Below are 56867 nucleotides of genomic sequence, written 5' to 3' on the forward strand. Positions count from 1 at the left end.
CGAAGTGAATCAAATACTTCAGGGTCGTTAGGAAAACTCATAAAAGGGTAATAACTAGTGCCAAACATAGCGAGTACTGTCTTAAACATATAAACGTTAGAAGACCTTTTTAAGGCATTTTTAATATTCATGGTACCTAGAGTTTTATAAGAACTTTTGTCAGGTGTCCCTTTCAAGTGCATTGTTGCGTCCTGAAAAACAGTAGCAGGACTAATCGCCCCTTCTTGTAATCCTGTTAATATGGTTGCTCCTTTTACAGTTGATCCCATTTCATAAGCTGAACTAATCGTACCTAATGAATAATCTTGTACCACATATTTCCCATCTTTTTTCACTAGTTGTTTTCCCGTTAAAGAAAGGACTTCTCCTGTTTTTGGGTTCATCATCACGACAAAAGCTCGGTCTAAAAAGGGTTCGCCTGGTTTAGCTCTCAGTAATCGTGTTGACACAATTTCTTCTACTTGTTTTTGTAGTTCAATATCAATCGTTAAGACTAAATCCTTACCAGAAACACCTTCATTGAAAGTTTTCCACGATAAAATTTCCCCATCTTTTTCTTCAATTGCCATTTGTCTTTTGGAGCCCCTTAGTTCTTCTTCGTATTGATATTCTAGTTGGCTTAATCCAACACGGTCGTTTCGGTTATACCCTTTGGATAAATAGTAGTCTAGTTCATCTTTAGGTAGTCCTCTTGTTGTGGAAGAGACACTTCCTAAAATCGATCGAAGGGTGTCATCGTAAGTATACTTACGGTCCCAATCGGTATGAATATCAACACCAGGAAAGGTCTCTGAATTTTCGGCAATGATCGCCATTTCCTCTTGTGTTGCATGTCTTTTAATGGTTTGCGAGGTATAATAGTACCCACTCGTCATTTCCCTGAAAATCGCAACAACCTCTAATTCGTCCTTGTCGATTTCGTTTAAATCAGCTTCGTTGATTCTATCTAGTTGTAATTCATATAAATCTTTATCATCTAGTTTTTCGCTGTTTAATTCTTCATCGGTTATTTTTTTCAATGCCTGCTCTGGTCTAGTAATGATCCAATAATCTTTCAAATCACGCTCAGTCACTTTTTCTGTATCTTTATCAATAATTTTGGCGAGCTTTTCAGCAAGCTCGACTATATCTTTTTGAGAAACACCATTAATTCTCGTATAAGTTATGGAAGGAACTTGCTCATTTAATACGATTGGTTGTCCATTCCTATCATATATTTCACCTCTTGGAACACTCATACTAACGGTTCTCGATTCCGTTTTATTGACAATTTTTTTTGTATTCTTCCCCTTCAACAATTTGCAAAAAACCAAGCTTTATAATAAGTGCTGAAAAACAAATAAAGACAGCAAAAAACAGCACATTAATTCTTAACAGTCGTTTTTTCTTAATGATTTTCTTTTTATCTCCGTTAATCCCCATGCTACCCAACCTTATATCTTTTTAATAATTATAACATATTGAAGTTTGTTAAAAAGGTTTCCTCTATATCTGTTTTGCTTTCAAAATGTAATTTTCCCATACTTACAATTTTGGAAAACGAGGTTACAAAAAACTGAATACTTCTTTATTGTGATATCACAGTCTAAAAAAATAAAACTCAACTATATCTCAAGAGTGCTTCTTCTTTAAAAAAGGTTAGGTTTTGAAAGTTAAATAGTACTTTGGTTAATGACTGTTCATATATCTTAATCTGAAACATTATATGCACATAAATATGGATGTGAAGTATTAAATAAGGTTGTTAATTCAGACGTAAAAAAATTTTAGTATGATGACGAAATTCACTGTAATATTTATAATGCACGAAGTCAAAAAAGAGATTTAGTAACCTAGTGTAATTAAAACATACATGACTTCTTGAGTAATATATTTAGGAGAAGATAACCATTATACTAGTGTCACTAAATGGTTATCTCCTTTTTTTATATTAATTTATCTATTAATAAACACTGGTAATTGTGACTTCTTGGTCTAAAGTAATATTTGTTCCCTGTTCTTGCAAGGAAACAGTGAATTCATAACTACCGGGTTTTAAGAAAGTAACAATAAGATTTGCGCAAGTGTTAAAGATTACTTCAGGAAAAATATAGACTCCTACTTCATTAAATATAATGGGGGTGCCATCAGCAAATGTTAATTTAAAATCATCCAATTGACTTTGATCTCCAATTGATACGAGAACTTGTGCTGGTCTTTCTGGTTCGTCTACTTCAAAAGCACAAATTTGAGCCTGCCTTGATTCTCCTACTGGTATATCAAGAGGCTCTTTCAAAGATACACAATAAGGCATTTCTTCACCTCCATTCTTATAGTCGCTATATCATATGTAATTCGAGCAGGATTGCGTGGACGAATACAATAGAAGAGAGGTCCCATTTTTTTACGAAAAATTCATAGCGGTCAAATGGAATTCTCAAGGTGTATAGATAAAAGCGATATTGGCTAATTATGAATGTTTTTCTTGTAACAAAATTGATAGATATGAAAATGGTGGCTGGAATCATGCCACTCCCTCTTAATAATGGCCAAAACAGCGATCCGAATAGCAAGTGGAGTAGGGCAGAAGAATAAAATTCGCCCTTTCCCACCTTCTGAAGCGATAAATTTTGATATCGATTCACTAATAATTGAAACAAATACTTCATAAAAATAAATCACATAATAAAAAGCGGTATAAAAAAAGAAAGTAATTGATATTTCTTTTTCCCATTGCGCTAAATCACTTATTCCAACAGTATAAAGGGCAGAAAAAAAAGACGAACAAAGTCATAATCATGATCGTTATTGACCCTGCGAGGATTTTTCTAGGTAATATTTTTTTGATAATCGTTAATAACGGTATTTGAAATATAGTAAACTGATTGTTATTCAATATATGTGCTCCTTTTTATGACCTTCAGTATGCAATTATACATGATTTGTAGGAAACACAGGCGTTTTATATTGTAACATTTCTGTATTTTTTATAATATATGTAAAAAATTCAAGCTCAAATTTTGAACTAACAAGCTTTTTTTTGGGGCATTTAAATATATTCCCTCCATTTGTAAAGCATACAAATGAGGTGATTACCGTTGAGATTGAAAAAGATAATAAGTTCTTTGCTCATAATTTTACTAATAGCTTTTTCAAGCGATATTGTCCATGCCATTGAACAAGAATCTAACAATTTTAATGTTGATTTAACTGGGTATGACGAATATTCTTTTGGTGACTTTAATCAAATTGGTTATAAAATCACTCCGCTTGCTCAGTTATTTTTAGGTATTATCCAAACAGAACAAGAATGGATTGACGAACCTAGGGTTTACATTAAAGGAAAGAAGGGATATTTTCATCTTTGGAAGAAAGATGGGACAAATGTATTGTACACAATAGAGAAGGAAACAAGTGGGTATTTAAAGGGGGATTGGAAAGTTGTTGATGTGAAAAGAAAGAAAATTAACAGAATTCCAGTATCTAAAAAGTTGCTTAAAGAAGCTTTAATTGAACGATTAGTTATTCCTATTTCTAAGGTAATTGAAAGTTATTATGGAGAGTCTAAACTGTGGTATAGAGGCGATGAAAAGGTCCTTGAAATTAAAAAAGATGAAAATTATATTAACGTGACCGTGCAAGTGGTTACCTTTGAAGGAGCTCATAGTCCTCCTTATGGTCAAGAAACGATAATCTTCCAGATTTCAAGGGGGGGTCATGTTAAGGTTGTGAAACATAATCATAGAGACATCCTAGAACAAGAATGGACAAAGTTGCAGTTGCGATAAAAGGGTTAATTGTACTCAAACAAGGGAGTTCATTAGTGAAAAGAGTACTAAAAGGTAAAAATACTAAACACCCTGTAAGTCATTAAACCTTAAGCATCATCTCTCATCGTCATCAGACTTGTCCATAAAAAATCTTCACCAAATATCGAATTTGGCTGATGTATCTTTCTCATCGTTCTGAATTCGTGAATAATAAAATCCTTATTTAGTATGTCTTTTAATCGCTCTTCCGAATAACCAATTCCGCCATTTAACGATCCTTTCTTATAAATATCCCAATCGGAAGTATCGGAAGCTCCAGTCTTATTAAAACAAACAATTCCAAAGAAGCCGTCTTTTTTGAGAGCTTTCTTTATCATCTCTATATGAGACAATCGACGATGGGGAGCTAAGTGATGGAATAAACCACAATCATAGATAAAATCATATGTGGCAGGTTCAACATCAATATCAAAAATTGAGCGACAGTGAAAATTGACGGATACTCCTTCTTTTAAGGCTCTTTCGTTTGCCCATTCAATCGCATTTTCTGATATATCTATAGCGTCAACTTTGCAGCCCTGTTTCGCCATATAGATTGCATTTCTTCCAGGTCCCCAGCCTAGCTCTAATACTTTTTTAGGAGCGATTGTTTGTTCAAAATAGTGAACTAAATTTTCATCAGGTCCTTCAATCTGAAAAAAGGGAATTTCTTTTGACCGATCCTCATAAAAGTCTTCCCAAAACTCTTTTGGGTCTCTTAACATATCATACATCATCATTGCCTCGTATGACGAAGATAAAAATTTTAATGGAATTAGATTATTCTCAACTGATTTAGAACGAGATCCTGAAATTGAAGACTACATATTCCCTGAAAAAACAGCTATTGTTATGAATGTTGCTGCGTATATGAGTTTTATTGCAGGAGAACCAAGAGCAATAGTTGATTTTGATGAAAGTGAATTAAATAAATACAAAGTGACTAACGAGGATTATATATTATCCTTTGATCACCTAGAAGATCAAGATACGTTTATAGTTAAGTTAGAGGAAAGCGAAGATAAAGAATAACTCAACCACTTGCAAAGCGCAGGTACATTCAAAATGAGTGTATATGTTTTTTAGTTGCTAACAGATTGTTGGTGACTGGATCAGTTCATTGCATTTTGCAATCATCTTATTTTTTTTGCATAGAAAAACACCCCGAAGGGCGCTTATATGAATAATTTAGTTGATATTTATCACTTCTGTTTTGTAAGGTTCAGAAGCTATTGTTTCTTTTTGTTGTGCTTGAGAAGCTATTCGTGCACTATTCTTTGCACTATTCTCTATACTATAATAATCTAACTGTAGACGAAGATCAGTTCCATAATCGGCTGTGTATGTTCCTTTACCACTAAAAAGCACTTCTCTATTTTGATGATCTAATGTTAGAGTAGAAGGGAGTTCATATCCGCTATCAGTTGCTGCGTTAAACACATCATAAATATTAAAACTATTAACTTGATGCATCCCTAATCCAGGTAATTCCATTGACGTCACAACATTTCCACTAAGATTAGCTTTAAGTTGTGTTGTGCCAGTTGCCTGTACCCTTTGAGAAACAGCAGTTAAAACTAATTTGGTATTAGCCGGGACCGTGATTTCCTGAGAAGGAATACTAACAGTAGTACTGGTTGTATTTGATTTTTCTTGAGTGCTACTGAATGAGTATTCTGTGCTCAAGGTGTTATTAACCCCTAGTCCCCAAAGTGAGAACCCAGCTTCAATTTCGTTCCCTATAGTAATTCCCTCTGTTACAGAATTGCTCACTGTTTGATCCATCTGAACATCAATAGATTGGCTCTTCAACGTTTGTTCTGTATTGGTGTTATTCATTAGATAAGTTTTACCTGCGTATTGTGTATCTCTATTACTTATTTGAGGAGAACCAAGCTCTTCCACACGTGCGTTATTAACTTCTACTTCTTGAGAAATCTTAAGTTGACTTAAAATATGATCTCTCAGTGGCATGAAACTTAGGCTTTCTCTAAACGCTTCATTTAATTCACTTTCAAAATCAACTATTTCCGAAGGTGCTGCATAAGAATTTGACGAGAACGATAAAGCTAATAATGTGCAAAGTAGACCAGAGATTACAAATTTCATTTTTTTCATTGCTCTTCCTCCTAAACTATTAAAATACTTATTATATAAATTAAGACTATACTAAATATTATTCATTGTAAAACGTTTTTTTGAGAATTAAAAACTTTTTTTGTTATTCATTTTATAGGGATAATGTCGAAACTACTTATAAAAACAGTTATTACTACGTTAATACTTGGTCTTGTTCATTTTTTTTTAAGACTAAAATTATTATATTAATATAAATATAAATTTTATTTTCCTATTTCCATAAAACCCCTACCAAAAGATACTAACTCTTTTTTATGTCCTACTTTTTGGGGATAAAAAAAAACCCCAAAGGGCGCTAGTCAATCCTTTTTAAAAGCTAACAATAAGAAAATAACACTTAAAATTAAAAGAATTGGAACAAACATATTATCGGTTAATGTCGGTAGTTGTGGCTCTGTATCGAAACTACCCCCATCAATCGCTCCTATCCTTTGGCCAGACCAATATATATGCACTAAGGCGTTCGATCGTGTACATAAAACCACTTGCAACCAAAAGAACGAAAGATACTATATATCTGCTATTTTTATTCATTCTTTATCCCTCCCTCGTCTTTTTATTGATTCTAACAAAAGTTATTTCAATAAAAAAGCTTGCAGTTTTTTCTCTGCAAGCTACTAATTAATTTACCATTTCAGCTCCAATGACTACTTTTATCAATAGTTACACTCCTTTCTAGTATAATCATTTTAGTATAAAGTAAATTTAACATTTGGTACACTTTTTAACAATTTTTATATGAAAATAGTAGGAGAGTAGAGATGAAAGAAACCGAATTTTACGCCTATCATATTGTGACTAGAAAAAGAATGAGGGTAGGGCAAACGATTACGTTTGATCAGACACAAAAAAATACGCTATATCGATTCTTTTTTGAAAGGGACCATTTGAATGGCAAGGGTGAAGATTTATTTCAGATTTTTAGCAATCATTATACGGAAAAAGGTTTGATTTTGGAAAAAGAAAATGCTGATTTAGCAATCAACTATATGGGACAAACGATTAGGGCTGTGAGGGAAGTCATAGCCGAAATGGTGAGGCTACAAGAATACCCGGAGTATCCATCAAGGTTATCTTGTTTATATGCTGCGAAGAGCTATGAGGATGCTTTGAAATGGAAACAATTATTTGATTCTTATCATCGCGATGTTTTACAGATTGTTAAACTAAAAGTTTTGGGCACATCTTTCGAAGGGGACGCAACCCTTTTGCCAAAAGAAGATGGGGTGCCGTTTTCAAAGAAAATAGAACAGGCGAGAGAATATTGGAATGGAAATGGATCAAATCAACTTTCAGAACTTTTATTAAATGGAAAGATTGAAGTGGTGGAAATTATGGATAACTTTCTGGCTTAAAAATCTCAATAAAAGTTGACATTAAAAGTGTATTAACCGTATAATACATATATTAAGTGTATTGTTAGGTTAATACACCTTGTGTTTTTTTGTGATTGGTGTATTAATTGTTTAGTACACTAGTTTACCATTAGTGTATCAATAGGTTAATACATAATAAAGCGTGAATCTCAATAGGAGTTGGGTATATGGATGTGAAGTTTAATAATCGAGATCCTGTCTATGTGCAAGTGATTCGTCATTTTAAAGAACAGATTGCCAAAGGTGTTTTTGAACCTGGTCAAGAGATTCCTTCAAGAAGAGAGTTAGCGAATAAGTTGAAGATAAATCCAAATACGGCACAACGGTCGTATAAAGAAATGGAGGAACAAGAATTGATTTATACCGACGGAAATTTGCCAAGTCGCATAACAAAGGATGAAAAAGTATTGAAGAAGGTACGAGAGGAACTAATTTTAGAGGCGGTTGATACATTTGTTCATTCCGTTCAGTCCATTAATGTACCTTTACATGATGCCTTAGATTTAGTGAAAAACAAGTACCAAGGTGAAAGTAATAACTAGGGGGGACGAATGTGATTGAGGTCAAAAATGTAACGAATAAGTTTGGACGGAAACAAGTGTTAAAAGATGTATCTTTCACTGCTGAAAAGGGTCAGATTACGTGTTTAATAGGAATGAACGGTGTTGGGAAAACAACTATTATGAAAGCGATTATGGCGTTAACACCGATTCATGGTGGTGAAATCTTAATTGATGGTGAAAAGATAAACAAAGAAAGTTATGAAAAAATCACCTTTATTCCAGATTCAATAACAATGTTGCCTCGCATGAAAATAAAAGATGCTTTTACGTTTATGGCTGATTTTTATAATAGTTGGAATCAAAAGAGAGACCTAGTGAATTGCTCGAATTTTTCAAGCTGGATGAAGAGGAGAGAATTTCTCAACTATCAAAAGGAAACACCGCTAAAGTGAACATTTTGCTTGGCTTAGCTTTAGATGTGGATTATGTATTAATGGATGAACCGTTTTCAGGAATTGATCTTTTTAGCAGGGAACAAATTGCGAACGTTTTTACGAGTCGCTTAGTTGAAAATCGAGGGGTTATCATCACCACACATGAAATTAACGATATTGAACATTTAATTGATAAAGTTGTTTTGCTTGATAATGGGAAGGTTATAAAGGAATTTAATACGGAAGATGTTAGAGAAAATGAAGGAAAATCCGTCATTGATGTCATGAGAGAGGTGTATCAACCATGAATCGTTTCTTAAAATTGGTAAACTTTGAATTTAACCGTTTTTTTAAACTTTATCTCGTTTTAATAGGAATGACGGTTCTAATGCAAATAGGTGGACTCATTTATGAGGCGCAATTATATATCTTGTCAGTCAAAAGTTTTCACCTTTAAGAAGCCTTCAGATCCTCGTCAAAAAAAGGGTCTGATTGCTTCTTTTTCATTATTCGACTTATGCATAAACGGCTCGTTTTACTAAAAAGCGAAAAAGTCGTCTTCCTTAAATAATAGGCAACGGTCGCTTCTGAGACAATAGGGTTGGACTTCGTTCGTAAAAATCGAACAGGACTCTCATTAATCTTAGTTGAAAAAGTAAGAGACAACATTTGAAGCATCCCCATGGCGATACAACTACACATGACAAATCCCTCGATTGCTTTCAAAGCGGACAAGATGAGTTCTTTCTCTTTTTCATCCTCCATTTCTTCTAATGGATGAATCATTCTTTTTTGCATAGCGTCTCAGTTTAGGCATGGCTTTTGACCAAAATTGATACCCAAATCCATTCATCACTTGTTTCAGCTCTCGAAACGTACATTCAATTTTGAACCTAAAACTGTACAATTCAATGATGTTAACGGGATCTAAATCGAGCTTCGTTGTAACAAGAATGGCTGTTTTTTCTCCATACATGACAAGGACGAATCGCAGTTCTTGATAAAGCTTTTGCCCCCATAATAAATTAAGGCAAAGGTAACGAACGGTCTCTTCTTCTTCCATATAAACGGACGGTTGCTTCTACGAATTCACTCTTCCTTGATGTAAAGAGGTCTTGAAGTTTGATGGTCTCTCCTTTTTACGAGGACGACCTTTCCTTTATATTCACCGGGCTTTGTATAAGCCCTACAAGACTTCTTGGCTTTAGTCAAAAGGTGAAGCATCGTTTCTGATTTCTCTAACAGTTCTGCCCGTTTCATAAGAGCAAAAATGGATAAATAGTAGCCATCAAGCAGTACGAGCGATTCTCCCATACATTTAGCTGCTTGAAACGCATCGTTTATGATTTGAACAATGTGAGAACCTTCACATTCATAATTGTTCTGTTTTTTTCTCCAATTTCGAATCATGTTGACACCGTCATGGAGCCTGATCGAAAGAGGAAGACAAAATAGTTTCTTAGAAGGATCGCCAATGAGAACACCTATCCCACCAAACATGTGCCCAAAGATAAACTCGGCTTTTGAGGAATTTTCTGATTCTTGATGTAACCTCTTCACACCAGGCATTTTTCGTGCTTCTTTCGATTGCTTCACGCCATCTCCTACCAAGATGGTGATGCCGTCTTTCTTATAGATGGGTGCCTTACGATAAACAAGCTTCGTCCATGTTTGAATAAGATCCTCTAACTTCCAAGCTTGGGACCTAAAAAAATGCATCATAGCAGGATAGGACTTGGGTGAGATCGAAAGCTCACGAATGATGGAGGTTAATCCTACTTGATCGGAACGTAACATCAATCCAATAATCATGACGACAAACCATTCATAGGTAGCTTGTCGTGTAAAACAGGTCCTAAATTCTGAAAGTTCTTTATCTATTCTTTTCCACATAATCACTATGGTCATTCGCTGTTGAGTTTGATACAATATCAAAGATAACTCTTCTCGGATGACATGTCTCCTTATTTTGTTTAGTCGCTTAATAGGTTAACATGAAATCAAGCAGAAGGGTTATTTTTTATGCAGAAAATTCTCTTTCTAAGGGATTGAGTCATCTTTATAAAATGGACTTTGTAAGGGACCCCAAGACTCCTGCGGAAAAACGGGCTAGTCAAGACCCCGCAATGTGAGGCACGAACGAGGAGGCTTGACAGGTCGTCCGCGGAAAGCGAGGGGAATCCCTTACCATTACATAAAAAACATCGAGTATGGGGAAAAAGCTTTGAAAAATTCCGGAGAACTTTTGACTCTCCAGTTATATATGAATGAATTGAAAAAAATAATGAAAGATAATGAATTGGTTTTCAGTAACTCAGTTTCGAGAGAAAACTTTATGGAAAGTTATGGACCATTTTCTATTCATTATGTTTCAAATTGGATTGATCTATCAATTGCGATTGCTGTAGTAACTTTATTAATCTATGTTTTTTTCATTTGGTATCGTGATTGGTTAGGGAAAAATACGTTTAGTTACCGTTTGTTAATGCTACCGACAGCACGTATTAATATTTATTTTGCGAAAGCGACAACTATTTTGATTTGTATTTTAGGGTTACTTGCTTTACAGGTATTATTACTTCCAATAGAGAGTACCATTATTAAATCGCTTGTTCCAAGTGAATTTAGAGCAGATCTTCCAATCTATGATATAAATAATAGTTCCTCTCTCGTTCTATTTCTACCAGGAACTTTTTTAGATTTCCTTCTATATTATGGATTCGGAACGGTTTGTGTTTTTGTAGTTTTTACTGCGATCTTGTTTGAACGCTCTTATCGTATAAAAGGGATCATTTGGGGTGCTTTATATTGTGTTGTCTCTTTCGTGATTTTTTTACTTCCTTTGATTGTAGATGCTTTTCTATTGGACTATTATTTTTATCTACTTGATCTGTTGCTCATAGAAGCGGGAGTAGCGTTATTGATTTTAGCTAGTTCAATATGGACAAGCAATTACTTGTTGAAGAACAAAATGAGAGGTTGATCGGAGGTTATATAGATGAAACGATATTGGAAAATCATTGCCCTTTGTATTGTTTCGGTTTTAGTATTAGGAACGTTTTACATACAATCTTTCTTCGCTGCTGAAGAGAAAACAACGGTTGAATTTGAAAAAGTAAGTGGTGATCAGGATGAGTTAAACAACCTTTTAATAAATGCTACATATGAGGTTGATGATAAGTACCGAACTTTAAAAATTACAAATCAAGATACAGTTACCCGTGAGAATCAAACTTTGGTTCAGCAAGTGTTAAGTAGTATTGATTATTCTATGAAAAACATGATTGATGGATATAAATCTTTTATGAGAGGCAAAGATCATCAAGCTTCAAATTTCTATGAAGATAACAACCTGTTAGTGTATGCTGATATTAAGGAAAAATGGACTGCTAATGCTGAAAAGGTCGATTTTACATTTAACATTGACGTGTTAGAAAAAAAAGATAATAAAAGAATTGCGTTTGAAATGGATGTTCCAACAAAGGACGATTATTATACGATGAATGTGGTGGATGTCCAAGTTTACGCAGGTAAGTTAAAGGTTGTTGTTCGTCAAGACTCAAATAATATACATGTATACACATTCCAACTAGAAAAAAAGAAATTAGTTAATCATGAAGTTATATTTTCAGTTGAAGATACAGAAAATGGATGGGTTGGGGTGAGTGATGAATACCCTAGTTCTACTAAACCACAAAAATATCTTTTGATGCAGAGTGAAGGTGTAGGTGATGGTAAAGTAGTGGAGGATGGACAACATAAATTAGCTGACAATGGGTTCATGCTATTAAATATAGAAAAGAACCAGCTCAAAAAACTAATGGTGCCTGAGTATGTATCAATCGATGCATCTACCATTATTGATTCTTCGGTCTATTTTCATTCTTATACAGAAAACGGTTCACAAGTCTTTCAATATGATATTAAAAAAGAAGAGTGGAGTAGCATAGATTCATTTGATTTCTTAACAACAAGTGAAGACTTGGAAAGTGAATATATAGAATTGATTGAAGGGGAAAATATACCTCATACGTTCTGAACAAAAAGAGCGTAAACTATATATAGGCGATTTAAGGACAGGAGAAACGTTGTATGAAGGAAAATTAAAAGTCAACAGTCCAATGGATAAAGAAAATAAGGGAGAACTTTTAATTGGATATATAGAGAATATTCAATAATAAAATAGAGTGTAATTTCATGCACCATTAAGGGGTTTTTTTAATAGAGTAAGAAATATTCCTGTTAGCAGCAAAGGCTGTTAATAGGCAAAACCATAATAGTCTTTGCTTCTTCTTTAAACAATAAGGAGGCAGGATCGGTATGGGGTATAAGAATGCGAATCAAGTATTACCTGAAGAACTAATTACACAACTTCAAGAATATATAGATGGAGAGTACTTATATATACCTAGAAAGAAAGGCAATGAACGTTCTTGGGGAGAGAAGAGCGGAACGAAAGAGGAGTTACTTATGCGCAATAAGATCATTCATCAAAAATACCGTACTGGAACAAACAAAGAAACGTTAGCAGAAGAATATCACCTTTCTATCAAAAGTATAGAAAGAATCATCTATCAATAAAAATCAAAGAATGTCTAGTGTATTAGGCATTCTTTTTACTGCCCTCATAATTTATACATAGCTATTTAATAGGAAGAATAGTGGGAATGGTTCCAATATAATAAAGATTAGGAGGTGTAGGATTATGAAATTTATAATTAGAAGAAGAACAGAAGAGGACATATGTGAATTTCTTACTTGGACATTCGATGGAATCTATTCCTTTTAGAGGTTGTTTAAAAAGTCCTAAAAAAAATGTCGGTTGAATAACTTTGTTGGTTTGCTTTTCCGCTCCTCCGACGCCAGGATTGGCTAGCACGGGTGTTGTCCCTAGGATGGGGACGTTCTTAGCCTGTATGTACACTGTGAGTGCTTCGATGCCCAGGACGGGCTAGCGCAGGCGTTGCTCTCGCGACGTGGCTGAACTTAGCCTGCGTTCCTTAAGCAGACCGCCTCGTTCTTGTCTAGCTTCAGCCCTTACATCGGAGACGCCTAAAGGATTTAGGTGGATCTACGATAGTCACAGGACGTGACTGTTCTTAGTAGATCTTCAGAAATAGTCAAACATTTAGTGAAGGTAAAGAACACCTTCACGTTATGTTCGCCTTATGCTGGTCGGCGATGCACACGATGTGCTAGCATCATCGTTAGCCGCAGGACGCGGCTGTTCTTAGATGATGGACTTACAAAGGGCTTCAGCTTTTCTATTCAGCGTCCTTTTTTCCCTACTTTTTAAACATGCACTAAAAAAGGATGTGTTTATGTTGAAAGCAATTATTTTTGACTTTGACGGTACACTGGCTGACACATTGCTTGTTTGTTTGTTGCGTTTCAATCAGTATTCAAAGAGTTTGATCATGTGGAATTGACTATTGATGAAGTGAAAGCAATGTTTGGTTCTTCTCAAACAGGAATTATAAGAGAGAATCTAATCAATAAAAATATTGATCAGGCAATTGAGCTATATTATGAGAAATATAGAGAGAAGCATCAAGAACTGGTTAAGGATAATAATGAAATAACAGAGTTGCTTGATACGTTAAAAAAAGATGGATATAAATTAGCGATTGTAACAGGAAAAGCATGCAGAAGCCTAGATATATCATTAGAGGGCTTAAAAATGAATCATTTCTTTGATGTCATTGTGACTGGAGATGATGTAGAGTTACTGAAACCTTATCCGGAAGGGATTAATAAAGTATTAACACAGTTAAACATATAAGAAAGTGAAACGATCTTTCTTGGTGATAGTGATGCTGATATTCAGGCAGGTAGACGAGTAAATGTACATACAATTGGGGTGCAGTGGTTACCACATTACCACCCAGTTGATTTTACTGTTGAGCCAAATCAAATTATGAGCGACGTAAGAGAGTTGGATCATTTTTTAGCATAGATAAAGGGAAAAGGAATTTGAAAAGTCTTTGGACACTATTAGTTAATGTGGTGTTCTTTTTCTTTTGGAGGAATAGAAATGAATTTTAAACAAGTTCAAGTAGTCAATGAGTTGATGAGTAGATTTGATAAACCATGGTGTGTTGCAGGTGGTTGGGCAATTGATCTATTTATAGGAAGGGAAACGAGAGAACACGGGGATATTGAGATTGTCATTTTTCGAAAGGATCAGTTAGAGTTAAAGATCCATCTCAAAGGTTGGTGTTTTCAAAAAGTAGTAGAAGGGGAACTTCAGCCTTGGGGTGATGAGGTTTTATATTTACCTATTCACGAAATACATGGTGTGAATACGAATGGTGAGAGTTTGGAGGTACTTTTAAATGAAACGAAAGGTGATGAATGGAGATATAGAAGGAATTTGAACATTTCTTATCCTTTAACGTCTGTCATTCAGTTTACTAAAACGGGAGTGCCGTTCTTATGCCCTGAAGTTGTTCTTTTGTATAAGATGAAAAATACACGGAAAAAGGATCATTGGGACTTCATGGAAGTGGAAGAATACTTGGATGATGAAAAGAAAAGCTGGTTAAAACAAGCGATTAGATCATGTGATTTAGATCATAAATGGTTACCACTTTTATGATGGTTTGAAAGATGAAACTTAAATACTGTTTCAATCGTAAATGAGGATGGAAGCATATTTTTTTATAAAAAGATGAGGTAAAAGGGGATTGAAACCATGAAATTTATTGTTTTGTTAATTATGACTATATTAATGTTGCCTTTTTCGAAAAAGAAACCGTTCAATATTCGAATGTTTTTCCTTCCAACTCTGTTTTGGATTGTTGTAGGGCTTATGGAATACTTTTTATTACTAGATAACAACTTTAGCTCAATTTTAGTTGATTATTCAATTGTAGGGGCTATATTTCTATTTGTCTCTTTATATTATCTTAGTGAATTTCAAAAATGGGAATTGGTGTTGAAGCTTTCTATAATAGGTGTTTTGTTGCTATCTTTTGTTTATTTTGGATTCATTCATGGAATGGTCTCAGCAGATGAAAAATACGCCTCAGTTCAATCAGAAATGAAGGAAATATCTGAAGTGTTTACGGAAGAAGATACTCCTTTCACGGTTCCACCTGAAACAGCAAGAAACAAGATGAAAAAAGTCTTTGGTGATATAAAAAATGTATCCTTTTATGAACTAGGGGAATTAACTCCACAAGTAGTCAATGGAGAGGCAATCTATGTGGCTCCAATTGAAGTTTCGAGTTTTTTCAAAGCACAAAAAGCTGGTTTTTCACCAGGATATATAACAATGTCGGGTATTAATGCAGATGCTGAAGCAAAGGTGTTCACAGATTATGAGATGAAATATATTCCTAGTATGTACTTTGGGTAAAATTTAGAGCGTGTGGTTCGTAAAGCAGAGCCTAATTTAATTTTCAATGGAGAACCTACACTAGAATTAGACGAGAAAGGAAAGCCATTCTTTACAATGACTTACGGGACTTTTGTTTCTGGACGTTCCGGGTTTGTTGTTGAAGGGGTGGTACTGACTGATCCACAAACGGGTGAAGTGAAAACATATAAAAAAGAAGAGGCTCCTGAATTTATTGATGGTGTATTAAACCATGAAACAGCGTCGTTACAAAATGACTATTTTGGTACTTTAGTGAAGGGCTACTTGAATAGTGTATTTTCACAAACAGATGTAAAATTACCCACAGAATGGGGAACCAAAGAAGGTGTGACCCCCATCTTTGGTAAAGACGGAAAGATGTATTATTTTACAGACTTTACATCTCCTAAAGAAGGGGTTGATTCAGCTCTAGGTTATTCGTTAATTGATGGAAGAACAGGGGAACTAACGTATTATAATGGAGATCTAGTGAAAGGGATTATGGATGGATCTGCTGCTGAAGAAGTTGTCGAGAACTCCTTTAAAAAAGAGAAGTGGAAAGGGACGATGCCGGTCTTATACAATATTTATGACAAAGCGACTTGGGTTGTCCCTGTCGTTGATGATGGTGGTTTAGTTCGGTCGTATGCTGTGATAGGAGCTTCAAATGCGAAAATCTTTGCAACTGGATCGACTCAAAAAGAGGCCTTTAAAAAATATAGAAGTGTTTTAAGTAGAGGCATCGGTGTTGAAAAAGCGTCATCATCAGGGGAAGAAAAAAAGATCGATGGAGAAGTTATTCGTACCTACAAAGAAAAAGTCGAGGAAACGACCATCGTCTATATCTTATTAAAGGATCGAAAAGAAATTTTTATGGTTTCATCGGCTGACTATCCATATGCTCTATTTACAGAAGTCGGAGATAACGTAAACCTCACCTATTTGGATACGGGTAATTTGTTAGTCTCTGTGTCTCAATATACGAATGAAAATATAAATGAATAAAATTGGTATGGCTACCTAAGCTTTTTGGGTAGTCTTTTGAATTTGGAAAGTAATGCGAAATCCATGAGGTTTTACACTTTATAAAATTTGTTTGGAGGAATTATAATGCTTTGACTTCCGTTAAGAAACTTTTATTTGTTTCTATGATATTGATCATCCCTGATTCAATTATCAGTTTTAGTGATCAAAAGAAAGAAATAATTGAAGATATAAAGTTAAATGGGAGGACAATCGAGACAATATCAATAGCAAATGTGAGGGGGAGTATGGACGATGTTGCGGAACCTCATATCACATATTTGCAAATAGATACAACTGAAATACAACTATTTGTAGAATTCATAAAGAGAGCCGAACCAATAGATGGAGTAGTTGATGTAATCGTACTAGATTATGTATTAACGATAACATATGATAATAGAATAGAACCGATGATTCATACTCCTTATGGTTGGATGAGGATGGGGGAGCTATAATGAATGAAAAAAGCACAAGTGAATTGAACGTTTTACATGATGATTTAATCGATGATCTAAACAAACATATACGAAGTATGTCCCTTTTAAAGGTTTTGATTTAACAATGATAAACCATTTTTAAAAATTCATAGCTACTTCCATTCGTGTCTTGCATAAACCGTTCAACCTCTATAAAACCGAACTTTCTATATACGTTAATCGCTCTTTCATTAAAGGTTGCGACTGATAGTGTTATTTTACTAGTTTGGTATTTTTCTCGAGCGAATTTGATGCCTGATGTTAAAAAGGAATACCCCCATCCACTTCCTGTAAGGTCAGGTCTCATCCCTAAACCGATATCAATGGCATCGGGGTCATCCTTATAAAAACTAAAGAACCCTACTAACTCATTATCTTTTGTAACAGCAAAAATAAAATAGCCTCTCATTTCAGAATCTAAAAATTCTTCTAAGTCTTCTTTGTCTGCTTCCATGTCATAAAAAGAATAAATGCCATCATAATGCCATTGGTAAGCAATATGTTCGGCTTGTTCCTGCGTTATTTGTTTAAATATGTAATGTGTGTCCATTTAAAACTTCTCCTTCTCTAGTTACTTCAAGACTATTAAACAATAAGCGATACAGATACATAAAGTACGAAACCAGATGAACAATAGGATAGTATTGCTAGTCCCCACCTTTTTTCTTTTTGCTCTGATATACCCGCTAAGAACATCATAGCTGCCATTGATAGAAGTATATATGGGATTAAATTGGAATTATTTATAATCCGAACTGATAAGGCTAGAGTTACAACAATAATAGAAAACACAATTCTTAAAAAAGTTAACAAACAGGTTTCCTCCATAAAAAAATGAGATGTTTACTTTTTATAGTACCATATTTCCATATTATTAAAATAACAGGGAACTTTTCTCTTTAGAGGTCGTATAAACATATAGGAATAAATTTCACATAAAGGAAGTGTGTAAAATGGGTTTCTTTTTAGTGATTGTAGCATTCATCATAATGATTAGTATTGTTAGTTCTTTTAAAAAACCAAACTCAAGTAGCAGTTATAACGATCATCATGTTAATTCAAGTAGCGGACTCTTTTATGGAGACAACCCTTCAGATTATAGTTCAAGCTGTGGGGATGGTGGCTCTTCAGGTGGAGGATGTGAATAGAAGATGAAAAAATCTTCTTCTTATACTTACATATCATTTGCTTGTTTTTTAATCTGTGTCCTTGTTTGGATTCCCAATGTCTTTTTAAATATGGCAAGTCCTTTTTGGATCATAACATTTGTTATTGCTCCAATTGGAGTGTATTTTGCGACTTTCCAAAAACAATACTGGCTTATAGCTATCAATTTTGTGATGTTTTTTAGTTTTTTTATTCTCATGTTTGTGGGTTATTATATAAACTCTTTAACAGGTGGGAAGCCGTGAAACTTTCGAAACTCTTTCTAGATAAGACACTCAAAGAGTCTGAACGAAACAAGTGAGCAAAAAGTTTAGTTTTATTTAAAAAATGCTCTGAGTATTAAAAACTTGGAGCATTTTCATTTTACAGTAACGCTTTTAGAAATAAGTTTATGAAGGAATTTTCAATGTGGTAATTGAATATGAAAAAAGTGTATGAGATTGAATAAAAAAATCAGAGCTAAAAGCGTTTAAATAAAAAATAATTTGGAGGGATAATGCGTGGCGAAAATCGGTATATATGGTTCTTCATTTGATCCAATAACCAATGTTCATTTATTTACTGCATCCACTGTTGCGAGTAGGTGTAGATTAGAAAAAGTCATTTTTTTGCCTTGTTCGAGTAAAAGAAAAGACAAGAAGATGAATACGGATGATGAGCATCGATGGAATATGTTGACGATGGCATTAGAAGAGGAAAGAGAAAGGGAAATTGTTGCTGACAGTTTTGAAATGGAACAGGACCCTTGGAAAATTACAACTTATGAAACAATGAAACATTTTAAAGGTCAATATCCTAATGATGATGTTTATTTCATTATGGGGGCAGATTTATTAGTCGATATTGGAAGTGGAAAGTGGAGTAATGGAGAAAAGTTGGTGGAAGAAAATAAATTTATCGTGATGGCAAGAGACAATATCGATATGCTTAGAACGATTAGTCACTCACCTATTTTACGAAATAATGATGATGGTACGACATTTCACTTAATAGACAAAGGGTTGGCGATGGAAATTAGCTCGAGTTATATAAGAGAAGAATTTTCAAATGGTGGAGAGCCTAAATATTTACTTCCAAATAGTTGCTATTATTATATTAAGGAACATGGACTTTATGAAGACTGAAAAGAAAGGGGCTTTTTATTAAGAAAGAAATCAAAGGATTCATGATCTTTTTTTAGTTATGTTTGTTTTTTCTTCGATAGTATTTGTCCTTTGTTCGCTAATAAAGCCAGATGTTCATGGCACACTCACCAATCTTACAGAAAATGATTTTTATGTTGCCCCTTTTAAAGTTAATCCAGAGGTTGAATACAATTTTATTCAGGTTCGGCTCAAAGGTAAGGGGGCGTGGAAATTTGAAAGAAGGTCAAGAAATAAAGGTTTGAATGAATGATAATGATATTTATATTGCAGTTAAAATAATCATGATCAACGAGTGAGCCCAGTGAAATTTTTGAATTCTATTAATTTTAATAAAAGTAAAATTTATCAACCCTTTACTACATTGAAGTCGTATAATGAATGTAGAGGAAGGGTTTTTTATTAAGGTCTCTCAATAGAGACAAGCATTTTTTTGTAGGAGTGAAAGTATGTTATTAGCCATTATTATTATAATTAACATAATTGGGTTTGCTTTTATGGGAATGGATAAATCGAATGCTCGCAAAGGTGAGTGGAGAATACCTGAGATAAGATTTTTCGTTTTGACCCTTTTAGGTGGAGGGGTCGGAGTATACTTAGGAATGAAAATGTTTAATCATAAGACGAGGAAAAATCTGTTTCGCTTTGGTGTACCTTTAATTACATTGTTATATATATGTTTGTTAGTCTTGTATTTTTATATTTTTAATGGATTATAATAAAAACTACCTAAAAAGGTAGTTTTTATCTAATCTACTCCTACATATTGAACGTTTTCGGAAATTGCCATATAAAAAATATGTATATAGGCAAACGGTCCTGTAAATAACCAAAGTAATACAAACCAAGGGTTTTGATTATAAGCCCTAAGGAAATACACAAACCAAATAATGGTAAAAACGAGCCCTACAACAGGAACGAAATACCACAAAGTATTCCAACCACTCTTTTCAATGACATGCAAGAGTGCAATTATATTGAGAATGGGAATAAAGGCAAACCAAGCATTCTCGTAATCAGCTTTTTTAAACAATAGGAAAAATGGATAAGACCCTGCAAAATAAAAAAGAAATGTGATTAAAAATAATAAGAGTGCAACAAGCATTTCTTCCATTAAAAATGACCTCCATAAAAACATTGAATTTTATAACATGACAGTTCAAACCTTTATAATTGTATACTAATTCCACTGTAAAATCTAGTTATTATTTTGAAAAATGGATAATTATATTATTTAAAATCGATCATTCAAAAAAAAGAAATTTATGGTGGGTTTAATAGGGTTCTTATAAACAATGTTTATTTATGTTACACGAGTAAAAAGGAGAATGTAAGTATTTAAATAACTTCAGTATAATATTGGATAAACAATCTTTTTTTACATGTACCTTTTATAAAATTAATATATAAGTTTAAATATTTAATAATACAATTAATAAAATTAATATACATATTGATTTTATGAATATTTGGTTTTATAATACTTATAAGGGAGGTGGAAATTAGTGAGTGTACCGGTAATAACTACATGTCCGGTATGTGAGGAGAAATTAAAAGTCTCTAAGCTAACATGTGGAAGCTGTAATACAACAATTGAAAATTCTTTTGATTTACCTGCTATTCTTTCATTAAAAAAAGAGCAACTAAAATTTATTGAGACGTTCATTTTATGTAGAGGGAGTATAAAAGAGGTTGAAAAAGCTCTTGGGATCTCCTATCCGACTGTTCGGAATAAGTTGGAGGAAGTTATAGGTGAGTTAAGGGAAGAAGAGGTAGACCCTGAAGTAGTTAGTAAAGTGAAAAATGTTCAAAACAATGAAGAAAAAAGAAGTGTGATTGAGCAACTAAGCTCAGGAGAGATTAGTCCAGAAGAAGCCATTAAGCTTTTAAAAAAGAAATAAAAAAAGACACTTCACATGAGAGTGAAGTGCTTGAAAAAAGTGTGTACGTTCATTTTATAAAATTTTTTTGAGATAGTCAAAAACTTCATAAGGGGTGGAGAAGGTTGAAAGAAGAAATTTCAAAAGTGTTGGAGATGGTAAAAGAGGGAAAGGTTACTAGCGAAGAAGCAACGGAGATTATAGCCGCCTTAAAAGGTGAAAGAGAAGATCCACTAACAGAAAAAAGTTCGTATTTAGAAAAAAGATTAAAGGTGATTGTTGATTCGAAAGATGGGGATAAAGTAAATGTCAACTTACCTTTAAAACTTGTGAAATCTGTTCATGGAGCTGTGGAAAATCTCCCTATTGTTCAAGAACATTTAAAAGGAGCCGACATTAATTTAATACTTGAGGCAATCGCAAATAATGTCGAAGGGCCTATCGTAGATATAAAAGGAGCAGATGGCGAAACCGTTCTAGTCGTCATCCAGTAATGTGATGAAAGTTCGTGTAGATACACCTGATGTCAAATTCCCTATTCGTATTAAGGTTCCTTATCTATTTCTGAAATTGATGACTTCAAAAGCAATTTTAAAAAGAATCTTAAAAAAGAGTGGTTATTCAGAAATGATTGATCAAATTGATTCTAAGATGATCAATGAAGTCTTTAATGTGCTGAAAGAGTATAAGGGAACCGAGCTTGTGAATGTAAGTGCAAAGGATGGAACAAAAGTAAAAATAACATTATAACCATCATTAAGCGCAAGGATCATTCGTGGAATTGCGCTTGTTTTTTGCAAATTTATCTATTTTTCGGAGGATATAAGATGAGGGAGATCTTTCAAAATAAAACGTTTGTTAAACTATTCTTTGCAATGGTTACTTCTCAGATGGGAACGATAGTCGGAAACATGGCGTTTGCCTTTTATTTACTGGATCGCTTCAGTGGCCAACCCTATTTGGCAACTTTAGCTGAACTGATGTATTCGCTACCTACCCTTGTTGTCTTTCTTTTTGTAGGTGTGTTGGCGGATAGGTTAGATCGACAAAAAATAGCAGAATATTCTGACTGGATTAGAGCAATCCTAACCCTATTTTTAATTTTCTCTTTTATAACATCGATTGTTCCGTTAATGTTTGCCATTTTATTTCTAAGAAGTGCAGTATCTAAATTTTTCTTTCCAGCAGAAGCTGGTTTAATTCAAGGGATTTTATCGAAAGAGCAGTATCAAACGGCAGCTGGATTAAATATGATGGTCCACAGTATTTTCATGCTGTTTGGAGTAGGAATGGGCGCGATAACGTATAAATTATTAGGAATTTATTGGGCATTTATCATTGATGGCTTGAGTTTTGTCGTATCAGCAATGTTGATCAAGTCATGTCAAATACATGAAGAAGCAAGGCTTCCAAACGGACATTTTAAGATAAAAGAGCTGAATATTAAACAAACGATTCACGACTTTAAAGAGGGCGGAGGCTATATTTTAAATAAGAAGCTTTTGTTGACACTAATTATGGGTTTTTTCTTATTTGGTTTCATTAATGGCGGATTTGCCATCTTGCCACTGTTTACGATGAAATATAAATTATCTCCAGAAAACTATGAGTGGTATGCATCCTTATTTGGAATCGTATTTGGTAGCGGTGTGTTTGCAGGTAGTGCACTAGCCTCTGTAATAGGTAAGAAATTTAAGCCATACATGATTATTATAATAGGCATCATCTTAATGAGTTTAACAACGGTTTCAATGGGTCTATCTACTTCTATTCCACTGTTTTTCGTATTTGTTGGTTTAACAGGTATAATTATAGGTCCTTTAAACGTTGCCCTTTCTGGGTGGCTTCCTTCGATTGTCGATCCTACCTTCATGGGAAGAGTGAACGGATGGATTGATCCGATCATGATGTTAGCTCAATCGGTATCTCTTGGCTTAATTGCTTTATTATTCCCAAAAATAATTGTAACCGTTGATTGGATATACTATGGAATCGCGTTATTAATGCTTGTTATTGGCATATTTTACGCTTTAACGTTACCGAAATTAAATGAACAAGAAGAAAAGATGACGGTAGAGAAATCCATGCCTGAGGTGCAGGTGTGAGTGAGTATATTTGTTTATGAAATTAGTTAATTTTCTATTAAAAACATCACCGCAAGACTTATGCGGAAAAATAATTCAGGTGAATTTTAATAATTAGAGGGACGAACAAGAGGGCTTGCCAACTCTTCCACGGAAAGAGAGGAGAATCCCTTACCATATATATATAATATACAAATAGTATGGGAAAAACTTTAAAAACATCGGAGTAATTTTGAGTTTTTAGTGTATAAAAAAATCAACAAGGTTTTATTTAACGTAATTGCCGAGAAGTCGCCCACTTCTAAATGAAGAGGAAGTGGGTGATGAATCGGTTCTTTTTTTGTATAATATTGTTATAGAATGTCAAGGTAGGTGAAAATCGTGACAAAGCTAAACAAGGCGTATAAATTCCGTATCTATCCTACACGTGAACAAGCTTCTCTTATTCGCAGAACCTTTGGTTGTGTGCGTTTTGTGTACAACAAAATGTTAGATGACCGTAAGAAAACCTATGAGAAATATAAGGATGATAAGGAAACCTTGAAAATGCAAAAGTTCCCGACACCTGCCCAGTACAAAAAAGAATTCGAATGGTTGAAGGAAGTTGATTCACTCGCTTTAGCGAATGCACAAATCAATCTTCAAAAAGCGTATCAAAACTTCTTTGCTAAAAAGGCTGACTTTCCTACCTTCAAAAGTCGTAAATCGAGACAATCCTATTCAACAAACGTTGTAAATGGAAATATTGAACTTATAGATGGATTGATCAAACTACCAAAACTGAAATGGATAAAAATCAAACAGCATCGCCCAATACCTGATGGACATAAGATAAAAGCGTGTACGATCTCCATGACTAAAACAGGGAAGTTTTTTGTGTCCATCTTGACTGAATATGAAAAGAAAATTGTAGAACAACCAGCTCATTTATTGATTGGTCTAGACTTTGTGATGAATGGCTTATTTGTCGATAGTGAAACAGGTAAGAAAGCCAATTACCCTCGTTTTTATCGTCAAATGGTAGAGAAGCTAGCCAAAGAAAGCCGCATATTAGCTAGACGAACAAAAGGCTCTTCTCGTTGGCATCAACAGCGCTTAAAAGTAGCGAAAATTCATGAGAAAATCGCCAACCAAAGAAAAGACTTTCTTCATAAACAGTCTTATAGACTCGCAAACCAATACGATTGCGTCATTATTGAAGACCTCAATATGAAAGGGATGTCTCAAGCATTGAAGTTTGGTAAAAGTGTAGCTGATAATGCCTGGGGGAGGTTCACATCCTATTTAGAGTACAAGTTAAAAGAACAAGGAAAGAAACTAATCAAGATTGATAAATGGTTTCCTTCTTCAAAAACGTGCTCAAATTGCGGTCAAATCAAAGAAGAATTGACGCTTTCTGACCGAGTTTTCGATTGTCATTGTGGATTCTCATCCGATCGAGATTGGAATGCCTCTATCAATATCAAAAACGAGGGTATTCGAAAGCTTACATAAAGGAAACAAGAACTCTTGGTTCACGAGGGATCGCCTAGTCCATTAGAGACCATTATGTTTATGTACCTAGGAAGCATCCACCTCTAATCGCTAGCGTAGGTGGTATGTAGTTCACTTCTCTAAAATAAAATCCTTGACAGCCTATTAAAAATAATATAAATTTAACTCATTAAACTTTATATTTTTTCTCCTAAAGGGGAGTAGCTTTTACAGCAAAGTCGTCATTACAGAGCGTTTGACTCTCGGCTTTGTTGGCAATTTAACCATTGTTAGCAAGACCTTTACCTGATGGTGAGGGTCTTTTCTGTATTTGAAACCTTTACCAATTAACTTGGTAGAGGTTTTTTATTTTGACGTTTACTAAGAGGAGAATAGATAGGGGTTTATGATAATAATAAGGAGATGAGAGATTTATGAGAAAAGTAAAAGTATCGTTAGAAGAACTAATGAAGCAAAACAAAGAAGAATTATTACAAGATAAGGAGAAGCTAGAGAAAATTGAACAACGTATAGACGAAAAGTATGTGGAAACCGGAACTAATGGGTGAGTTAGAAGTAAAATGATATTTCTTACTAATTGACTGGAAAGGACGAAGGCGAGTGTAAAAAAATCGATCTCTTTCATATGAATTTATCATAAGGAGAAACGATTTTGATTGAAAAGACATTTACGAATAATGTTTATTGTATGTACATTGATTGTTGTTGCAGACGCTTTTTATATGTCCGTCATAAGTGAGGAAAAGAAAAATCCACCTCGATTTCAGAATAGTATTGTTACGGTCGTTCAGAGTTACTCTGTGAGTGGATGGAGGTTTTGAAGGAAATAGAAAGGGAAAACTAATACGTTAAGAGGTTGTTCAAAAAGTCCTAAAAAATGTCGGTTGAATAACTTTGTTGGTTTGCTTTTCCGCTCCTCATGTACCAAGAACGTACACTGTGAGTGCTCAAAGCTACACCGCCTCGTTCTTGTCTAGCTTCAACCCTTACACCCTCGAGGTCATAAGTCAGTGAGAACAAAAGATAAAGAACATCTTTCTTTTCTCCCCGCCTTATGCTCGCCCTAGCGTGAACAAAGGGTTTCAGCTTTTCTATTCAGCGTCCTTTTTTCCCTACTTTTTGAACACGCACGTTTAAAGTCTTTTTCAAAATAACAAGAATGAATGGCAGAGGATATCCTTAAATGACGAAGGATATCCTTTAAAAAACGATTAAGAGTTAATCGCTTTTTGCACTCTATTAAATAGAATATTGTTTTCTCTATGAATATGTTGAAAAAGATCATCTTCTAGTGCTTCTAATCTTCGATATACCAATCGATAAGTTCCGCATGCTCCTTCTGGTGGTGTGTAGTCAGAAGTTACTTCTCTTAATTGTTTAAGGATTGAACCTGCATGTTCATGTTCTTCTTCTAATTTATCAAGTACCTCCATAAGTTTTGCTCTATTTTCATCTGAAGGATTTTCTTCATATTGAAGGAGAAGAGGAAAATCTGTCTTTTCTTCTTTTACGATATGATCTAGTAATTCTGCTTTTAACTCAAAAAATAAGTCATGCATAGCTGTAAGGTGAGGTTGCTGTGGTCCATGGACGCGATTGACTTTTGTGATATATGGACTTAGTTGTGGAAGCTCTTCCCTTAAGTATTCATGATGCTTCTGAATAATTAAATCTATTATTTCAGAAGAAGGGGCACTGTTCCAATCGAATGATTGATCATCTTGTTTTAAATGATTCTCATAGCTAGCGTTCAATTTTTCAAGAACTTCGTTTTTATCTAATCCTCTTTCTTGGATGGCTTCAATAATAGGGCGGTTACCACCGCAACAAAAATCTATTCTATAGGATTTCAATAAATCACTTGCTTTAGGGAATGTTTTGACTATATCGGCAACTATGGTAGATTCGGAAAAAGTTTGGCTCATCATAATTCCTCCTAGTTAATTTCTCTCATTCATTAATACTGTATCAAATTTAAATACACTTACTTGTGAAAAAAGTCACATGTTATTGTTACTCGAAAAGGCTTTTATAATCTTTTCAATCATCTTTTTACACAAAATTTGATTCCAGAAGGGAATAGTAAGAGTTTTACGTTTGTTTCAGGCTAATCCGCCTTCGAAAGCCTTTGTATTTTTTTAGAGTTATTCAATTGGTTTTGTTTTCTTTATTCCTTAAGCTTTTTGGTATATAAACACATGCAGGTTCGCTTTCAAGGTAATCGCCTGTAAGAGCATAGGCACGTGAGCGTGAACCACCACAAACAAATCTAAACTCACACTCTCCACACTTGCCTTTAAGTAAATTAGGGTCTCTTAATTGTTTGAAAATAGGAGATTCTCGATAGATAGTATGTAGCGGAGTTTTTCTTATATTCCCTGTTTTTATAGGTAGAAGGCCACTTGGATATACATCACCTATATGAGAAATAAAAACAAATCCATTTCCATCATTAACGCCTTTTGGAGCACGCCCAAGTCCATCAATACTACCTGTTGCTCCTTCTTTTAAAGCATCTAAATAGCGAATGGTTTGATTTTGCTGTTTTTCTTTTAATTTTTCAGAAATAACGACTCTTCTATAATGTTGAGCGGCTGTTGTTTTAATATCAAAAGGAACCCTCTTACTGACTTCATATAGCCATCTGAATACTTTTTCATGCTCTACAGCGGAAATCATATCTGACTCTTTTCCTCTTCCAGTAGGAACAAGGAAAAATACACTCCACAACACACAGTTTAACTTTTCGACTAGTTTAACCATTTCCTCGAGTTGATCCAAATTGTAGCGTGAGACAACAGTATTAATTTGTAGTGGTAACTCAAGGTCATGAATATGCTGAATGCTTTGCATCGTTAAATCAAATGAGCCTGAAGTTCCACGAAAATGGTCATGGATGGAGGCGGTTGGTCCGTCAAGGCTAAATGCCCAACGGGATAATCCAATTTTTTTTGCTTTTTCAATGGCTTCCTTTGTGACATTGGGAGTAGCACTAGGCGTCATAGAAACACGTATCCCCTTTTTAATGGCATAAGATGCGATTTCAAAAACATCTGGGCGCATTAATGGATCACCACCAGTAAAAACAAGAAGAGGATTGTCCATTTCATAGATAGAATCAATTAATTTCTTACCTTCCTCAAAGGTTAGTTCTAAAGGATGTCTATGATATTGTGCTTCTGCTCGGCAATGAAGGCAATGTAACTCACAAGCACGCGTGAGCTCCCAAATCACGATGAAAGGGTTTTTATTGTAGTCTCGATTGAACATCTTGATCAGTCCTTGTAAATGACGTTAAAAAATGAACATCTCAAGAAAAAGGAGAGATGTAATCTGTAATAAGATTACCTGATTATGATAATTAGGTGTGTGAATTACATCACATAATATCACAGGTTGTTTTTTTATACTAAATGTAATGATGATAGAAAGATGGTGAATTCAATGAAACCTTTTATTCCTAAACAGCACGGTGCATGGGCAATGTTAATTGTTCCGTTTGTACTAGGAATGGCATTGAGCTCTTTTACATGGGTACATGTTCCACTTTTTTTAGGTTGGCTTTTCTTGTATTTGGCTAGCTATCCTTTGCTCATGTTGACAAAGGGAAAGAAAAAAGAGTTTTATAGGAAATGGGCGATCACTTATGGAGCACTCGCTCTTCTTTTTCTAATTATAGTTGTCATTTTTAATTGGAAAATGATTTTTTTTTGGTTTTGCTATGATTCCTTTCTTCCTTATTAATACTTATTTTTCGAAAAAGAAAAAAGATCGAGCCTTTATAAATGATATAGTAGCCATTCTTGTATTTTGTATGGGAGGGTTGGCTAGTCATTATTTAGGAACGGGTTCTTTTAATACAGATTCATACCTTGTTATCCTTTTTCCATTTTTATTTTTTTTAGGCAGTACGTTTTTTGTTAAGTCGATGATTCGAGAAAAAAACAATAAGCAATTTAAAGGGTATTCTTGGGGGTATCATATCGGCCTTGTTATCATTTTGTTGATATTTGTTCCGAGCTATTTAGTTGTGATTCCATTTATTCCAAGTGTATTTCGGGCAGTCTTTTTATATGGAAAAAAACTATCGGTTATTCAAATAGGCGTTAGTGAAATTTTTAATTCTGTTTTCGTTCTTATCACATTGATTATGGTTTTATGAGAAACGGTCTGTCCAGAAAGTCCATGTTCATAGTGAATGTTAGCAAATTAAAAACCCAAAAATGTCGATATAACAGCATTTTTGGGTTTTATTTTGGCTCTTCGCCATTTAGAATTTTTAAAGGCAGACAAGGGAATGAGTTCAATTGATTGCTCAGTATTTTCCACCTGTTACAAGTTGAAAAACAAGCTCTGTAAGGAAGAATACACCGCTTTATTAATTGAGTTAATTTCAGATGTTTAGAGCTAAGCACTTTTTTTACAGTGTAATTAGCGAAGAAGCTTTATTTTTATGAAGGTTTTTTCTAAAAAGTTACTTTTCAGACAAAACCTTTCTTACCCTTTCTGTGAGTGAACCCGCTCATTGATCACCTGTGCTAATTGATTATAATGATCAAACAATATTGATCCTTCCTGATAGATTGCCGTTGTTGCACGATTATTAGAAGCTTCCTCAATAGGTAACTTCGCAATTACAACAGATTGTAAGGATTTTGCGACTTCCTCGCTTCCACCTTCACCAAACAAGTAATATTTTTGATCACTGTCTTTTGGTTGAAAATAGGACATATTTTCAATAACACCAACTATTTCATGTTTAGATTTAATCGCCATAACGCCGGCCCTTTCTGCAACAAACGAGGCGGTTTGATGAGGGGTAGTGACAATTAGTTCCTTACTTTCAGGAATATAATGGTGCAGATCAAGTGCCACATCTCCTGTTCCAGGCGGCATATCAAGGATACAGTAATCTAATTCTCCCCACATGACATCTTTGGAAAAATGCTCGACCATTTTTCCAAGCATCGGTCCTCTCCAGACAACAGGTTCATTATTTTTGATAAGAAACCCCATGCTTATCACTTTTACCCCATGAGATTCAATGGGAATGATTTTTCCATTAATCGTTTTTAAACGATTCTCGATATCTAATATTTTAGGGATGCTAAATCCATATATATCTAAGTCGATTAAAGCAACTTGTTTACCTTGTCTAGCAAGAGCGATCGCTAGGTTAGCGGCAACTGTTGACTTTCCGACTCCACCTTTTCCACTTGTAACCGCAATGATTGTTCCTGTAAGCATTTTTGCACCTCCTTCTTCTAATTGATCCCAAGAGTGTTAAAAACATGTGATTTACTTCACAGGGTAGTGAAATGTCTACACTTAAAATAAAACTAAATGAATATGAAAATCTAAATTGAAACTATCAAACAATGAGTCGGTAAGGTGTTAAAAATATCACAGGAGGTGCTTACTATATGAAGCTATTTGACCAATCTTTTTATTCAAAAACGAGTAAAATTGCATTTTTTGTCGTCCTGTTTTTGTTATTTACAGTGTGGATAAGTACAGAAAGGTTTCTCCAGTTTGATTTTGCCTTAATGGGATATTTTATCTCGTCTATAATTTTTGCTATTGGCTTAACCATTAGAATGAGTGCTTGGCTAGTTAGACCAGCGACACAACAAGTAATCAAAAGGAGTATGGGAAATTTAAAGAACAGGGAGCGTAAGAAAAGAAATATCCGGTCTATACTTAAAACCGCATTCGATAATATCATTCTCCAAAAATTCATATTTAAAAGAGGGGTTTACCGTGGTGTACAGCATATCTTAATTGCTTGGGGGTGTATTGGTTCATTTATTATCACGTTTGGATTAACGTTTGGTTGGATGCGTTTTGATATGGTTAATTCACAAACATATGCACTTGTCTTATTTGGTTTTAAAACCTTCCAAATGAATGCAGACGGTTTATTTGCAGAATTAGTCTACAACGGTTTGAATATAACAGCAATCATGGTATTAATCGGTGTTTGTATGGCTCTAGCTAGAAGAATTAAAAACGAGGATGTGAAAGTAACACAACGGGCAGAATTTGATTTGTTTCCACTTTATTTATTGTTATCTGTTACAGTTACAGGCCTTTTATTAACGGTATCGTATGCATTGCTAGATGGCTATATGCATCACTACTTAACCCTCATTCATCAAGTGACAGTGGTAATCTTATTAATTTATTTCCCTTTTGGGAAGTTGTTCCATTTTCCAGTGAGACCTTTAGCTACAGCAGTTCCTTTGAACTATCAAGAAGAGTGGAAAATTGATACGAAGCCTTGTAAACGTTGCAATACACCGTATAGCTCAGATGACCAAGTTTTAGATGTTCAAGCAATTTTAAAAGAACAAAAGATTGATCTGCAACTTTCAGATGGCAGTTTCTTATCGGACTATTGTCCAAGTTGTCGGAGGCGGATTCGGGTATTAAAGCAGCTTAACATGGAGGATGGTAGTGAGGAGAAATTAAACCCAATCTCAACCATGAATGGAATCCACCTATCAGGGTTTAGTGCAGAAAGAAGGGATGAATATTATGATTTCTCAGATGAAGTTAAAGAGCAAATAGATAAATATAAACAGGTGGGGGGAGAAAAACAATGAGTGAATTTATGACCAAACCAGGAGTGAAAAACCTTCATAAACCAGGGGAAAAACTAATTACAACTCATTGCTGTTATTGCGGTATGCAGTGCGGTATGCATATTCGAGTCAATGAAAAGTCTGGAAAAGTGGTAGGGGTTGAACCACGATATGATTGGCCTGTAACAATGGGAAAAATGTGTCCGAAAGGAGTGACGGCTTATCAAACCATTGACCATAAGGACCGAATAACGAAACCACTAATTAAGAAAAATGGGGAATTCGTTGAATCTACGTGGGAGGAAGCATTAACTCTTATTGAGAAAAACTTCAAACGACTTCAAAAAGAACATGGAAAAGATTCTCTATCTGTTTTTGGAGGCGTGTCGATGACGAATGAGAAGTGTTATCTTGTTGGGAAATATGCACGAGTAGCACTTGGGACACGTTTTATTGATTACAACGGTCGCTTTTGTATGAGCTCTGCTGCCGGTGGATTTATTCAAACGTTAGGTTTGGACAGGGGGATCTACCCTAAGCTGGCCAGAATTAGAACATACAGATTGCTTTTTTATAGCAGGTTCCAATACGGCCGAATGCCATCCTACCTCCATTCAGTGGTTATGGAAGGCAAAAGATAAAGGGGCAAAAATGATTGTTGTAGACCCGAGAGAAACACCTACGGCAAGAGTGGCAGATGTTCATCTTGATATTAAACCTGGGTCTGATTCAGCTTTAGCAAATGGAATGTTGCATCTTCTTATTAAAGAAGGATATGTAGACTACGATTATGTATTAAATCGTTGTAACAATTTTGAAGAACTGAAAGAAACAGTAGAACCTTTTACACCTGAATACACGGCTTCCATTACAGGAGTAAGGCCTGAAAAAATTATTAAGGCCGCCCATATATATGGTATGTCGAAAAAGTCAGTGGTTATGTTCGCTAGAGGGGTTGAGCAACAATCTAAAGGTGTAGTGAATGTAAGACTTTATACAAGTATGGCGTTATTGAGAGGTCAAATTGGGAAGTACGCTTCTGGAGTGGCAACGTTCACTGGACAAGGGAATGGTCAAGGGGGGCGTGAACACGGACAGAAATCGGACTTACTTCCTGGTTATCGAAAGTTGACCGATCCGGAGGCAGTAAACTATATATCTAAAGTTTGGGGAATTGACCCAAGTGAAATGCCGAAGCCAGGTGTGTCTGCTTATGAGATGTTTGCTGAAATTCAAAAAGGCACAATTAGAGGTATGCATGTTATTTGTAGTAACCCTGCTGTTTCAGCTCCAAATTTAGAGTACATATGGTCAGGGTTTAAAAAATTAGATTTCTTAGTTGTTAGTGACTTTTTCTTATCGGAAACTGCCCAATTTGCTGATGTCGTTCTTCCTGCTACAAGCTGGGCAGAAGATGAAGGAACAACCACTAATTTAGAAGGACGTGTTATACGCATACGTAAGGTAAGTGAGCCGATAGGGGAAAGTAAGACAGATTGGGAAATTATGAGTTTAATAGCTGAAAGAATGGGGAAAGGGAAGCATTTCCCTTATAAAAATGCTGGCGAGATCTTTGAGGAATTTCGGATCGCTTCAAAAGGTGGAAAAGCGGACTATTCTGGTATTACGTGGGAGCGTATTGAAAAAGAAGATGGGGTGTTTTGGCCGTGTCCAAGTGAAAATCACCCAGGAACGCCGACCATGTTCAAAGACTCTTTTGCCACACCAGATGGAAAGGCGAATCTTGCTGCTGTGGAATGGAAAGATGCTGGAGAACCTCCAACAAAAGAATATCCATTGTTTTTAACGACAGGGCGAGTTGTGTTTCATTATTTATCGGGAAATCAAACAAGACGAATCGATTTTCTAATGGAACAATATCCTGAGCCAGTGGCAGAGATCCATCCTGTATTAGCTAATGAATATCGTCTTGGAGATGGAGATCTTGTCAAACTTATAACGCCAAGATCGAATATGACCGTTAAAACGAAAATCACCAAAGCGATCAGAAAAGATACTGTTTTTGTACCATACCATTGGGGAAAAGAGCTGGCTGTAAATCAACTAACGAGTGATTGTTTAGATCCTACTTCAAGGATGCCCGAGTTTAAAGTTTGTTCCTTGAAGATGGAAAAAGTATAGTAACTTTTTTTAGAAAGCAACTTTGAGGTGGTTAAATAAATTCAGAAAGGAGTAAGGGTCATGAATAAAATCATGTATTTAGAGTTTGAACGTTGTATAGGATGTCGTGCTTGCCAAGCTGCTTGTAGGGAATGTGGTGACCATGATGCAAAAGAACGTAATTATGTGGAATATGTCGATTTTACTGAAAGTCGTCAAACGTATCCAATGTTATGTATGCAATGTAAAGACCCGGCATGTGCTAGAGTTTGTCCTGCTAATGCGATTCAAATAACAGATGATGGCGTTGTATTATCAGCAATGGAGGAAAAATGTATCGGCTGTCGTAATTGTACGTTTGGCTGTCCATTCGGTATTCCTAAGTTCGACTTTGAAGAAAACAAAATGTATAAGTGTGATATGTGTTATGACCGTTCAAAACACGATATTGCGCCTATGTGTGCGTCCGTTTGTCCAAGTGATGCGATTCGTTTTATCGATTTTGATGAAATGCAACAACTTCGAAGAAGAAGAACACAAATGAACTTAGTAGAGGGGAAGAAACCGCAAGAAGGTAATAAATGGGATTATGTTCCTGAATTCTTTGGTGTTTACACAGATTAAGTCGAAAGGATGAAAAATCATGACAAAGGAGAATCAATCGAATAAAAAAAAAATCTGATGAGAATATGATCAATCTTATCGATAATTTAAGTAGAGCTGATGATTTAAAGTTTAACCGCCGCAGCTTTTTGAAATCAGCTGTAGGAGCATCTGTCACTCTTGGATTAGCTACTCTTCCATTTTCGACATTAGCCTTCCAGATAAAGGGAGAGAAGGGTGATCGAACATTTATATGTAAATTGGCAGAAGTTAAGAAAAACAGTAGTGTGAATTTTAACTACCCTGATGAAAGTGAACCAGCAATTTTAATTCATACAAAAGACGGTGAATTAAAAGCCTATAATAGTAAGTGTACCCATTTACAATGTCCAGTATTTTATGAAAAGGAAGAAGAAACGTTAGTATGTCCTTGCCATAAAGGGTATTTTAATTTATCAAGTGGTCAACCTATGGCAGGGCCACCTCAACGGGAGTTACCTTTAATTGAGCTGGAAGTTCAAGATGGGAACGTCTACGCAATTGGAAGGAAAGTTCGCCATGGATAAGAAAATATATTGGATACTCATTTTTATTTCATTAGCGGTTAATGTCGTTATGCTACAGTGGACAGTTGAATCATATTATGGTGAAGAATATACACAAGTGTGGATTTTTTCAGCAATCGGAGTTGCAACATCTATTGTTAGTTTTGTTACCTATTTATTTTGGAGAAAACAAGAGTATTAAAGTGATAGAGGTTGTTCAAAAAGTCCTACGATGTGTTGGATGGCCTAGCATCATCGTTAGCCACGTCCTGTAGCTAACGATGATGCTAGCACTTCCTGTTCGTCGACTTATGAATGTGGTGGAACGTCAACTAAGAACAGTCACGTCCTATGAATAACGTTGACGCTAGCACATCGTGTGCGTCGGAGTTGCTGGGCAATGGAGCTAGACAAAAATAAAAGAACCATCCGAATAAGGACAGATTTTTATACTCCCTCATAAGAGTAACGAGTGTTTTTTGAACATTACCATTCATTCGTTGGGACAACCTTCAAATTTACCCCTGTATAGGTTCTTTCTCCTAACATTTCAACGATGGTACAGGAGATAATTGAAGGTGAGTGATCATGAAATACATAATCGACGAGTAAACCGCTTCCTAAGTCCTTATCATTATCTTTAATGATGACTTTTTTTCCTTCCAAACTATTAAGGCTAGCTTTTTTAAGAAAGATATACCACTCATCCCAATTAGTCAAAATATAGGCTCCTTCCCCCTTTTGAAGGTAACCGAGTAAACTATTAGAATCATCATAAAAGGCATCCATTAACTTTACTAATTGGATTATTATATTGTGAATCATTTCGTATTCTTCTAATTGAAGGGAAGGAGAAAAAGTTAAAAGGAGCTCTCGACCTAGTGTGATTTTACATGTGATCAGTTGTTTGCGTGAATGAAAATAAACATAATTATTTTGTTTTTTTATAAATTGATTTTCTTTAAGTACTGATTCTATTAATGATACGTTCTTGGGTTTAAGTTGAACTGAAAGCATTACTATCCCACCTCTTTATTGTGTTAACATCATCACAACCTGTGTTTTAAATTGATTTTATTATAAGGATAATGTCACCCCTAGATTGTGATGTTTTTTACAGGGGATGTTTAAATATTGATGGTAAGAAAGCTATTTTTCGTTGTTTCAAACCGATTCTTAAACATAGCACATTCTTTTGGAGAGAGGAAGATCCTTGTTGCATGATCGTTATTCAAGACAAGCGTTATTTAAACCTATTGGAACTAAAGGACAAAACAAATTGAAGGAAAAGCATGTTGTTATTGTTGGCGCTGGAGCATTAGGAACTGCTAGTGCAGAAACCCTTGTAAGAGCTGGAGTAGGTCGTATTTCTATAATTGATCGTGATTATGTAGAGTGGAGCAATCTTCAAAGGCAGCAACTATATACAGAAGAAGATGTGAAATTACAATTACCTAAGGCAGTAGCAGCTGAAAATAAATTGCATTTAATCAATTCAGATGTAGTAGTTAAGGGGTATGTTATGGATGCAAATCCTAGAACCTTAGTACCATTTATTGAAAAGGCGGATATCATTATGGATGCAACGGATAATCTCGAAACTAGATTAGTAATCAATGATCTATCCCTTTTAAAAAATAAACCTTGGATTTATGGTTCTTGTGTAGGAAGTACAGGAATGACTTACTCGGTTATCCCTTATAAAACCCCTTGCTTGCGTTGTTTGTTAAAAGTTACTCCCATGCAGGGAGCTACTTGTGATACGGCAGGAATTATCCCGACTACTGTTCAGCTTGTCTCAGCTTATCAAGCAACCGAGGTTCTGAAATATTTAGTGGAGGATCATAAACATATGAATAAATCGCTACAAATATTCGATATGTGGAACAATCAAAACTATAGTATGATAGTAGACAAAGCAAAAAGGAATGATTGTCCAACATGTGGTCAAAACCCTTCTTTTCCTGCATTGAAGGATGAAAATCAAACGAAAGTGGCTGTTCTATGTGGAAGAGATACTGTGCAAATAAGGATGTTTAAAAAGATTGATTTAGACCAATTGGAGATACAGTTATTACATTATTCTTTCATTCGTAACCCTTATCTTTTAAGTGTGAATGTGGAAGAATATCGAATAGTCTTTTTTTATGATGGGCGGGCACTTGTTCATGGAACGAAGGACATAAATCAAGCAAAGAAAATTTTTGATCGTATCGTTGGATAGGAAGGAGAGTGTTGAAAAATGGTAGAAAGACGCCAACCAATATCAGTAGTAGAAGCAACTCAAAGGGTCATGGCATTTAAAAAAGTAGGTTGTGTTGAGACAATTTCATTAAATGAAGCTCATCATCGATTTTTAGGTGAAGATATAGTAGCAGATCATGATATTCCTTCCTTTGATCGTTCCCCTTATGATGGATATGCCATCTATGCGAAGGATACTTTCAATACTTCTAAGCAACGTCCTGTCCAACTTGAAGTAGTAGGTCATATCGGAGCTGGAGAGGTTTTTGAAGGAACGTTAAAAAGTGGACAAGCCGTTCGAATAATGACTGGAGCACAAATCCCTACTGGTAGTGATGCAGTTGTCATGCTCGAACTAGTAACGACCGAACAAGAAGGAAAAAGGATTAATGTGAAACGTCCTTTTCATTCTGGTGATAATATTTCTTTTAAAGGAGAAGAGACAAAAGCAGGGACGGTGCTTCTAAGGAAGGGAACACAAATGAACCCAGGAACAATCGCTGTACTTGCCACGTTTGGTTATGCAAATGTTCAAGTGTACAAAAAACCAAAGGTTGGTGTCATTGCCACGGGTAGCGAGCTTTTAGACGTTGAGGAAGACTTACAGCCTGGGAAAATAAGAAATAGTAATGCCTTTATGATCATGTCTCAAATAGAGAGAGCTGGAGGTTATGGCCATTATTTTGGGAAGTTTGAAGACAATTTTGATGTTTGTTATCAAAAAGTTTTAAGTGCACTAGATCAAGTAGATATGCTGATTACGACAGGTGGTGTGTCCGTCGGAGACTATGACTATTTACCTAATATTTTTGAAAAACTAAATGCGAATGTATTATTTAATAAGGTAGGAATGCGTCCAGGAAGTGTAACAACAGTTGCTGAAAAGAATGGGAAGCTTCTATTTGGATTATCTGGGAATCCTTCAGCGTGCTATGTAGGATTTGAGTTGTTTGTCAGGCCGATTGTTCGTCATTTTTTAGGCTCAGAACAAGTGTATTTAAAGGAAGTCGACGCTATTTTAGGTTGTGATTTCAAAAAAGCGAATCCATTCACTCGGTTTGTAAGAGGAAAGCTAGATTTTGACCGTGGAGGAATCGTCGTTTATCCATGTGGGCTCGATAAATCTAGTGTTGTATCTTCACTAGCTGAAGCTACGGTGTTGATTCAGCTACCAGGAGGCACAAGAGGGTATAGAGAAGGCATGAGTGTTAAGGTTCATTTGCTAGAGGACCAAGAAGGGCAATCTCATTTTGTTCAAGAAAGAAAGTTAGATAGAGTGAAAAGGTACGAAATAATTGATGGACCTATTGATACAGGTGAAGTGATTAAAAAGGTTGTTTGTAATGAGGCGGGAGCTATTACTACGTTTATCGGTACGGTTAGAGAATGGACAAAAGGGAAACGAACTTTATATTTAGAATACCAAGCTTACATTTCTATGGCTGAAAAAAAATTAAAGCAAATCGGAGATGAAGTTGAATCTAGGTGGCCAGGTGTGAAAGTGGCAATCACTCATCGTATTGGTCGTTTAGAAATATCGGATATTGCCGTTGTTATAGCTGTCTCTTCACCTCATCGAAAAGTAGCCTATGAAGCAAATCAATTTATAATAGAAAGAATAAAAGAAATCGTACCAATCTGGAAGAAGGAACATTGGGAGAATGGAGAGCTGTGGATTGGTGATCAACTAGAGATAACGCCATTAGTAGTGGAAGGTGAGGAAAAAAGATGATAAAGGTATTGTTGTTTGCTCATTTACAAGAACAAATTGGATCTTCTCACATAACAATTAAAGAAAGTTTTAGCAATGTGAAAGAAATAAAAGAGTATTTGATTAATAAGTATAACCTACCTCATTTAAATGGAGTAATGGTGGCTAAAAATGAGGAGTATGCTTTTGATGATACGAAGGTGAATAGTGGCGATGTGATTGCTTTTATTCCACCTGTTAGTGGCGGGTAACACCCTGGGGGTGAGCAGATGAAGTATAAGTGGCTGAAATTGTTTGTAATGGGTATATCTTTTGCATTTATACTAGTCGGTTGTCGTTCGAATGATGGAAAAACAGTGATCACTGTTGCAGCAGCTACTAGTTTAGTAGATAGTTTAGAGGAGATTGAGATAGAGTTTGAAAAAGAACATCCTGAAATCGATATTCTCTGTCATTATGCTTCTACTGGTTCCTTACGTAAACAAATCGAACAAGGTGCACCAATTGATGTTTTCTTATCAGCTTCAGAAACGGATTATCAGCTTTTAGTGGAACAAGGGTTGCTTGAAGAAGGAGAGCTGTTACTTCATAATTCATTAGTCGTTGTGGCAGGAGAGGAATCATCTATTCGATCTTTAAATGAATTTGCTAAAAGTGATGGAAAGATTGCGATTGGGAACCCCAGTTTTGTACCAGTTGGTGTGTATGGTGAAAGAGCGCTCATTAACTTAAAGTTATTGGAAGATTTTCAGGAACGACTGGTTTATGGTAAAGATGTCAAGCATGTAAAGACACTCGTTGAGCAAGGAGCAAGTGAAGTGGCCATTGTCTATGCCAGTGAGGTGAAGGAATCAGATCATCTGCAAGTAATAGAGGAGCTTCCAAGTAGCTTATATCCTCCTATAAACTATTATACAGCAATAGTAGTAGACAATAAGAAAAATGATGAGGCGAATACCTTTATGCAGTTTCTTTTAGAAAAACAAGCCCAAACATTATTTGCGGAAAACGGATTTATAATAAAAGAGAAAGAGTGAGGAGAAGACATCTATGATAAATGACTTCTGGTATCCGGTTCAATTTTCACTTATCGTGGCCATTTTAGCTACAGTCATCACTTTTTTCCTAGCCATATGGGTTTCTTATACGATCATTTCGAAGAAATTAAAGGGAGAGAATATAATAGAGTCATTTATTATGCTCCCTTTAGTTCTTCCTCCTTCTGTTCTTGGGTTTATATTATTAAATGTCTTCGGAATCCATAGCCCTTTTGGGAAAATCACAATGTTCCTTTTTAATGAAACTATATTATTTTCAAAGTATGCGGCTGTGATTGCAGCTACTATTGTGGCCTTTCCTTTGATGTATCAAGCGGCTAAGACTGGGTTTAAAAATGTGGAAGGTGAGATTGAAGAAGCAGCAAAAATAGATGGTGCTACGAATGGAAAGGTTTTTTTATATGTGACTTTGCCATTAGCCTCAAAAACCTTGATGATGGGGGTCATTTTAAGTTTTACGAGAGCGTTAGGGGAGTTTGGAGCGACTTTAATGTTTGCTGGAAATATTCGTGGGAAAACAGAAACCCTTTCAACTGCGATCTATGTTGCAATCGAGTCTGGTGAAACCTTAAGAGCATGGCAATATGCGAGTATTAGTATAAGTTTGTCGTTATTATTTCTTGTGATGATCAAGAGATTAGAAGATAGATATTAGAGGAGAAAGAGAAGCGAATTCCCTTTCTCGATGTAGATTATTGCCTTTTAAAGTCTCCGTTGACCCCTCCTGATTTTTCTAAAAGACTCGTTTCACCAATAATCATCCCTTTATCAACTGCTTTACACATATCATAAACCGTAAGTGCAGTAACTGACGCAACTGTTAATGCTTCCATTTCCACACCTGTATTTCCTTTCGTTTTCACTTCAACTGTTATATGAAGTTGGAACTGTGACTCATTCTTTTCTTCCCAGTTAAACTCGATATTTACACCATTAATAGCAATTAGATGACACATCGGAATAATTGAAGACGTTTGTTTTGCAGCCATAACCCCAGCAACTTGAGCAACGGCTAATACATCTCCTTTATGTAGTTCTAGATTGATGATTTGTTCATAAATTTCTTTATTCACAAAAATACTAGAGTGAGCTTTGGCCAAACGAACCGTTTCTTGTTTATTTGATATATCGACCATTTTTGCTCGACCTTGTTGGTTGAAATGGGTAAAATTTGTCATATTATCACCTTCTCGTGTTTAGTAGTCTCCCTTGATTATAGGAGGATTATCAATATTCACCTGTGATATTTTTAATACGTTAACAGATTGAGTTGAAAAATAAATGAAATGAAGGAGGCGTTATTGTTGATTATACTTCAAGTTGTAGGTTATAAAAATAGCGGCAAAACAAGACTCTCTTCTTATTTTATACGAGAGGGCACAGCGGAGGGATTTAAGGTAGGTTCGATCAAACATCATGCCCATGGTACTCCAGATATAATAGAAGAAACGGATAGTGCAAAGCATATGAAATCAGGCGCTGAAATTGCAGGTGTTTATGGAGGGGGTAGGTTAGATTTATCCATTATGAACGAGGAATTTTCTATAGCTAGGCTTGCTGAATGTTACGAGAAGATGGGAATCAATCTATTAATTATTGAAGGATTTAAACAAGAATCCTATCCGAAGGTTGTTCTATTACGTGAAGATAATGATCTTCAAATACTTCAAGATGTAAAAAATGTTGTTGCAGTTGTTTGTAACAATGGCTGCGATACCATTACAAATGCTCAATGGCCTTCTTTTCAAAGCAGCGATCTGAAAAATATTTCTCTATGGTATGCAACGTTTTTAAAAAGTCCCCCTTCTGTAAAATAGAAAGAGGACTTCGAATTTTTCAACACGTACTAACATTTAATTTCAGCATTTTTACGAGAATAGTACCACCAACAAATGATTAAGCTTATGAAATAATAACCTAAGAAGAGGTAAAGTGCAAAGTCTGCTGAACCAGTCGATTCAACGGACCATCCAAAAATTTTAGGGATTAAGAAAGCCCCATAAGCAGCAATAGCTGCAATGAATCCTAATATCGGAGCAGCTAGGCGTGCTTTTTCTCCTGTGAAAATAAATGGTACCATTCGGAATGTAGATCCATTGGCTATACCTGTTGCAAAAAAGAGAATAAGGAATGAGATTAAAAAGCCGATATAGCTGTCAATATTTAAAAAGTAGATAACACTACCAGTAGCGGCTAACATAAGGATTGTATCCCAGAAAGTCACGAGTGCACCGCTTCCGAGTTTATCAGAAATCCAACCACCAACAGGTCTAAATGCGGCTCCAAGTAATGGACCTAAAAATGCTAAACCTGCAGCACCTGTTTCGGGAAATTCACTTTTAATTAAAAGTGGAAAGGCTGCCGAATAACCGATAAAAGAACCAAAACACATGGTGTATAACCAGGCCATGATCCAAGTATGTTTCTCTTTAAACATATCCGCTTGCTCTTTAAATGATTGTCTTGTATTTGGTAGGTTATCCATACCAAAGAATGCAAGAATGGTCATGATAATAATTGGGAGTACCCACACAAACGCTGCATTTTGAATGAAAATTTCACTACCATCTGGTAATGTTTGAGAACCACCAAAGATCATTCCTAACCAAGGAACGAAAATGATAGCAGGTGTAACAAGCTGGACAACACTGACCCCTAGGTTTCCTAAACCTGCATTAATACCATTGGCTGTTCCTTTCTCTTTAGTAGGAAAGAAAGGGCTAATATTAGCCATAGAAGAAGAGAAATTACCTCCACCTAATCCACATAATGCAGCGAGGATCGCCAACGTTGCAAAAGAAGTATCTGGATTTTGAACGGCAAATCCAATTCCTATTGCTGGAATTAATAGAACGCCCGTACTAATGACGGTCCAGTTCCGACCTCCTATTACTCCAGGCATGAATGTAAAAAATATGCGGAGCGTTGCCCCAACTAAACCAGGTAATGCCGCAAGTGTGAATAGTTGATTTTGTGTCAAATTGAACCCTACATCGTTTAGGCGTACGGCTGTAACAGACCAAATTTGCCATACAATAAATGCTAACATAAGTGCAAAAACTGAAATCCAAAGGTTTCTTCTAGCGTGTTTCTTCCCCTCTGTTTCCCAAAAATGTGTATCTTCAGGATTCCATTCATTAATTCTAGCCATAATAAATCCTCCTATCTCCCATAATGAAGAATTTTATATCTCATGCTTGCCCAATAAGTAAGTCTTGTTAGGACGTTTTCAACAAAAACAAGATAGATTAATAGAGATAAACCGTTGATGTTCAACCTTGAAAACGCTTAATTACTATTGAGCATTCACTTATAGACATATCCTATCAGAGGGAAAAATAGGGGGGTTGTGAAGAACATCACAGGTATGGTATTGGCATGAGAAAGGAGAAATACAGTAGGGATTTATTAACATATTAAAGAAAATAATAACAATTAAATGCTTCTTCGCTACTTACAGTGTAAAGAAAGTGCTTAGCTCTAAACATCTGAATTTAACTCATTTATGAAAGGGGTGTATTCTTTCTTAAAGAACTTGTCTTTCAACTTGTAACAGGTGGAGAATACTGAGCAAGCAATTGAACTCATTCCCTTGTCCGCCTTTGAAGGATCCTAAATGACGAAGACCCAATTAAATATAAAAATGGACAAAACAATGAAGCTAGTTATTTTGGGAATTTACTTGTTAACCGATGTAATTATAATTAAAGGAAAAAATACAAAACTCTTTATTATAAAGGTTAATCAATATTACAAACCTCAATAGGGCACTGGTCACAGCCAATAAATGAACGGAAAAATTCTAAATCATGAATGAGGATTTTACCATCCTCTTGTATACTTATTACCTTTTTCTTTCTTAAGTCACTTAACATACGATTGATACTTTCTCTTGTAGCTGAGCAAAACTTTGCTAACTCATTGTTGGTTAGGTGTAAGTCAATGAGTACTCCCTCTTTTGTTTTTATTCCATAGCTGTTAGATAGACGAATCAAAGTGGAGTATAGAGCCCCTTTTTTTCCGTTAATAACTAAATCAGCAATTTTTGTCTGTAATCTTCTTACGTGTATACTAAACCATCTCATGAATTCGAATGTAAGTTCAGGGTTTTTTAACAGTTTTTGTTCAAGAACATCTACTTTAACAGCCATCACTTCTGAGTCAGTAAGAGATAAGGCGCTAAGCATATATTTTGGTTGATAGGCATATAAAATTAATTCACCAATAATGTCTTTTTCTTTACATATACGAAGATAAAGCTCTTTTCCATCTGAGGTTAATTTACTGATTTGATACCGACCAGAAGTAATTAAGTACAGTTCTGATGCCTCATCCCCCTCGCGGAACAAATAGGAGTGAGCTTTTATTTTTCTTGTGGTACCAATCGATGTTAGCAATTCAGCTAATTCATCAGAAATTAACTCCGAATCACGTTTTCGATTTGAAAGAATCGTCATTTTAATCACTCCCTTAAGATTGATACCTTAGTTCTTAGATTAATATGGTTTGTTTGGAATTGAAGTTCATTCTCACCTGTGATTTAATTCACTCATAGTCTCAAACTATCATGTTATGATTTTTTTTACAATATTACTAAAAAGAAAGTTGTGGAATATTTGTGGATAATCAAGATAATGAGATAGTTGGAATCATATTAGCCGGTGGTCATTCTGTCCGATTTGGACAAAATAAAGCGCAAGCCTTATATAATGGATTTCCTTTTTATCACTATTCTATCCATGCATTGACTACACAGTTATCTAAAAGTTTTATTGTTACAAACAATCAATATTATTCATTTTATAAAAAGAATACTTCTTTATATGTGATTAAAGATATGGAGAGATGGAAAGACCACGGGCCCTTAGGTGGTTTATATAGTGCATTACAAGAAATCGATTCCGACTGGTATTTTGTTTTACCGATAGATATTCCATTTGTAACTAGAAGATTAATTGAGAGGTTATCTTCTTATGTTTCCAATCAGTATGATGCAGTTGTTCCTGTTGTGAAAAATAAAAAACAACCATTAATTGCACTATATCGTTCAACGGTAAAGACAACATTAAAAGAGCAACTAATAAATAGAAACTTGAAGATGGGGATCTTTCTTAAGAATATAAATGTCTACTATGTGGATGAAAATGAACTTGGATGTAGTTTAGAATTTACAAATATTAATACAAAAAAAGATTATTACTATCACATTGCTAATCAAAAGGAGTGAGAGTATATGCCCGTAGTTGATCGTTTGTATAGGCCTTTAAAGGACTTGCGAATTTCTGTAACCGATCGATGTAATTTTCGTTGCAGCTATTGTATGCCGAAAGAAATTTTTGGACAAGACTACCCATTTTTAAAGAGAGAAGAGATTTTATCGTTTGAAGAGATCATTCGGGTCGCTAAAGTTGCATCTACTCTCGGAGTAGAAAAAATTCGTTTGACGGGTGGAGAACCTTTATTACGAAAAGGTGTATCAGAGTTAATTTCACAGCTAAATCGAATAGAAGGAATACGTTATATCACCTTAACCACAAACGGCGTCTATCTCGAAAAATATGCAGAGCAACTAAAACAAGCGGGAATTTGTCGGGTAAATGTAAGTCTTGATTCTCTTGATCCAGAAATTTTTAAACAGATCAATGATATGAATATAGGTCCAGAACCCGTTTTAAAAGGGATCCTTAGAGCAAAGGAAACGGGACTCGAAGTAAAGGTGAACATGGTCGTGAAAAAAGGGGTCAATGAATCGCAAGTGTTACCCATGGTTCAATTTTTTAAAGAAAAGGAAATCGCGTTACGTTTCATTGAATTTATGGATGTGGGGTCAACAAATGGTTGGGATTTAAAAGACGTCCTGACTAAAAAAGAGCTGCATTCGATTATCAGTGAAAAATATCCTATAGAACCGGTGAATCCAACTTATTTTGGTGAGGTAGCTAAACGTTATCGTTATGTAGGTTCAAGTTCTGAAGTAGGGTTTATCTCTTCAGTATCTGAAACCTTCTGTTCTTCTTGCACAAGAGCAAGGCTTTCAACAGATGGGAAAATTTACACTTGTTTGTTTGCATCAGAAGGATTTGATTTAAAGTCTCTCCTTCGTTCAAGTGTAGATGACTCTGAACTAAAACAGGTTCTTATGGATGTTTGGAATAAACGAGAGGATCGTTATTCAGAACTGCGAACGGAGAAAAGTGAAAAAAGGAAGAAAATCGAAATGTCTTATATCGGTGGTTAGTATGACTACTTGAATCTTCATTTATAATAATGGAGAAAGGATGAGAATGATGAAAAAACATATAGTAGAGGTTATTAAACAAATTGAAAAGGATCATGATATCAAAGTGCTTTATGCATGTGAATCCGGAAGCAGGGCGTGGGGATTTCCATCAAAAGATAGTGACTATGATGTCAGGTTTATTTATGTACATAAGGTCAATTGGTATTTGTCGATTGATCAAAAAAGAGATGTCATCGAAATACCAGGGAGAGATTCATTGTCTATAAAGGTGGACCCACTTTTAGATGTAAGCGGGTGGGAGTTAACGAAAGCGTTAAGGCTGTTTAGAAAATCGAATCCACCCTTATTAGAGTGGCTTCGCTCAAGCATGATTTATTATCAAGCGTATTCGACTATTGATCAATTGCGAGCAATTGAGAATGAAGTGTTTTCACCGATCTCATGTATGCACCACTATTTACATATGGCTAAAAGAAACTTTAGGGAATACCTTCAAAAAGAAGAAGTGAAGATAAAAAAATATTTTTATGTTTTAAGACCCGTTCTTGCTGGGAAGTGGATTGAAAATCATCAAACGGTTCCTCCAATTGAGTTTGAGAAGGTGTTTGAAGCAATGATTGAAGAAGGACCTCTAAAACAATCGATTCATGAGCTTTTAGCACGCAAAAAAGCGGGAGAAGAGTTATTCCTAGAGAAGAGGATCGACGTTATAAATGAATATTTGGAAAAAGAAATTGATTATTTGGAGCAGTATGTGAAAACGATAGAAATTGAACGAAAAGACCCAACGGATCAACTTGATCAGTTGTTTAGGGACACATTAAAAGAGGTATGGAGTTAATCATTCATTTTAAAAGTTCTGATTGTCTGTTTATTGGAAATTTACATAAGATGTGATGAACTTCACACATTTTTCTCCTGTTTCCTATTATGCTTAATGTAGTGATACGCATTTTAAGGGAGAAAGGGAGGAATGGGGATGTTTTGTTATCAATGTGAGCAAACACCAGATGGAGGCTGTAAAATAATAGGGGTTTGTGGAAAAGATGAGACAATCGCTAGTTTACAAGACACCATCATTTTCGGACTAAAAGGAATAGCTGCATATCGAACACACGCTGCTCAATTAGGGTATACAGATTCATTTGTTGATGCTACGACTCATGAAGCGTTATATATGACATTGACAAACTCAAATTTTAACCAGCAAGAACATATTGACATGGCAATGAAAGTTGGGACAGCGGCTATTCGTGTGATGGAGTTATTAGATAAACTCATTTAGATCGATTAGGTATTCCTCAGCCAATAGAAATTTCGCAAAACAAAATTGAAGGAAAATCAATTATTGTGACCGGTCACAATTTGTTTGCGCTTGAAATGTTGTTGAAGCAAACGGAAGGAAAGGGCATTAATATTTATACACACTCAGAGATGCTGCCGGCACACGGATATCCACAATTAAAAAAATATTCTCATTTGAAGGGAAACATAGGGAAAGCATGGTATGATCAAAGGCGATTATTTGAAAAGTTTTCAGGTGCGATATTAGCTACTACAAACTGCGTCATGCCGATAAAAGGAACCTACGCAGACCGAATGTTTTCTTATGAAGTAGCTGGATTAGAAAATGTCCAAAAAAATAGAAAATGATGACTTTACTCCTTTAATTAATCGAGCCTTGGAACTCCCAGCAGTAAATATTGAGTCTGATGAAACGTTAATAACGGGTTTTCATCATCAAACTGTCATTGGATTAGCTCCAGAAATTATTCAAGCTGTAAAGGACGGAAAAATTAAACGTTTCTTTGTTATTGCGGGCTGTGACGCTCCTGGAAAGGGTGGAGACTATTATCGTTCGTTGGCAACGTCATTACCACCAGAAACAGTTATATTAACAACTTCTTGTGGGAAATTTAGATTTAATGATGTGAATTATGGAGTTGTACCAGGAACAGAGATTCCACGTTATATTGACTTAGGTCAATGTAATAACTCTGTATCGACTGTAAAAATTGCTTTAGCACTTGCAGATGCATTTGAATGTGAAATTAACGAACTTCCTGTTAGTATTGTGCTATCTTGGTTTGAACAGAAAGCGATTGCAATTCTCCTTGGGTTATTCAGTCTAGGGATTCAAGATATTCGAATTGGACCGAAACCTCCAGAATTTATTTCGTCTGGAGTTATGCAAGTATTGCAAGAAACATTTAATTTAAAGCTTGTTGGAGATGTAGAAGAAGATATGAACGCAATGCTTTCATGATTTTTAACCTACAATGTCAAACCTCTAACGTCTTTCTGTTAGAGGTACAGACTCACTTGTGGGGCTGTCTGTAAAGATGCCGTTATAATAAAGGGGAATAGAGAAAACGACTGTTTTTCTCCATTTCCTTTTTGTGTTTTTTTAGTCATGCTTAGAGTAGGCCCCTGATGGTAGTCACTGTGAAAACTTTAGGGTGAAAAGACTGAGCAGAGAAGCAATAAGGAGGGTCTTTAGGATGACATGAATTCTGTAAGAAGCGTTTAACAATCTGATAATTGTCGAACGATTGTTCTTAACACTTGGAATAATTATGTTTATAATTAATTATGCGATGATAGATAAAATAAGTAATGAACAAGCAACTTAATAACTTTTCTGATCTCCGAAGCCCTGTAGAGTGTTACCCACACATGTTACTGTTCGGAGCATTCTCGTTCTTTTGTCAATGAGTTCCCCCTTTACAATATAAATAGGTACTACTAAAAACTTTTAAGGAGTAGGTATAAGATGAAACAACAAATAACACCATATTTATGTTTCAATGGAAATGCAGAACAGGCATTACAGTTTTACAAGAAGATTTTTGGAGGAGAAGTTTTAGAAATTCAAACTTTTGGAGAAGCTGATTTTCCAACCCCTCCAGAAGCAAAAAATAGAATTCTACATGCGAAATTTAAAAAAGATCAGTTATTATTCATGGTTTCGGACTCATTCCCTGGAAAAGAAGTAGAAATTGGAAGTAATATTTCTTTAGTCTTAGAATTTGATGAGAAACAAGAGATTGAAAAAACCTATAAACTTTTATCTGAAAAGGGAACCATTATCATGGAGCTACAGGACACATTTTGGGACGCATGCTATGCAAAAGTAAAAGACGCTTTTGGTGTCACATGGGATCTCAACCACTCATATAACAAAAAATAATACATTCGAAAAACCAAATTTTTATGGAGAAACTATGTGCTGTATCTCTATTAGTTAATAATTCCAATTGTTGGTTAAGTTTATTTAATTTAAGGGGATGTCTCAAAAGTAACTTTCTATACAAAACAGTGATAAAAATAAAACCCAAAAATGCTGTTAAATCAACATTTTGGGTTTTCAATTTGTCCTCAGTTACTATGAACATGGACTTTCCGGACAACCCCTTATTTACTTTGATATAAATTTTCAACACGTTTTTTTTAAAAAGGTATACTAAAAAGGAGACTCAATTGTGTTCCAAGATCTAGATTATTTACTTGCAGGGAATGAAAGGCAAAAAAAAGCGTATCAAGTGATTTCTTCGTTAAACATCTATGATCATTTAAATGAGGATTCGCCTGTCTTATGTGGGACAATCCCTATTGGAATAGATGTGGAAGGATCTGACTTAGATATTATTGTAGAAGTTCATGATGAAGCTCGCTATGAAGAGAAGGTGAGAAGGTTATATGGACATCTGGACGGCTTTACAGTAAAACATAAGACGATTCGAAAATTCCCTATTGTAAAAGTCAATTTCACCTATAATCATTTTGAATTTGAGTTATTCGCACAAGCAGAGCCAGTAAAACGACAATATGCCTATCTTCATATGATTATAGAACACGAAATCTTAAAGAAGTATCCTCATATGAAAAGCGAAATCATCCAATTGAAAAAACAAGGGTATAAAACTGAACCTGCTTTTTGTTATTTGCTTCGTATAGAAGGAGATCCATACGAAGGGTTAATTGAGTATGGAAAGGAACAAGGGTTTATTTAGAGGTTGTTCAAAAAGTCATGAAAAATTGCTGTCGAATAACTTTGTTGTCTCGCTATTCCACTCCTCATGTACAGAGAACGTACACTGTGGTGCTCATAGCTTCGTCGCCTCGTTCTCCTCGGCCCTTTTTCCCCTACTTTTTGAACACGCACATTTAGTTAAAAAAGAAAGGGGATAAAATGAGAAAATCAAAAAATAACCAAATGCAAATTTTGTTTAATGTGATCGGTGTGGTTACTTTTTTAGGCTTGCTAATTGGGGTGTTGCTTCATGAACTATATGGTGAAGAAAAAGCAGAATTCATTATGTTCTTCCCAATAAGTCTAGTAATTTATTTCTTTTTAGTGAATATTTATTACTACAGCAAATGGGGGAAACAAATTTTTTATAGTTCTCTAATTTTACTATTTGCCCTTGATCTAGGTATGATCATATACTGTCTAACCAACAATAGTTGTGGTTAATATTTACATTGGTAATGTGATAATGTATAATATTGTTCAATTATGACAAATTAGAGAGGCAATGAAAATGCAGAGAATTTTGTTACATGGTGAAGGACTTTTTGTTCTATTGACTACTGTCTATATATACTCTATTAATGAGTTTAGTTGGGTGCTATTCTTATTGTTTTTACTTGTTCCTGATGTTTCGATGGTAGGCTTTCTTATCAACAATCGAGTGGGTGCAAGGATATATAATTTGTTTCATACATATATACTTTCGCTTTCAGCTATTTTAATAGGGTTCTATTTTTTATCTGATATTTTTCTAATGATGGGGTTAGTATGGACAGCTCATATTTCTATCGATCGTCTCCTTGGGCTTGGACTAAAATATCAGTCTAGCTTTCAAGATACACATTTGCAGAGGCTATAAGTAGAAAGTCTATGAGAAAAGTATGATCCATATTTTTATTATTTCAAGATTTGGGTGTTTAGAGGTCGGTAGTTGTGAAGGTGAGTTTTAGTTGGCTCGATTATACTTTGAAACTTGTTACTTTTTATTTCTAGTTTATCTATTTAAGGAAGGAGCTAAAGGTATCAATGTCTAGAAGGGCAGTAGGGACAATTATGGTTTTAGTGGGTATCGTAACTATGGCAATAAATATATGGTGGTTTAAATCTGGTGAATATTACGATTGGTTTCGACGAGCAAGTGGTATTATGTGCACTATCGGAATGTTTTTAATTCCTGACTATGTAAAGGATAAGAAGGAGTGCTCAAACTAAGTAGATTGAAATATTAAGCATCCTGTTGGGTGCTTTTTTTGAACTTAGTCCTACTAACTCCTTATCAATATGGTGGGTACAGTTTATTGAGAAAGGTATTGAATTTTCTATTAAAAAACAACAAAAAAATAGACCGTTAGATAAAATATGATTGCTAAAGCAATACTAGCAATAATGATCAAGAGCAACTTCGAATAAAACTTTTTGAGGGGCAAATGTTTATTTTCTTTTTCAAAGAAAAGGAGAGACGATATCCCCCCTGTAAACCAATATAATAAACTTCGCTCAGATAACTTTTTTCTATTGTTTTCCTTTTCATCATTCTCCTTAGATATAGAATTCTCCCCTTGAAAAGATAAACAAAGCCAACAACGAAATTGTTGACTTTGTTTTAGGGCTATAGAAGTTTACTCAAATCCAAATATAATCCTTTCCCCAACTTTCTTTTGCTAATTGGGTAATGTCATTTACGATCTTGTTTTCAACTGCATACGCTTCGCCTTGTTCGTACGGATTATAGTGAAAGGCGTAAAGTCTAGATGTGAATTCGTGAAATAAAAGAGAACATTCACCTTCTTGTTCTCCATGTTCTTTCACTGACGGTTCTATTCCTTGCCCCCAATTTTGCGAGCTATCGTTATTTGGATTATAGAAGTAAATTCGATACTCTTCTTTTGGATCTTTGGCAATACGGATAATTGATACTGCATGAAACCCTAAAAGTTTTCCGTGAATATTTGTAATGAAGACTCCAACTGGATTTGGATAAATTAGTTCGTAATCATCGTTATATTCTGGGTGGTGAGTAGCATAAAAAAGCCTTACAAAGCCTGAATAATCCGTTATATAATTAGTGACTGGATCAATGACCGTGCTGAAGCCTTTTTGCACCCAATTCCCATAGAAGGATGGGTTGACCCATCGATGACCATCTTCACCTCGTAATGCGACTCTAGACATCATTTCACTATATAGCTTATCGAGGTGTGGGACAAGTACTAAGGAAACTGGATCAAGCTCATTGTGTAATTCTGGTGCCAATCCCCTTTGTAAATTTTTTGAATGAATAGGTACTCCTTCAAAGGTGAAATCAAGATCCCCATCCCGTGCCGCTCTTGGGATGATCTCCAGTAAGAAACCAGGAGCGTGTTGCGCCCAAAGACTGATTCCCCTCGCTGCTTGGCAAGTAGGATTAAACCCTTGCCCGACTCCAAGTGGTTGCCCAAGGACGCTAATGGTTCCTGCTACGAGAATACTGTTAGCGGTGACTCCTTCTCCGCTCGTGGTACTCTCATATAGAGCCTTTCGAACATCTGGACGGATATCTAACTCAATCAGTCGTCTTAATCCTGGAGCTACTGGTGAAGAGGAAAGTACCCCTCGTTCAAGCATGCAAGCTAAACCATAGATTGCTTGCCTTGTAGCTGGAAAAATAGCGACCTTAATAAGTTGAATAACGAGTTCCAAATGTTCTTCAAGATTGGCTATTCCTTTTGAGTTTAATTGTAGGGCATGTGGAATAATGTCAGGCTCTTTTTTGCTTATATATCGAAGAAGAGAAGCATGTTGAGGGCAAACAAGCCCCGTTTCTCTCATCGATTTTGCAAATGTCTCACTTTCGGAGATTAATTCGCTTCTGGATAGGCCTCTTAATGTCATTCGGTAATTATTAGCATGTTTGTTTTCTGAAGAAAGGGTGGACGGTCCTTCAATAGCATGAATAAATTGTTTTAACTGCTTTTCATAATCTTCATTCATTTCAGAGCTTAACATTTCTTTGGCCATTTTAATAATAGATACAATTCGTTCAGTCATGATTGGGCGCTGTGAGGTGAGGCGATCAATTTCTTGGATTAACGTTTTCGTTAACTTCTCGGTAGATAGGTAGGTTGCTATAAACTGAAACAAGTGACTGGCTATTTCATCATTTTCGTGTTTTTCAATTCTAGAACTCTCTGTTGCATTCGGAAATAATAAATGAAGATTATGGACTAAAACTTCAGTTAAAAAATTTTCTGCTTCTTGTGAGGATACTTTTTCATGTTGATATGATTTTTTAGCGATTGCAAGCATACGAAGTTCACTTAATACTTCTATGATCATGGGGATTCCTTTTGCTTTTAAAGAACCAGAAACAAGGGAAGCTTGTAACTTTTCCGCTTGCTCCCATGGACCGTCCTGAAATACACCGCTTTGTTCAAAGAGGTGAGAGTATTGAAATAACTGTTCAAACCCATCTTTCATATCGATTAGTCGTTGAGCTTCTTGATAGACATCGGTTTGGTATTTAGCCTTTGTGATGGATGGAGCACTTTCTAATTTATTGAGTGCTCGCTCAAATCGATCAACGATAACATCAGTAGGTAACGACATAAAAAATCTCCTTTATTTCATGAATTAGCGATAAAAATTGTATTCTTCATACAGCTTTAATAATCGAGTCATTTCTTCGCTATCTTCTCCATAGAAAAAGATTGTTCCATAGTGGTTTCCAAAACCAATGCGTTCAGCGACTTTTCCTTGAGGAGGGGTGAACATGTCATGTTTTTCGAAATAAGGATGCTCCTCTAACTCTTCAGGGATGGATAGCTCCTCCACATATTCGGTGTTTGGATGGACCATTAAACAGCCTGCATATCCTTCTGGTTTCGTAGATATATCAGGGAAAAAGTCATTTAATTCTTCTTCTGTCGTTTTTGGATCACTGCACAATATTTGCGCTTCATATGCATTAAACCCGTAGGCGCGTTCAATTAGTTCAAAAATATGTCCGCCGGGGACTCGAGCAGCCACTTCTCCAAAGTGAAGTGTGCCATCTTGAGTAATAAAATATTCTGGATGGATGACACCATATTCAATTTCAAAAGCATTGACTAAATCTTGAATGGCTTTTTCAATTAAAGGGCGTTTCTTTTCAAGAGATGGGGATGCTGGGACGAAATTAGAGTAGCCAAGACGAATATATTCAGTAATATTAAGGAAACGAACTTTTCCATTGTGAATAAAGGCTTCGCAAGAGAATTCCTGACCATCAAGGTGGCTTTCCATGAGGAGGGGGAAGTCAGAATCTTCAAGTTTTTCTACATCTTCAATTTGACTAATGGCATGGTGACCAACTGAACCTGCTTGATCTAGTGGCTTAACGTGAATAGGATCTAATAAGTCGCCATCTACTTTAAGCAATGCTTCATTGACTCTTTTGAGAAAGCGTTGAACATCTTTTTTATCACGGGCTTCTTCAAAAACTCCAACTTTAATTCCTGATATTTGTGCTTTTCGTTTCATCATTCCTTTGTCACGTAACAAAAGCGAGCGATTAAACACTCTCGGGTCTTTACGAAAGCGAGCATTTAAAGCACCAGCCCACTCTACACATTCTTCATAAAGAGGGACAGCGACTTCTACTCCCATTGCTTTTAGTTGCTTGAATAGATGATCAGATCCTTCATTGATACGGCTGAAATCCCATCCAACAAATTGAATATCATGTTTTTCAGCAATAGGTTGAAAATCTTTTGGTCCTACTACTACAAATGGATGCTTTAAACGAGCAGCCGCTTCTATTGCTGGTATGCTCCAACCTATCAATGCGGTTAAGTAAGGTTTCGTTTGTTTCTCCTTTGGTAAGTCTTCACTGGATGGAGAAATTTCTAATTGATCTAGTTCCATTCAATCCCTCTCCTTTTCATTAGATATAAGGAAGTAATACTTGAGAAAAATTCCCTTATATATAACCCTACCAGAAATAAGTCAAAACTGTAAGTGATTCCTTTCCGATTCGACGATGTTTCTCAAAACTAGTGTTAAAGCTACATATCTATTTAACACTCATGAATCTATTCTCGTTGTATAGGAGTGATGAGGTTATGCAGAAGCAGTTAGGGGGAAAATATAAAGATATAGGAGAGTACCCTTCAGGAAAACGACTAAATGAACAGTTTTTTTGGAAATTAACTTTTCTAAAGGTTTAAATGATTGGTCAAAATCATAGCGTTTTGTGTTCCCTTTTCCTCAGGAGGGGACACGTTTATTCTTTTGGTTTGCACTCCATCAGCCAACAATCACGGTATTCTCCTTCATGCAATTCACGCTTTGGCAGTAGCTTTACTTTTTCAAAGCCGCACCTTTCATAGCATTTAATAGCTCTTTCGTTTTGGGTTTGAGGGTCTAAAACTACGAGTTCGGCTTCTTTATGTAAAAATAAGAAGTTTACAATAGATTTGACCAGTAATTGGCCAATACCTTTATTCCAATATAGTGTTTCACCGATGAATTGATCGATGCCAAAAATGGTTTGGGTTAAAGAATAGCCATAAACCTTAGTATCTTCTTGAGTTAATGGATAAAATTGAATATAGCCTATTGCAGTTCCTGCGAACTCAAAGATTGCTCTTGTCGTTTCATCATTTCTGTTATAAAACTTCTTTTCGACCATCTCAATATCGAAAGGATTGTCCCTTCCTTCATAAAATTTGAGTACTTTTGGATTAGAAAGCCATTTGAAGAGCAAATGTTGATCTTTAATCCTTAGTGGACGAACAACAAGTTTTTCATTTTGAAATATCATTTTTCTATTTCTTCACTTTTGGTGTTGTCTAGCTTTTCATTAATGGCGTTTGTTTCTTCTAGTGCCTTTTCGCCAAACCAGGTGATGATTTTTTCCTTAGCTTTATCTTTACAGTCTTCGTCAATAAAAATAGCCACGGTGACAAGCGCGCCGAAAAGTCCTGAAAAGTCATCTGTGTAACCACCAGGAATAAGGTCTGGTAATAAATCTAATGGGAAAATAAAGTAGCCTAGAGCACTAATAATCACAGTTTTTGCCCATAAAGGTGTTGTTGGTTTTTGTAACGCATAATAAAGTAGTAGAGCTACATAGACGACAGAAACTCCAGCTTTTTTCCCAAATCGCTTTATCTTCTCCCAAAAGGATGAATCTGAAAAGTGCTTCGCATATTTTTGATCATGTGTTTGTGAACTCATTTAATCACCTCGTTTATTTGGAAAAGTTCTTGATTTTAGATTATCATATAAGGCTTAAAGACTACAATTAATTGTATGTTGAATCTAGAAAAAGAAAAAATATGTATTTTGATTTACAATATACTTCAATACTACTTATTTATGAGGAGAGTTAAAATGTACAAGAATATAATTTGGGATTTTGATGGAACGCTTTTTAATACTTACCCAGTGATGGCAAATATTTTTAAAGACACTCTTGAAAGGAAAGGAATCGAAGAACCATTAAATGAAATTGTTAAACAAATGAAGGTCTCTATGTCTTCAGCTTTCAACTATTATGAAAACAAATATCGAATAGACAGTAACTTTTTAGATGAATACCATATTCGAAGAAAAGAAGCGGAGATGCAACAATCAAAACCATTTGAAGGAATAGTGGATATATGTAAATATATTTACTCTACAAATAGACAAAACTATTTATATACACACCGAGGAGAATCAGCTATAAAGCTATTGAAGATGTTTGGTTTATATGATTACTTTTCTGATTTCATCACTCTTGAGCATGGATTTGAGAGGAAACCAAGTCCTGATGCCCTTCATCATTTAATTAACAAACATAACATGTCTCATTCAGAATCGATTATGATCGGCGATAGAGATTTAGATATTTTAGCG

Annotated in this window: 63 protein-coding genes and 6 pseudogenes (2 of these 69 cut by a window edge); 47 read left to right on the forward strand and 22 right to left on the reverse strand. The window is 35.3% G+C overall.

Translation table 11 applies throughout. The features are described 5' to 3' along the window. The 3 genes from LC087_RS16750 to LC087_RS16755 all read right to left on the reverse strand — a co-directional run. Positions 1-1238 carry the 5' portion of a peptidoglycan D,D-transpeptidase FtsI family protein gene (locus tag LC087_RS16750; RefSeq protein WP_371932617.1) on the reverse strand. Its footprint begins 637 nt before the window's first position, so 1238 of the gene's 1875 nt are visible here — the first part of the coding sequence; its start codon is at positions 1236-1238; the stop codon falls past the left edge of the window. Positions 1239-1260: 22 nt separating this feature from the next. Then, positions 1261-1422, reverse strand: a complete 162-nt coding sequence (locus tag LC087_RS19805) for a hypothetical protein (RefSeq protein WP_371932618.1) — start codon at positions 1420-1422, stop codon at positions 1261-1263. A gap of 520 nt (positions 1423-1942) precedes the next feature. Beyond that, positions 1943-2293, reverse strand: coding sequence for a hypothetical protein (locus LC087_RS16755; protein ID WP_226542996.1), 351 nt, complete (start codon positions 2291-2293; stop codon positions 1943-1945). 790 nt (positions 2294-3083) lie between these two features. Here LC087_RS16755 and LC087_RS16760 point away from each other — a divergent pair. Further along, positions 3084-3767 (forward strand): DUF3888 domain-containing protein, encoded by a 684-nt coding sequence (locus tag LC087_RS16760; RefSeq protein ID WP_371932619.1) that lies wholly within the window; start codon positions 3084-3086, stop codon positions 3765-3767. 89 nt (positions 3768-3856) lie between these two features. On the opposite strand, the gene LC087_RS16765 is transcribed toward LC087_RS16760, so the two are convergent. Further along, the gene (locus tag LC087_RS16765) at positions 3857-4525 is read right to left on the reverse strand and encodes a class I SAM-dependent methyltransferase (RefSeq protein WP_226542994.1); all 669 of its coding nucleotides are present in this window, start codon (positions 4523-4525) and stop codon (positions 3857-3859) included. A 115-nt stretch (positions 4526-4640) separates the two neighbouring features. Here LC087_RS16765 and LC087_RS16770 point away from each other — a divergent pair, with 115 nt between their 5' ends. Continuing rightward, complete coding sequence (locus LC087_RS16770) at positions 4641-4820, forward strand: hypothetical protein (protein WP_226542992.1); 180 nt, start codon at positions 4641-4643, stop codon at positions 4818-4820. A 156-nt stretch (positions 4821-4976) separates the two neighbouring features. Here the strand turns inward: LC087_RS16770 and LC087_RS16775 are convergent, their stop codons facing one another. After that, entirely contained in the window at positions 4977-5897 is a 921-nt protein-coding gene (locus LC087_RS16775) for an ETX/MTX2 family pore-forming toxin (protein WP_226542990.1), read from the reverse strand. Between the two features lie 791 nt (positions 5898-6688). Between LC087_RS16775 and LC087_RS16780 the strand changes: the two genes are divergently transcribed. The 3 genes and pseudogenes from LC087_RS16780 (at position 6689) to LC087_RS16790 (ending at position 8548) form a co-directional block, all read left to right on the forward strand. Further along, a complete protein-coding gene (locus LC087_RS16780) occupies positions 6689-7282 on the forward strand; it encodes a DUF2441 domain-containing protein (RefSeq protein ID WP_226542988.1) in 594 nt (197 codons plus the stop codon). Positions 7283-7470: 188 nt separating this feature from the next. Next, complete coding sequence (locus tag LC087_RS16785; RefSeq protein WP_226542986.1) at positions 7471-7845, forward strand: GntR family transcriptional regulator; 375 nt, start codon at positions 7471-7473, stop codon at positions 7843-7845. An 11-nt stretch (positions 7846-7856) separates the two neighbouring features. After that, positions 7857-8548: pseudogene (locus tag LC087_RS16790) on the forward strand (ABC transporter ATP-binding protein). Between the two features lie 145 nt (positions 8549-8693). On the opposite strand, the gene LC087_RS16795 reads toward LC087_RS16790, so the two are convergent. From LC087_RS16795 to LC087_RS16805, 3 genes are read right to left on the reverse strand one after another with little or no spacing between them, the layout of a single operon-like run. After that, a complete protein-coding gene (locus LC087_RS16795) occupies positions 8694-9038 on the reverse strand; it encodes a hypothetical protein (RefSeq protein WP_306019717.1) in 345 nt (114 codons plus the stop codon). Beyond that, positions 8995-9303, reverse strand: a complete 309-nt coding sequence (locus LC087_RS16800; RefSeq protein ID WP_306019718.1) for a hypothetical protein — start codon at positions 9301-9303, stop codon at positions 8995-8997. The genes LC087_RS16795 and LC087_RS16800 overlap by 44 nt, the downstream gene beginning before the upstream one ends. A 26-nt stretch (positions 9304-9329) precedes the next feature. Next, entirely contained in the window at positions 9330-10175 is an 846-nt protein-coding gene (locus LC087_RS16805; RefSeq protein ID WP_306019719.1) for a transposase, read from the reverse strand. Positions 10176-10464: 289 nt separating this feature from the next. On the opposite strand from LC087_RS16805, the gene LC087_RS16810 reads away from it, so the two are divergent. From LC087_RS16810 to LC087_RS16840, 7 genes and pseudogenes are all read left to right on the forward strand, one after another. Then, positions 10465-11223 carry a hypothetical protein gene (locus LC087_RS16810; RefSeq protein ID WP_306019720.1) on the forward strand — a complete coding sequence of 253 codons (759 nt, stop codon included), beginning with the start codon at positions 10465-10467 and terminating at the stop codon, positions 11221-11223. A gap of 15 nt (positions 11224-11238) precedes the next feature. Then, positions 11239-12279, forward strand: a complete 1041-nt coding sequence (locus tag LC087_RS16815) for a hypothetical protein (protein ID WP_306019721.1) — start codon at positions 11239-11241, stop codon at positions 12277-12279. A gap of 281 nt (positions 12280-12560) precedes the next feature. Continuing rightward, the gene (locus LC087_RS16820; protein ID WP_226543245.1) at positions 12561-12821 is read left to right on the forward strand and encodes a CD3324 family protein; all 261 of its coding nucleotides are present in this window, start codon (positions 12561-12563) and stop codon (positions 12819-12821) included. Positions 12822-13659: 838 nt separating this feature from the next. Further along, positions 13660-14022: an HAD hydrolase-like protein gene (locus tag LC087_RS19810; protein ID WP_371932620.1), complete on the forward strand. Its 363-nt coding sequence runs from the start codon at positions 13660-13662 to the stop codon at positions 14020-14022. 252 nt (positions 14023-14274) lie between these two features. Then, a complete protein-coding gene (locus tag LC087_RS16830) occupies positions 14275-14838 on the forward strand; it encodes a nucleotidyltransferase domain-containing protein (protein ID WP_226543243.1) in 564 nt (187 codons plus the stop codon). Between the two features lie 96 nt (positions 14839-14934). Beyond that, positions 14935-16605: pseudogene (locus LC087_RS16835) on the forward strand (DUF3981 domain-containing protein). A 110-nt stretch (positions 16606-16715) separates the two neighbouring features. Further along, complete coding sequence (locus LC087_RS16840) at positions 16716-17081, forward strand: hypothetical protein (protein ID WP_306019722.1); 366 nt, start codon at positions 16716-16718, stop codon at positions 17079-17081. 100 nt (positions 17082-17181) lie between these two features. Here LC087_RS16840 and LC087_RS16845 read toward each other — a convergent pair whose 3' ends face one another. Continuing rightward, positions 17182-17652 carry a GNAT family N-acetyltransferase gene (locus LC087_RS16845; RefSeq protein WP_226543238.1) on the reverse strand — a complete coding sequence of 157 codons (471 nt, stop codon included), beginning with the start codon at positions 17650-17652 and terminating at the stop codon, positions 17182-17184. A 35-nt stretch (positions 17653-17687) separates the two neighbouring features. Further along, positions 17688-17930 carry a DUF3953 domain-containing protein gene (locus tag LC087_RS19815; protein ID WP_371932621.1) on the reverse strand — a complete coding sequence of 81 codons (243 nt, stop codon included), beginning with the start codon at positions 17928-17930 and terminating at the stop codon, positions 17688-17690. Between the two features lie 125 nt (positions 17931-18055). Between LC087_RS19815 and LC087_RS16850 the strand changes: the two genes are divergently transcribed. The 4 genes from LC087_RS16850 (at position 18056) to LC087_RS16865 (ending at position 20130) form a co-directional block, all read left to right on the forward strand. Further along, positions 18056-18250 (forward strand): hypothetical protein, encoded by a 195-nt coding sequence (locus LC087_RS16850; protein ID WP_226543236.1) that lies wholly within the window; start codon positions 18056-18058, stop codon positions 18248-18250. 3 nt (positions 18251-18253) lie between these two features. Continuing rightward, on the forward strand, positions 18254-18514 hold the full coding sequence (locus LC087_RS16855; RefSeq protein WP_306019723.1) for a hypothetical protein: 261 nt from the start codon (positions 18254-18256) through the stop codon (positions 18512-18514). 255 nt (positions 18515-18769) lie between these two features. Continuing rightward, the gene (gene nadD, locus LC087_RS16860; RefSeq protein WP_226543235.1) at positions 18770-19393 is read left to right on the forward strand and encodes a nicotinate (nicotinamide) nucleotide adenylyltransferase; all 624 of its coding nucleotides are present in this window, start codon (positions 18770-18772) and stop codon (positions 19391-19393) included. Positions 19394-19860: 467 nt separating this feature from the next. Next, positions 19861-20130 carry a DUF1294 domain-containing protein gene (locus LC087_RS16865; RefSeq protein ID WP_226543234.1) on the forward strand — a complete coding sequence of 90 codons (270 nt, stop codon included), beginning with the start codon at positions 19861-19863 and terminating at the stop codon, positions 20128-20130. A gap of 29 nt (positions 20131-20159) precedes the next feature. On the opposite strand, the gene LC087_RS16870 is transcribed toward LC087_RS16865, so the two are convergent. After that, positions 20160-20525 carry a DUF5684 domain-containing protein gene (locus LC087_RS16870; protein WP_226543233.1) on the reverse strand — a complete coding sequence of 122 codons (366 nt, stop codon included), beginning with the start codon at positions 20523-20525 and terminating at the stop codon, positions 20160-20162. Positions 20526-20916: 391 nt separating this feature from the next. Between LC087_RS16870 and LC087_RS16875 the strand changes: the two genes are divergently transcribed. The 6 genes from LC087_RS16875 (at position 20917) to LC087_RS16900 (ending at position 25417) form a co-directional block, all read left to right on the forward strand. Continuing rightward, the gene (locus LC087_RS16875) at positions 20917-21312 is read left to right on the forward strand and encodes a DUF2089 domain-containing protein (protein ID WP_226543232.1); all 396 of its coding nucleotides are present in this window, start codon (positions 20917-20919) and stop codon (positions 21310-21312) included. A 104-nt stretch (positions 21313-21416) separates the two neighbouring features. Then, positions 21417-21785, forward strand: a complete 369-nt coding sequence (locus LC087_RS16880) for an SHOCT-like domain-containing protein (RefSeq protein ID WP_226543231.1) — start codon at positions 21417-21419, stop codon at positions 21783-21785. A 4-nt stretch (positions 21786-21789) separates the two neighbouring features. Then, positions 21790-22041: a hypothetical protein gene (locus tag LC087_RS16885; RefSeq protein ID WP_226543230.1), complete on the forward strand. Its 252-nt coding sequence runs from the start codon at positions 21790-21792 to the stop codon at positions 22039-22041. A 77-nt stretch (positions 22042-22118) separates the two neighbouring features. Further along, complete coding sequence (locus LC087_RS16890) at positions 22119-23396, forward strand: MFS transporter (RefSeq protein ID WP_226543229.1); 1278 nt, start codon at positions 22119-22121, stop codon at positions 23394-23396. A 360-nt stretch (positions 23397-23756) separates the two neighbouring features. Further along, positions 23757-24869 carry an RNA-guided endonuclease TnpB family protein gene (locus LC087_RS16895; RefSeq protein WP_306019724.1) on the forward strand — a complete coding sequence of 371 codons (1113 nt, stop codon included), beginning with the start codon at positions 23757-23759 and terminating at the stop codon, positions 24867-24869. A 413-nt stretch (positions 24870-25282) separates the two neighbouring features. Then, a complete protein-coding gene (locus tag LC087_RS16900; protein ID WP_226542472.1) occupies positions 25283-25417 on the forward strand; it encodes an FbpB family small basic protein in 135 nt (44 codons plus the stop codon). 663 nt (positions 25418-26080) lie between these two features. On the opposite strand, the gene ric is transcribed toward LC087_RS16900, so the two are convergent. Together ric and LC087_RS16910 are read right to left on the reverse strand one after the other, a co-directional pair. After that, complete coding sequence (gene ric, locus LC087_RS16905) at positions 26081-26794, reverse strand: iron-sulfur cluster repair di-iron protein (protein WP_226542470.1); 714 nt, start codon at positions 26792-26794, stop codon at positions 26081-26083. 223 nt (positions 26795-27017) lie between these two features. Further along, positions 27018-28139, reverse strand: coding sequence for a TIGR04053 family radical SAM/SPASM domain-containing protein (locus tag LC087_RS16910; RefSeq protein WP_226542468.1), 1122 nt, complete (start codon positions 28137-28139; stop codon positions 27018-27020). 174 nt (positions 28140-28313) lie between these two features. Between LC087_RS16910 and LC087_RS19820 the strand changes: the two genes are divergently transcribed. From LC087_RS19820 to LC087_RS19830, 3 genes and pseudogenes are all read left to right on the forward strand, one after another. Beyond that, positions 28314-28613 carry a YwiC-like family protein gene (locus LC087_RS19820; protein ID WP_371932622.1) on the forward strand — a complete coding sequence of 100 codons (300 nt, stop codon included), beginning with the start codon at positions 28314-28316 and terminating at the stop codon, positions 28611-28613. Then, a pseudogene (locus LC087_RS19825) lies at positions 28591-28641 on the forward strand (hypothetical protein); the annotation flags it as partial. The gene LC087_RS19820 and the pseudogene LC087_RS19825, both read left to right, overlap by 23 nt. A 51-nt stretch (positions 28642-28692) precedes the next feature. After that, a complete protein-coding gene (locus LC087_RS19830; RefSeq protein ID WP_371932719.1) occupies positions 28693-29031 on the forward strand; it encodes a hypothetical protein in 339 nt (112 codons plus the stop codon). Between the two features lie 335 nt (positions 29032-29366). On the opposite strand, the gene LC087_RS16920 is transcribed toward LC087_RS19830, so the two are convergent. Next, entirely contained in the window at positions 29367-30116 is a 750-nt protein-coding gene (locus LC087_RS16920) for an Mrp/NBP35 family ATP-binding protein (RefSeq protein ID WP_306019725.1), read from the reverse strand. Positions 30117-30292: 176 nt separating this feature from the next. Between LC087_RS16920 and LC087_RS16925 the strand changes: the two genes are divergently transcribed. The 5 genes and pseudogenes from LC087_RS16925 to LC087_RS16945 all read left to right on the forward strand — a co-directional run bounded on the left by LC087_RS16925 (position 30293) and on the right by LC087_RS16945 (position 34924). Continuing rightward, on the forward strand, positions 30293-31474 hold the full coding sequence (locus LC087_RS16925; RefSeq protein ID WP_226542464.1) for an MFS transporter: 1182 nt from the start codon (positions 30293-30295) through the stop codon (positions 31472-31474). Beyond that, a pseudogene (locus tag LC087_RS16930) lies at positions 31471-33595 on the forward strand (molybdopterin oxidoreductase family protein). The gene LC087_RS16925 and the pseudogene LC087_RS16930 overlap by 4 nt, the downstream one beginning before the upstream one ends. 60 nt (positions 33596-33655) lie before the next feature. Next, positions 33656-34198 carry a 4Fe-4S dicluster domain-containing protein gene (locus LC087_RS16935; protein ID WP_226542459.1) on the forward strand — a complete coding sequence of 181 codons (543 nt, stop codon included), beginning with the start codon at positions 33656-33658 and terminating at the stop codon, positions 34196-34198. 65 nt (positions 34199-34263) lie between these two features. Beyond that, positions 34264-34743 carry a Rieske 2Fe-2S domain-containing protein gene (locus LC087_RS16940; RefSeq protein WP_306019726.1) on the forward strand — a complete coding sequence of 160 codons (480 nt, stop codon included), beginning with the start codon at positions 34264-34266 and terminating at the stop codon, positions 34741-34743. Continuing rightward, entirely contained in the window at positions 34736-34924 is a 189-nt protein-coding gene (locus LC087_RS16945) for a hypothetical protein (RefSeq protein WP_306019727.1), read from the forward strand. Before LC087_RS16940 ends, LC087_RS16945 begins: the two co-directional genes overlap by 8 nt. A 284-nt stretch (positions 34925-35208) precedes the next feature. Here LC087_RS16945 and LC087_RS16950 read toward each other — a convergent pair whose 3' ends face one another. Beyond that, positions 35209-35739, reverse strand: coding sequence for a hypothetical protein (locus tag LC087_RS16950; RefSeq protein ID WP_226542452.1), 531 nt, complete (start codon positions 35737-35739; stop codon positions 35209-35211). A 199-nt stretch (positions 35740-35938) separates the two neighbouring features. On the opposite strand from LC087_RS16950, the gene LC087_RS16955 reads away from it, so the two are divergent. The 6 genes and pseudogenes from LC087_RS16955 to modB all read left to right on the forward strand — a co-directional run bounded on the left by LC087_RS16955 (position 35939) and on the right by modB (position 40390). Further along, entirely contained in the window at positions 35939-36946 is a 1008-nt protein-coding gene (locus tag LC087_RS16955) for a ThiF family adenylyltransferase (protein ID WP_226542450.1), read from the forward strand. 18 nt (positions 36947-36964) lie between these two features. Continuing rightward, positions 36965-38206 (forward strand): annotated as a pseudogene (locus tag LC087_RS16960) (molybdopterin molybdotransferase MoeA); the annotation flags it as partial. Next, entirely contained in the window at positions 38186-38698 is a 513-nt protein-coding gene (locus LC087_RS16965) for a molybdenum cofactor biosynthesis protein MoaE (protein WP_264190001.1), read from the forward strand. The pseudogene LC087_RS16960 and the gene LC087_RS16965, both read left to right, overlap by 21 nt. Beyond that, positions 38695-38928, forward strand: coding sequence for a molybdopterin converting factor subunit 1 (gene moaD, locus LC087_RS16970; RefSeq protein ID WP_226542448.1), 234 nt, complete (start codon positions 38695-38697; stop codon positions 38926-38928). Before LC087_RS16965 ends, moaD begins: the two co-directional genes overlap by 4 nt. 18 nt (positions 38929-38946) lie before the next feature. Beyond that, the gene (modA, locus tag LC087_RS16975; RefSeq protein ID WP_226542446.1) at positions 38947-39714 is read left to right on the forward strand and encodes a molybdate ABC transporter substrate-binding protein; all 768 of its coding nucleotides are present in this window, start codon (positions 38947-38949) and stop codon (positions 39712-39714) included. A gap of 13 nt (positions 39715-39727) precedes the next feature. After that, on the forward strand, positions 39728-40390 hold the full coding sequence (gene modB, locus LC087_RS16980; RefSeq protein ID WP_226542444.1) for a molybdate ABC transporter permease subunit: 663 nt from the start codon (positions 39728-39730) through the stop codon (positions 40388-40390). A 37-nt stretch (positions 40391-40427) separates the two neighbouring features. On the opposite strand, the gene moaC is transcribed toward modB, so the two are convergent. Continuing rightward, positions 40428-40913, reverse strand: a complete 486-nt coding sequence (moaC, locus tag LC087_RS16985) for a cyclic pyranopterin monophosphate synthase MoaC (protein WP_306019728.1) — start codon at positions 40911-40913, stop codon at positions 40428-40430. A gap of 126 nt (positions 40914-41039) precedes the next feature. On the opposite strand from moaC, the gene mobB reads away from it, so the two are divergent. Beyond that, positions 41040-41552, forward strand: coding sequence for a molybdopterin-guanine dinucleotide biosynthesis protein B (mobB, locus tag LC087_RS16990; RefSeq protein ID WP_226542440.1), 513 nt, complete (start codon positions 41040-41042; stop codon positions 41550-41552). A 29-nt stretch (positions 41553-41581) separates the two neighbouring features. On the opposite strand, the gene LC087_RS16995 is transcribed toward mobB, so the two are convergent. Together LC087_RS16995 and LC087_RS17000 are read right to left on the reverse strand one after the other, a co-directional pair. Next, positions 41582-42886: an MFS transporter gene (locus LC087_RS16995; protein WP_226542438.1), complete on the reverse strand. Its 1305-nt coding sequence runs from the start codon at positions 42884-42886 to the stop codon at positions 41582-41584. 589 nt (positions 42887-43475) lie between these two features. Continuing rightward, positions 43476-44192 carry a Crp/Fnr family transcriptional regulator gene (locus LC087_RS17000; protein ID WP_226542436.1) on the reverse strand — a complete coding sequence of 239 codons (717 nt, stop codon included), beginning with the start codon at positions 44190-44192 and terminating at the stop codon, positions 43476-43478. 161 nt (positions 44193-44353) lie between these two features. On the opposite strand from LC087_RS17000, the gene LC087_RS17005 reads away from it, so the two are divergent. The 9 genes and pseudogenes from LC087_RS17005 to LC087_RS17045 all read left to right on the forward strand — a co-directional run bounded on the left by LC087_RS17005 (position 44354) and on the right by LC087_RS17045 (position 51221). Next, positions 44354-44962, forward strand: coding sequence for a molybdenum cofactor guanylyltransferase (locus LC087_RS17005; protein ID WP_226542434.1), 609 nt, complete (start codon positions 44354-44356; stop codon positions 44960-44962). Positions 44963-44968: 6 nt separating this feature from the next. Next, the gene (gene moaA, locus LC087_RS17010) at positions 44969-45973 is read left to right on the forward strand and encodes a GTP 3',8-cyclase MoaA (RefSeq protein ID WP_226542432.1); all 1005 of its coding nucleotides are present in this window, start codon (positions 44969-44971) and stop codon (positions 45971-45973) included. 49 nt (positions 45974-46022) lie between these two features. Further along, positions 46023-46817, forward strand: a complete 795-nt coding sequence (locus LC087_RS17015; protein ID WP_226542478.1) for a nucleotidyltransferase domain-containing protein — start codon at positions 46023-46025, stop codon at positions 46815-46817. Between the two features lie 132 nt (positions 46818-46949). Next, positions 46950-48242: pseudogene (gene hcp / locus LC087_RS17020) on the forward strand (hydroxylamine reductase). Between the two features lie 507 nt (positions 48243-48749). Then, positions 48750-49166: a VOC family protein gene (locus LC087_RS17025; RefSeq protein ID WP_226542427.1), complete on the forward strand. Its 417-nt coding sequence runs from the start codon at positions 48750-48752 to the stop codon at positions 49164-49166. 292 nt (positions 49167-49458) lie between these two features. Further along, positions 49459-49989, forward strand: coding sequence for a DUF4269 domain-containing protein (locus LC087_RS17030; protein ID WP_226542425.1), 531 nt, complete (start codon positions 49459-49461; stop codon positions 49987-49989). A 179-nt stretch (positions 49990-50168) separates the two neighbouring features. Next, complete coding sequence (locus LC087_RS17035) at positions 50169-50453, forward strand: hypothetical protein (RefSeq protein ID WP_226542423.1); 285 nt, start codon at positions 50169-50171, stop codon at positions 50451-50453. 67 nt (positions 50454-50520) lie between these two features. After that, a complete protein-coding gene (locus tag LC087_RS17040) occupies positions 50521-50868 on the forward strand; it encodes a DUF4260 domain-containing protein (RefSeq protein WP_226542421.1) in 348 nt (115 codons plus the stop codon). A 167-nt stretch (positions 50869-51035) separates the two neighbouring features. Then, on the forward strand, positions 51036-51221 hold the full coding sequence (locus LC087_RS17045) for a hypothetical protein (protein WP_226542419.1): 186 nt from the start codon (positions 51036-51038) through the stop codon (positions 51219-51221). Between the two features lie 411 nt (positions 51222-51632). Here the strand turns inward: LC087_RS17045 and LC087_RS17050 are convergent, their stop codons facing one another. From LC087_RS17050 to LC087_RS17065, 4 genes are all read right to left on the reverse strand, one after another. After that, positions 51633-53594 (reverse strand): hypothetical protein, encoded by a 1962-nt coding sequence (locus LC087_RS17050; RefSeq protein ID WP_226542417.1) that lies wholly within the window; start codon positions 53592-53594, stop codon positions 51633-51635. A 24-nt stretch (positions 53595-53618) separates the two neighbouring features. Beyond that, entirely contained in the window at positions 53619-54890 is a 1272-nt protein-coding gene (locus tag LC087_RS17055; protein ID WP_226542415.1) for an ATP-grasp domain-containing protein, read from the reverse strand. 358 nt (positions 54891-55248) lie between these two features. Further along, complete coding sequence (locus LC087_RS17060; protein WP_226542413.1) at positions 55249-55788, reverse strand: GNAT family N-acetyltransferase; 540 nt, start codon at positions 55786-55788, stop codon at positions 55249-55251. Beyond that, positions 55785-56204 (reverse strand): YkvA family protein, encoded by a 420-nt coding sequence (locus LC087_RS17065; protein ID WP_226542411.1) that lies wholly within the window; start codon positions 56202-56204, stop codon positions 55785-55787. Before LC087_RS17065 ends, LC087_RS17060 begins: the two co-directional genes overlap by 4 nt. 156 nt (positions 56205-56360) lie before the next feature. Between LC087_RS17065 and LC087_RS17070 the strand changes: the two genes are divergently transcribed. Continuing rightward, on the forward strand, positions 56361-56867 hold the 5' portion of the coding sequence (locus LC087_RS17070) for an HAD-IA family hydrolase (RefSeq protein WP_226542408.1). Its footprint extends 108 nt past the window's final position; only the first 507 of its 615 coding nucleotides appear in the window; it begins with the start codon at positions 56361-56363; its stop codon lies beyond the right edge, outside the window.

The organism is Bacillus carboniphilus (assembly GCF_020524035.2).
In the GTDB taxonomy this organism is placed as follows: Bacteria; Bacillota; Bacilli; order Bacillales; family JAIVKR01; genus Bacillus_CC.

Coding starts and splice junctions, on each gene's coding strand:
- LC087_RS16770 (WP_226542992.1), top strand. CDS start 4,641: ATGAATGTTGCTGCGTATATGAGTTTTATTGCAGGAGAACCAAGAGCA.
- LC087_RS16780 (WP_226542988.1), top strand. CDS start 6,689: ATGAAAGAAACCGAATTTTACGCCTATCATATTGTGACTAGAAAAAGA.
- LC087_RS16855 (WP_306019723.1), top strand. CDS start 18,254: ATGAAAAAATCTTCTTCTTATACTTACATATCATTTGCTTGTTTTTTA.
- LC087_RS16845 (WP_226543238.1), bottom strand. CDS start 17,652: ATGGACACACATTACATATTTAAACAAATAACGCAGGAACAAGCCGAA.
- modB (WP_226542444.1), top strand. CDS start 39,728: ATGATAAATGACTTCTGGTATCCGGTTCAATTTTCACTTATCGTGGCC.
- LC087_RS16900 (WP_226542472.1), top strand. CDS start 25,283: ATGAGAAAAGTAAAAGTATCGTTAGAAGAACTAATGAAGCAAAACAAA.
- LC087_RS17050 (WP_226542417.1), bottom strand. CDS start 53,594: ATGTCGTTACCTACTGATGTTATCGTTGATCGATTTGAGCGAGCACTC.
- LC087_RS17025 (WP_226542427.1), top strand. CDS start 48,750: ATGAAACAACAAATAACACCATATTTATGTTTCAATGGAAATGCAGAA.
- LC087_RS19820 (WP_371932622.1), top strand. CDS start 28,314: ATGAAACCTTTTATTCCTAAACAGCACGGTGCATGGGCAATGTTAATT.
- LC087_RS16935 (WP_226542459.1), top strand. CDS start 33,656: ATGAATAAAATCATGTATTTAGAGTTTGAACGTTGTATAGGATGTCGT.
- LC087_RS17055 (WP_226542415.1), bottom strand. CDS start 54,890: ATGGAACTAGATCAATTAGAAATTTCTCCATCCAGTGAAGACTTACCA.
- LC087_RS16785 (WP_226542986.1), top strand. CDS start 7,471: ATGGATGTGAAGTTTAATAATCGAGATCCTGTCTATGTGCAAGTGATT.
- LC087_RS16850 (WP_226543236.1), top strand. CDS start 18,056: ATGGGTTTCTTTTTAGTGATTGTAGCATTCATCATAATGATTAGTATT.
- LC087_RS16910 (WP_226542468.1), bottom strand. CDS start 28,139: ATGTTCAATCGAGACTACAATAAAAACCCTTTCATCGTGATTTGGGAG.
- LC087_RS16815 (WP_306019721.1), top strand. CDS start 11,239: ATGAAACGATATTGGAAAATCATTGCCCTTTGTATTGTTTCGGTTTTA.
- LC087_RS16820 (WP_226543245.1), top strand. CDS start 12,561: ATGGGGTATAAGAATGCGAATCAAGTATTACCTGAAGAACTAATTACA.
- LC087_RS16795 (WP_306019717.1), bottom strand. CDS start 9,038: ATGCAAAAAAGAATGATTCATCCATTAGAAGAAATGGAGGATGAAAAA.
- LC087_RS16925 (WP_226542464.1), top strand. CDS start 30,293: ATGAAGCTATTTGACCAATCTTTTTATTCAAAAACGAGTAAAATTGCA.
- modA (WP_226542446.1), top strand. CDS start 38,947: ATGAAGTATAAGTGGCTGAAATTGTTTGTAATGGGTATATCTTTTGCA.
- moaD (WP_226542448.1), top strand. CDS start 38,695: ATGATAAAGGTATTGTTGTTTGCTCATTTACAAGAACAAATTGGATCT.
- LC087_RS19805 (WP_371932618.1), bottom strand. CDS start 1,422: ATGGGGATTAACGGAGATAAAAAGAAAATCATTAAGAAAAAACGACTG.
- LC087_RS16890 (WP_226543229.1), top strand. CDS start 22,119: ATGAGGGAGATCTTTCAAAATAAAACGTTTGTTAAACTATTCTTTGCA.
- LC087_RS16950 (WP_226542452.1), bottom strand. CDS start 35,739: ATGCTTTCAGTTCAACTTAAACCCAAGAACGTATCATTAATAGAATCA.
- LC087_RS17035 (WP_226542423.1), top strand. CDS start 50,169: ATGAGAAAATCAAAAAATAACCAAATGCAAATTTTGTTTAATGTGATC.
- LC087_RS16995 (WP_226542438.1), bottom strand. CDS start 42,886: ATGGCTAGAATTAATGAATGGAATCCTGAAGATACACATTTTTGGGAA.
- LC087_RS16920 (WP_306019725.1), bottom strand. CDS start 30,116: ATGCTTACAGGAACAATCATTGCGGTTACAAGTGGAAAAGGTGGAGTC.
- LC087_RS16755 (WP_226542996.1), bottom strand. CDS start 2,293: ATGCCTTATTGTGTATCTTTGAAAGAGCCTCTTGATATACCAGTAGGA.
- ric (WP_226542470.1), bottom strand. CDS start 26,794: ATGAGCCAAACTTTTTCCGAATCTACCATAGTTGCCGATATAGTCAAA.
- LC087_RS16870 (WP_226543233.1), bottom strand. CDS start 20,525: ATGGAAGAAATGCTTGTTGCACTCTTATTATTTTTAATCACATTTCTT.
- LC087_RS17045 (WP_226542419.1), top strand. CDS start 51,036: ATGTCTAGAAGGGCAGTAGGGACAATTATGGTTTTAGTGGGTATCGTA.
- LC087_RS19815 (WP_371932621.1), bottom strand. CDS start 17,930: ATGGAGGAAACCTGTTTGTTAACTTTTTTAAGAATTGTGTTTTCTATT.
- LC087_RS16800 (WP_306019718.1), bottom strand. CDS start 9,303: ATGGAAGAAGAAGAGACCGTTCGTTACCTTTGCCTTAATTTATTATGG.
- LC087_RS17040 (WP_226542421.1), top strand. CDS start 50,521: ATGCAGAGAATTTTGTTACATGGTGAAGGACTTTTTGTTCTATTGACT.
- LC087_RS16775 (WP_226542990.1), bottom strand. CDS start 5,897: ATGAAATTTGTAATCTCTGGTCTACTTTGCACATTATTAGCTTTATCG.
- LC087_RS16830 (WP_226543243.1), top strand. CDS start 14,275: ATGAATTTTAAACAAGTTCAAGTAGTCAATGAGTTGATGAGTAGATTT.
- LC087_RS16940 (WP_306019726.1), top strand. CDS start 34,264: ATGATCAATCTTATCGATAATTTAAGTAGAGCTGATGATTTAAAGTTT.
- LC087_RS17060 (WP_226542413.1), bottom strand. CDS start 55,788: ATGATATTTCAAAATGAAAAACTTGTTGTTCGTCCACTAAGGATTAAA.
- moaA (WP_226542432.1), top strand. CDS start 44,969: ATGCCCGTAGTTGATCGTTTGTATAGGCCTTTAAAGGACTTGCGAATT.
- LC087_RS16765 (WP_226542994.1), bottom strand. CDS start 4,525: ATGATGTATGATATGTTAAGAGACCCAAAAGAGTTTTGGGAAGACTTT.
- moaC (WP_306019728.1), bottom strand. CDS start 40,913: ATGACAAATTTTACCCATTTCAACCAACAAGGTCGAGCAAAAATGGTC.
- LC087_RS16865 (WP_226543234.1), top strand. CDS start 19,861: ATGTTATTAGCCATTATTATTATAATTAACATAATTGGGTTTGCTTTT.
- LC087_RS17015 (WP_226542478.1), top strand. CDS start 46,023: ATGAAAAAACATATAGTAGAGGTTATTAAACAAATTGAAAAGGATCAT.
- LC087_RS16885 (WP_226543230.1), top strand. CDS start 21,790: ATGAAAGTTCGTGTAGATACACCTGATGTCAAATTCCCTATTCGTATT.
- LC087_RS17000 (WP_226542436.1), bottom strand. CDS start 44,192: ATGACGATTCTTTCAAATCGAAAACGTGATTCGGAGTTAATTTCTGAT.
- LC087_RS17065 (WP_226542411.1), bottom strand. CDS start 56,204: ATGAGTTCACAAACACATGATCAAAAATATGCGAAGCACTTTTCAGAT.
- LC087_RS16945 (WP_306019727.1), top strand. CDS start 34,736: ATGGATAAGAAAATATATTGGATACTCATTTTTATTTCATTAGCGGTT.